We start from the raw sequence: 56,532 nt of genomic DNA on the forward strand, positions 1-56,532 counted from the left end.
GCCGGCCCCCCGCCCCCCCAGGGGATCTCCCCCGGGGCGGCACGGGCGCAGTGCGTGGCGGGTCCGGAGGAACGGGCCGGTCAGGCGGCGAGGGCGGCGCGGCCCGCGACGACGATGCGGGCCTGTTCGGCGATCCGGCGTCCCAGGTGCTCGGCGGTGGCGATATCGGCCTTGTGGACGCCCTCGGCGCCCTGGTCGTTGGGGGACTGGGCGGCGGCACCGAGGAAGAAGCCCAGGCGGTTCAGGTCGTTCTCGGACGCGGTGGAGGAGTTCCAGCCGGGGAGCAGGTTGAGGCTGACCCAGTTCATGCCGTGCTGGGCGGCGAGCACCGTGAAGAACTGCAGGGTGTGCAGCTTGTCCCCGCTCTTGGAGGCGGAGTTGGTGAAGCCCGCGGCGAGCTTGTCCTGCCAGGCGCGGGTCGCCCAGCGCTTGGCGCTCGCCTCGGCGAAGGTGTGGAAGGCGCCGGAGGCCGTGCCCATGTAGGTCGGCGAGCCGAAGACGATGGCGTCGGAGGCGTCCAGCTGCTCCCACTGGGCGTCGGTGATCTCGTCGACCTTGATCAGGTGAACGGTGGCGCCGGCCTCGACGGCGGCGGCGCGGACGGCCTCGGCCAGGACTGCGGTGTGGCCGAAGCCGGAGTGGTAGGCGAGCGAGACGACGGGGGTGGGCAGGGCGGGCGTGGTCACGGCGGTTTCTCCTCGGGTCATGACGTCCCGGGGCGGTCGGCCCCCGGGAACGGCGGGATGCGATGGAGAGAAGAGAAGCACTAACTTTTAGAAAGCGCAACCCATTGGTTAGCGCTGCGCCGGGGTAGGGTGTGCGCATGGCGACCGAAACCACCGGCGAGACGGCCGAGGAGCCCACCCCCGGCTGTACGGACGACCTGGCCTACGACGTCTTCGCGCGCGACTGCCCGTCCCGGGACGCTCTCCGGCACATCACCGACCGGTGGGGCAGCCTGACGCTCGGCGCCCTGCTCGACGGCACCTTCCGCTTCAACGAACTGCGGCGCAGGGTGGCGGGCGTGAGCGAGAAGATGCTGGCCCAGACCCTGCACGCACTGGAGCGGGACGGGCTCGTGCACCGCGAGGCACAGCAGACCAACCCGCCCCGGGTGGACTACGCGCTGACGCCGCTGGGCGACCAGGTGGCCCGTCGGCTGCGGACGCTGATCGACCTGGTGGAGGACCGGATGCCGCAGGTCATGCGGGCGCGCGAGGAGTACGACGCCCAGCACCCCGCCGGCTGACCCGACGGCCGGGCCGCGGCCCGGTGTTCAGGCGCGCGGCGGCCGCTGGCAGCGGGGGCAGAAGTAGCTGGAGCGGTTCATCCAGGGGCGGCGCCGGATCGGGGTACCGCAGCGGCGGCAGGGCTCGTCCTCGCGCCCGTAGGCGTCCAGGGAGCGCTCGAAGTAGCCGGACTCCCCGTTGACGTTGACATAGAGGCTGTCGAAGCTGGTGCCGCCGACGGCGAGCGCGGCGTTCATCACGTCGCGTACGTGGCCGAGCAGCTCGGCGGTGCGCGGCCGGGTGAGGGTGGCGGTCGGCCGCTCGTAGTGGAGCTTGCTGCGCCACAGCGCCTCGTCCGCGTAGATGTTGCCGACGCCGCTGATCAGCGTCTGGTCGAGCAGCGCGCGCTTGACGGTGGTCCGGCGGCGGCGCAGCGCGGCGTGGAAGGCGGCGTCGTCGAAGGCGGGATCGAGCGGGTCCCGGGCGATGTGGGCGATGACGTCGGGCAGTTGGCCGGCGTCGCCGGGCACGGTGTCGTGCAGCGAGAGTCCGCCGAAGGTGCGCTGGTCGACGAAGCGGAGTTCGGTGGCCAGGTCATCGGCGAAGCGGAGACGAATCCGCAGGTGCTTCTCGTCGGGGGCGTCCTGCGGCTGGACCAGCAGCTGTCCGCTCATCCCCAGGTGGGCGAGGATCGCCAGCCCGTGGGTGACGGACGGCGTGACCATCGGGGTGATGCCCTCCGCGGCGGTCTGGGAGGCCGGACCGCCGCCGGTCACCGGGAGCCAGAGGTACTTGCCGCGCCGCCGCGCCGTGCCGAGGCGCAGCCCCTTGAGCCGGGCCGCGAAGTCCGCCGCCCCGGCCGTGTGCCGCCGGATCGCCCGTGGATGCCGCACCTCGACGGCGTCGATCGTGCGGCCGCTGACCCAGCGCTCCAGTCCGCGGCGTACGACCTCGACCTCGGGCAGCTCGGGCACGGAGGGCTCCTTGGGAAGGGCGGTGGGCGAAAGAAGGGGGAAAGGACGCTGACCCCGTTCCGGGGCGACACGGGGCCGCCCCGGAACGGGGTCAGAATCGGTGCTTCAGTGTGCCGACGACGAACCGTCGCCGGCGGCCGGAGCCGAGTCCTCGGCCTCCGGCGACACCTCGTCGCCGGAAGCTGCCGCCTTGGCCGCCTCGTCCGCCGCGGCGCGAATCGCACGCCACGCGGACTCGGCCGCCTGCTGCTCGGCTTCCTTCTTGCTGCGGCCGGTGCCGGTGCCGTACGAGACACCACCGACGCGGGCGGCAGCAGTAAAGGTCTTCTCGTGGTCGGGGCCGGTCTCGGTGACCAGGTACTCCGGGACACCGAGACCTTCGGTCGCGGTGAGTTCCTGGAGGCTGGTCTTCCAGTCCAGGCCGGCGCCCAGGCTGGAGGACTTCTCGATGAGCGGGTCGAAGAGCCGGTGCACCAGCTCGCCCGCCGCGTCGAGACCCTGATCGAGATAGACCGCGCCGATCACCGCTTCAAGGGTGTCGGCGAGGATGGAGGCCTTGTCCCGGCCGCCCGTACCCTCTTCGCCTCGTCCGAGGCGGATGAAGGCACCGAGGTCGAGGCCGCGGCCCACCTCGGCAAGTGCACGCGAGTTGACCACCGCGGCCCGCAGCTTGGCCAGCTGGCCTTCCGGGAGATCGGGGTGGATGCGGTACAGCGTGTCCGTGACCACCAGGCCGAGCACCGAGTCCCCGAGGAACTCGAGCCGCTCGTTGGTGGGCAGACCGCCGTTCTCGTATGCGTACGAGCGGTGTGTCAGCGCACGCACCAGAAGGGCGGACTCGAGCTGGTACCCGAGCCGCCCTTCCAGAAGCGTGTGGGACGAGGCCGTGTCCGCCGGAGTCGGTTCATCCCCGCGTTTGCGGGAAGTCGATTTGGCGTCTGACATGAAGCCTGTCACCAGCCGCTCAGACCTCGAGGACCTGGCGCTTGTTGTAGGTGCCGCAGCTCGGGCACGCGATGTGCTGCAGCTTCGGCTCGTGGCAGCTAGCGCATGCCACCAGGGTGGGGACCGCAGCCTTCCACTGCGACCGGCGGTGGCGCGTGTTGCTGCGCGACATCTTCCGCTTCGGAACAGCCACGGCTACTTCTCCTGCTTCTCGTCGACGCCCGCTTCGGCGCCGCCCATGTTGTCCTTCTCGCCGTCCTTGACGGTCCCGGCGAGTCCCTGCAGTGCCGCCCAACGGATGCCGACGGCGTCGTGGTGGTGGTCCGGGTCGTCCGCCAGCCGCACTCCGCAATCGGAGCACAGACCCGGGCAGTCGTCCTGGCACACCGGCTGCATCGGCAGTGCAAGCACCACCGCGTCCCGCAGCACGGGCTCGAGGTCGAACAGGTCGTCCTCGAGGAAGAGGGTGTCCTCCTCGTCCTCGGCGTCGTCGCCGGCGTCCTCATGGACCCGGGCATCGGCGTCGGGGTAGGCGAACATCTCCTGGAAGTCCGCGTCGAGCTCTCGCTCCAGCGGCTCCAGACACCTTACGCACTCCCCCTTGACGGTTGCACGGCCGGTGCCTGTGACAAGCACCCCGTCCATGACCGACTCGAGGCGGAGGTCGAGCTCGATCGGTGCGCCCTCGGGCACACCGATGACCTCGTTGCCGAGGTCCCGGGGGGCCTCGACGGAGCGGGAGACCCTCTTGAGCGCACCGGGACGCCGGCCCAGCTCCCGTGTGTCGAACACGAGAGGGGAACGGTGGTCGAGGCGGGCGTTGATGGCTTCCTGCTTTCTACGGGGTTTACGTGCCGCCCGTACTTCCGTGGTGGAGGATTCGGGCAGCAGAGATCGCGGACATACGCGCGACCGAAGAGCCAGGATACTGGACGGGCCCCGATAGGCCCAATCCGCTGTCGTTCCTCCCCGGCCCCGCGGGCGGAGACGCCTACTGGCGCCGCTCCTCGTACTGCCGGAGCTGGTCCAGGTCGATCATGCTGGTGTCGAAGAGGCTGGTCTCGTCCAGCGCGCCGGACTGCGCGGCCTGGCCGTGCGGGGCCTGCTGGGGCTGCTGCGGCACCTGCTGCTGGAGATACCCGTGCGGGTCGTAGCCCTGCTGCTGGGCCTGCTGCCAGTCGTAGCCGTACATGTTCTGCTGCTGGGCGTCCTGGGCGTACATCGCGTCCTGCGGCTGCTGATAGCCGTAGACGTCCTGCTGCGGGTAGGCCGCGGGGTCGGCGTAGTAGCCCTGCTGCTGGAGCTGGGGCTGGAGGGGCTGCTGATGCTCCTGGGGCTGCGCCTGGGGCATCGGGGGCTGCGCCTGCGGCATCGGGGGCACCTGGGGCGGCTGCGGTGCCTGGTCGGCACCGATGCCCGCCAGGCCGGCGAGGTAGTCGGCGTCCGCCTGCGGATGCCCGGACTGCGGGTCGCCCTGCGCCGCGAGGTGCACGCCCAGCTCATCGATGACCCGCGCGCCCTGGAGCTTGTCGCGGCCCCGGCCGACCGCCTCCAGCGTCTTGGTCAGCACGGCCTGGAACGCCCCGAACTTGGCGTCCACATAGGCGTCGGCGCGCTGCCGGAGGGTCTCCGGGTCGCCGCTGCGCTCCGGGGCCTCGGCGTCCTCGTATCCCTGCTCGTCGAGACCCGGGCCCCGGCCGAGGAGCTTCTCGCGGCCCCGGTCGACCGACCCGATGGTCTTGGTCAGCACCACCTCGAAGTTGGCGAGCTTGCTGTCCACGTAGTCGTCGGCCTCGGCGCGGATCTCCTCCGCCTCCCGGCGGGCCTCCGCCAGGATGCGGTCCGCCTCCTCCTGGGACTGCCGGGCGACCTCGGTGTCGGAGATCAGCGAACCGCGCTGGGCGTGCGCGGTCTCGATGATCCGCTCCGCCTCCGCCCGTGCGTCCTCGACCACCTGCTCGCGTCCGCCGAGCAGCTCCTGCGCCTGTGCGAGGGAGCCCGGCAGCGCCGCGCGCACCTCTTCCAGCATGGCGAGCAGCTCGGCGCGGTTGACCACGCACGAGGCCGACATGGGCATGGACCGGGCACCGCCGACGGTCGCGACGATGTCGTCGAGCTTCTTCTGCACGTCCACCTTGGACTCGCCACTCTCTGAAGGGTTGTGAACGACGGGACGGGACGACTGTACGTCCACCGGCCGACCGCCCGACACCACCTGACGCCCCGCCAGTCCGGCATCGCGCGCGGTACGCCGGGTGCGGTGTTCAGTCCTTCTTCCGCAGGCGCTCGGTGAGGGCCTCGAGGACGAACGGCGGGACCAGGTGGGAGACATCGCCGCCCCAGGCGGCGACCTCCTTCACGAGGCTGGAGGAGAGGAAGCTGTAGGTTGGGTTGGTGGGGACGAAGAGCGTCTCCACACCGGACAGGCCGTTGTTCATCTGGGCCATCTGCAGCTCGTAGTCGAAGTCGCTGACCGCCCGCAGTCCCTTGACGATGGCGGGGATGTCGCGCTGCTTGCAGAAGTCGACGAGCAGGCCGTGGAAGGACTCAACCTCCACGTTGCCGTACTCGGCGGTGGCCCGGCGGATCAGGTCGATCCGCTCCTCGACCGTGAACAGCCCCTTCTTGGACTGGTTGATCATCACGGCGACATGGACGACGTCGTACAGCTTGGAGGCACGGGCGATGATGTCCAGGTGCCCGTTGGTGACGGGGTCGAACGACCCCGGACAGACGGCGCGGCGCAACTCGGTTTCCTCGCTCTCCGATCCGGTCATGACACGCTTGCTGACGTCGGTGCGACGGACGTCGAAGCGGCGCGACCGTACCAAAGCGTCCCCTCGCCGTAGCGACGGGCCTTGATCGCTTCGAATCCGTCCGGCCATGGGAACGTGCCGCCTCTGGTGCTGCGCTCCACGGTGACGAGTGCCTGCTCCGCAAGCCACCCCTGACCACGGAGTGTGAGCAGGATCTCGCAGAGTTCCGCGTCGGTGACCGCGTAGGGCGGGTCCAGGAAGACGAGGTCGTACGGCTCGCCCGGGGGCGGCGCGGCGGCGGTCTGCTCGGCCTTGCCGGCCCTGACCTCGACGCCGGGGAGGCCGACCACGCGGACGTTGTCGCGGATGGTGCGCACCGCGCGGGCGTCGGCCTCGACCAGCAGGACGTGCGCGGCGCCGCGCGAGAGCGCCTCCAGCCCGACCGCGCCGGAACCGCCGTACAGATCGAGCACCCGGGCACCGCCGAGCGGCCCGTCGAGCGACTCCCAGGTGGAGAACATGCCCTCGCGCGCACGGTCGGAGGTGGGGCGGGTGCCGTTTCCCGGTGGTACGGCCAAGCGGCGGCCGCCGGCCGTACCGGCGATCACGCGGGTCATGGGCCCGTCCTTACGTTGCGCGTGGTCGGTGTGCTGAGGGGAGCCGGGCAGGCTCCGCACCTCCACGATATTCCGTCAGCCGACGGGCGAGGTCCGGCCGGAGCCTCCGGGGAGCGCCGGAGCGCGGTGATCGATCTCACGTGCCGCCGGGGCCGGGCCCGTCCGCCGGCCGCGCCCCGCGTCGCGGCGGCGGCGCTCATCCCTTGTCCAGATACTGCTCCCGTGCGTCGTCCAGCAGGGCGGACAGGGCGATCCGCAGCTCCGGGTATCCGGACAGCTCGGGGTCGGCGGTGACCAGTTCGGTGGCCTCGTCGCGGGCCGCCGCGATCACCTCCTCGTCGTCGATGACCGCGAGCATCCGCAGCGAGGAGCGGACGCCGGACTGGGCCTGGCCCAGGACATCGCCCTCGCGCCGCTGTTCCAGGTCGATACGGGAGAGTTCGAAGCCGTCGAGGGTGCCGGCCACGGCGGCGAGCCGGGCGCGGGCCGGGCTGGCCTCCGGCATCTCGCTGACCAGCAGGCACAGGCCGGGCGCCGTGCCACGGCCGACGCGGCCGCGCAGCTGGTGCAGCTGGGAGACGCCGAAGCGGTCGGCGTCCATGATCACCATGGCGGTGGCGTTCGGGACGTTCACGCCGACCTCGATGACGGTCGTCGCGACCAGCACGTCCAGCTCGCCGGCGGCGAACCGGCGCATCACGTCGTCCTTGTCGTCCGGCGCCATCCGGCCGTGCAGCACCGCCACCCGCAGGCCGTCCAGCGGGCCGGTGGTGAGCTGCCCGGCGATGTCGAGCACCGCGAGCGGCGGGCGCTTCTCCGCCGCGTCCTCCGGTGAACTCTCCCTGGCGGCCCCGCCCTTGGAGCCGGCCGCGCCCTTCTTCGTCCCCTTGGGGGCGTCCTCCTCGTCGCCGATCCGCGGGCACACCACATAGCCCTGGTGGCCGGCCGCCACCTCCTCGCGGACCCGCTCCCAGGCGCGGGCCAGGAAATGCGGCTTGTCCTTGGCGGGCACCACATGGCTGGCGATCGGCGAGCGTCCGGCGGGGAGCTGGTCCAGGACGGAGGTCTCCAGGTCGCCGAAGACGGTCATGGCGACCGTGCGCGGGATGGGGGTCGCCGTCATCACCAGCAGGTGCGGCGGCTGTTTGCCCTTGCCGCGCAGGGCGTCCCGCTGCTCGACGCCGAAGCGGTGCTGTTCGTCGACGACGACCAGCCCCAGGTCGTGGAACTGCACCTTGTCCTCGATCAGGGCATGGGTGCCGACGACGATGCCGGCCTCGCCGGTGACCAGGTCGAGCAGCGCCTGGCGGCGGGCCGCGGCGCCCATGGAGCCGGTCAGCAGCACCACTTTGGTGCCGCGCTCCGCGCCGCCGAGCATCCCGCCCTCGGCCAGCTCCCCCATCATCTCGGTGATCGAACGGTGATGCTGCTGGGCCAGGACCTCGGTGGGCGCCAGCATCGCGGCCTGGCCGCCGCTGTCGACCACACCGAGCATGGCGCGCAGCGCGACCATGGTGTTGTGGGTGACGGTGAAGTGGTCGGTCACATAGGCGTGGGAGGGGTGCCGGACGCTGATGCACTGGACGGGTGCGCGGCCCACGTACTCGATGGCGTGGATGCCGCGCCGGAAGGAGGGGCGGTCCTCGGGGCCGGCCGGCCGGTGCGCCGCCGCACCTTCGGGGGCCGCCGGGCCACGGAACGGCGGATGCGCGTCCGGCAAGGCCACACAGACGTCGTACGCCTCTCCGGGCACGGGGTCGAGCCGGGCGACGCCGCCCAGGGAGCGCACCAGCCAGGCGAGGTCGGCGGCGAGCGGACCGGGCGCCGCGCGGTAGACCGCGGCGGCTCCCGCGGGCAGCCCGCCGGTGTCCATCAGGCCCTGCACCACGGCCAGCCGGTCCTTGAGGGGGGCGTCGCGGTACGCGTCCGGCACCCGGGCCGCCGGGCGGTCGCCGCCTCCCTCGCCCAGTGTCCGCCCCACCTCATAGGGGTCGAGCGGCCGGGCCTCGCCGCCGTCCAGGTCCACCGGTGTCGCGGGCGCGATGGACCACTTGGGGCGGCCGTCGGCCGTCAGCAGGTCGCCGCGCAGTTCCCGCGTCGTCCGTACCTGCTCGGCGGACCCGTCGGCCCCGTCGGCCCCGACGATCCACAGGTGCTCGTCGTCGCACTCGACGGCGCTCCCGTCGGACAGCACCAGGCGCCACACCTCCCGCTCGCCCTGCGGGAAGACACCGTCCACGACGGCGAGTTCACCGCTCGGCACCACCACTTCGGTGCCGACGGTCATCTCCCCCATGGGACGGAAGCCGCGCGGCGTCAGCACCAGGGCGTCCAGCGGCTGCGCCTTGCCGGAGCCCACCTCGCCCTGGAGGAGGCGGTGCATGGGGTGCTCGGTCGCCAGGTCGTCGAAGATCTCCTGGCTGACCTTCTGCTGCCCTTCGGTGAGGGTGAAGGGCAGCTTGGCGTCGAAGGCGTCGAGGATGCCGCCCTGGACCAGGGTCCGCGCCACGGCGGGGAGTTGGGTCTCGGCGAGGCGGCGGCGGGCGAGCGCGACCTGCAGGACGAAGGCCTCGTCCCACTTCAGCCGGGACCGCGCATCGGCGATGTCGGCCTTGGTCGCCGGCCGGTGGATCTTCAGCAGCGCCTCGGTGAGCGGGACCAGCGCCCGGCCCTCCCGCAGCGATTCCGGCAGCGGGTCGACGGCGTCCTGCGCGCTGGGCAGCACCGCGTCCACCGCCTTGGCGATCTTCCAGGACGCCATCTGCTGGCAGGCCGGGTAGATCGGCATGAGCTGGTTGGCGAAGGCGCTGACCGCGTCCTCCCCCTCGTCGGCCGTGCGGTCGAGCAGCTCGTATTCGGGGTGGGCGAGCTGGAGTTTGCGGTTGAAGACCGAGACCTTGCCGGCGAACATCGCGCGGCGCCCGGGGAGCAGCTCCTTGTGCGGCTTGTGCAGGCCCTTGCCGAAGAAGACCAGCCGGAGCCGGCCGCTGCCGTCGGTGAGCGTCACTTCGAGGCGCTGCCCCCGGCCGCCGTTGAACTTCAGCACCCGGGCGTCCGCGACCTGCGCGACGACCGTGACGTGTTCGTCCAGCGGGAGGTCCGCGAGACGGGTCAGCTCACCGCGCTCGGCATAGCGGCGCGGGTAGTGGTGCAACAGGTCGCCGACCGTATGCAGGTCGAGATGCTCGGCCAGCACCTTCGCGGTGGTGCCACCGAGGATTTTCTTCAGGGGTTCGTCGAGCGCTGCCACGCCTCCATTGCACACCACGCCTGTGACAATCGCGGCTCACCCGGCGGCCCGGCGGGCTCACTCCACGCCGATGAGCAGCGGCGCCGCGTGCTGGCCGCCCTCGTACACGACCGTGTCGACGGCGAGATGGCGCTCGCGGACATGGCGCTCCAGCCGCTCGGCGAGCGCCTCCGGCACGTCCGCGCCGAGGACCAGGGTGACCATCTCCCCGCCCGCGGACAGCATCCGGTCGAGCACGGTCGTCGCGGTGTGCAGGAGGTCGGAGCCGATCACCGCGACATCGCCGTCGATCAGGCCGAGGACGTCCCCGGCCTGGCAGATCCCGGCCATCGTCCACGACTGCCGCTCGGCGACCGCCAGCTCGGCGTAGCGGGTGGCGCCCGCGGCCGCGGTCATGGCGACCACGTCCTCGTCGAAGCTGCGGCCCGGTTCGTGCACCGCCAGCGCCGCGAGGCCCTGGACGGCGGAGCGGGTGGGGATGAGCGCGACCCGTACGCCTTCGGTGCGGGCCTGTTCGGCGGCGGCCGCCGCGGTGTGCCGCAGCTCGGCGTCGTTCGGCAGCAGCATCACCTCCCGGGCGTGCGCCTGGCGGATCGCCTGCACCAGTTCGCCGCTGGCGGGCGGCTCTCCGGGGCGCACGGCGACCGGCGTCGCGCCGGCCTCCGCGCACAGTCCGGCGAGCCCGGCGCCCGGCACCACCGCGACCACGGCCCGCGCCGTCATGGCCGGTTCCTCGGGGCGGGTGACGGCACCGAAGTGCGTGATGCGGACCCGGTAGGGGCGGCCCGCCTCGATACCGGCCTCGACCGCGGCGCCCGCGTCGTCGACATGGACATGGACGTTCCACAGCCCGTCCCCGCCGACCACCACCAGGGAGTCGCCGAGCGTGTCGAGCCGGGCCCGCAGCCGTGCCACCGCCGCGTCCCCGGCCTCCAGCAGGTAGATCACCTCGAAGGCGGGCCCGTCCGGGTCCCCGCAGCCCTCCGCCGCCACCCCGCCGACGGCCTCGCAGCCGGCCGCCTCGGGGAGCGGGGCGTCGGCCCGTACGGCGACCGGCGTCGCCGAGACCTCCCCGGACAGGGCGTCGGCGAGCGCCCCCAGCAGGGCGACCAGGCCGCAGCCGCCGGCGTCCACCACACCGGCCCGGCCGAGGACCGCGAGCTGGCCCGGGGTGGCCTGGAGCGCGGTACGGGCGCCCTCGTGGGCGGCACGGGCGACCTCGGCAGCACCGGCGGCCCCTGCGGCGGCCCGCTCCGCGGCGTCCGCGGCGGCGGTCGCGACGGTCAGGACGGTGCCCTCGACGGGGTGGGCGACGGCCTCGTACGTGGAGGCGGCGGCCCGGCGCAGCGCCTGCCGCAGCGCCCCGGCCGAGCCGTCCCCGGCCGCCAGCACCTCCGTCATCCCGCGCAGCAGCTGCGCCACGATCGTGCCGGAGTTGCCGCGCGCCCCGATGAGGGCCCCATGGGCCATGGCGCCGATCGCGTCGGCGAGGCAGGGCGCGGTGCCGGCCGAGCTGTGCCCGTCGAAGGCGGCCTCGACCGCGCGGGCGGCCGATTCGAGCGTCAGATAGAGGTTGGTGCCGGTGTCGCCGTCGGCCACCGGATAGACGTTGATGGCGTCGATCCGCTCGCGTTCCCGTCCGAGCGCCTCCAGAGCCAGCCCGCACCAGGAGCGGACCGCGGCGGCGTCGAGCGGGTTGGGCACGTCGTCCTCCTGGGTCGCGGGATGCATCGCACAGTAGCCGCGTTCCGACGGGGCGGCCGGGGCGGGGGCCGGGCGCTGCGTGGTAGTTTCGTTCTACGGGAGCGGTCGTTGTATGCTGCTCCGGTTGCCCGATGAGAATCGGGCCATTCCTCTCCTGACGGCGCCGGTCGGGCAATGCACTCGGCCCGTCGGGATTTCACCGTAAGTGCATCTGAAGTCTTTGGAGTGACCCGTGGCTGCCAACTGCGACGTCTGCGGCAAGGGGCCGGGCTTCGGCAAGAGTGTCTCGCACTCGCATCGCCGCACCAACCGTCGTTGGAACCCCAACATCCAGACGGTGCGTGCAGTGATCGGGCGCACGCCGAAGAAGCTGAACGCCTGCACCTCGTGCATCAAGGCCGGCAAGGTCTCGCGCTGACGTCTTAGCCGTAGCGCAGCCAGCCGGTTGCTTATGGAGCCGGTCCACCGTCAAGGTGGGCCGGCTTCCGCCTTTTCCGGGGCGGTTACCGGGGCCGTTCCCGGGGCCGCGCGCTGATCCGGCGGCGCCCGGCCGAACCGGGTCGCCGCCGTGCGCCGGGTCAGTCCGTGCCGCGGGTGCGCCAGCCGTGATCCACGGGGCCGATGCCCGCGCCCAGCCGGAAGCCGGCCGCGAGGGCGCCGGTGACGTACTCCTTCGCCGCCGCGGCGGCCTGCGGGACAGTGTCCCCCTTGGCGAGCTGCGCGGCCAGCGCGCTGGCGAGGGTGCAGCCGGTGCCGTGGGTGTGCCGGTTGTCGTGGCGGGGCGCGCGCAGCCAGTGCTCCTCGGTGCCGTCGGTGAGCAGGTCGACGGCGCTGTCGCCGGGCGCGGCACCGGCCGTCAGATGGCCGCCCTTGATGAGCGCCCAGCGCGGACCGAAGTCCAGGATGGCGGCGGCCGCCCGCCGCATGCCGGCCTCGTCCTCGACGCGTACGCCGGTCAGCTGGGCGACCTCGTCCAGGTTGGGGGTGGCGACGGTGGCCGTCGGCAGCAGGGCGCCGCGGACCGCGTCCAGCGCGTCGGCGGCGAGCAGCGGATCGCCGTGCTTGGAGACCCCTACGGGATCGACGACGACCGGGACCCGCAGGCCGGCGAGCAGTCCGGCGACGGTTTCGACGAGTGCGGCCGAGGAGAGCATCCCGGTCTTCACGGCCTGGACGCCGATGTCGTCGACGACGCTGCGGAACTGGGCCCGTACGGCCTCGACGGGCAGCTCCCACGCGCCCTGTACGCCCAGGGAGTTCTGGGCGGTGACGGCGGTGATCACGCTCATGCCGTGGGTGCCGAGCGCCAGCATCGTCTTCAGGTCGGCCTGGATGCCCGCGCCGCCGCCGGAGTCGGACCCGGCGACGGTCAGGACGCGTGGAGGTGTGTGCATACCGCCGAATCTACTCGGCGGCACCCCTCGGTCCTGCGGGTGCCCGTAGGGGGCGGCCCGGTATCCCGTACGGGACTACTCGGTGTCCCCGTTGTCGCCGAAGTGGTCCCAGCCGGCCTTCACCCAGGGGGCGCCGTCCACCGTCACCTGGGGCAGCGCGGAGGGGTGGAGCACCTCGCCGATGACCTTCCACCGGGCGGGCAGCTTCACATCGGGCGGGAAGGTGGCCACGATCGCGTGGTCCTCACCGCCGTTGAGCACCCACTGCATCGGGTCCACGCCGACGGCGGTGCCGATGTCGGACATCTGCGTGGGGATGTCGATGCCGGCGGACCGCAGGTCGATCCGGACCTTGCTGGCCTCGGCGATGTGCCCGAGGTCGGCGACCAGCCCGTCGCTGACGTCCGTCATGGCGGTGGCGCCGAGTCCGGCCGCCGCCGGGCCCGCGTGGTACGGCGGCTCGGGCCGGCGGTGGGCCTCCACGAAGGCGCGCGGCGAGCGGAAACCGCGGGAGAGGACGGCGTGCCCGGCGGCGGACCAGCCGAGCCAGCCGGTCACCGCGACCACGTCGCCGGGCTGGGCACCGGCCCGGGTGACCGGCTCCTGGTTGCGCAGATCGCCGAGCGCGGTGATGGCCACGGTGATGGTGTCGCCGCGGACGACGTCCCCGCCGACCACCGCGGCACCCGCCACCTGGCACTCGTCGCGCAGCCCGTCCATCAGCTCGGTCGGCCAGGTCGCGGGGAGTTCCGCGGGGACGACCAGGCCCAGCAGGATCGCGGTGGGCACCGCGCCCATCGCCGCGATGTCGGCGAGGTTCTGCGCGGCGGCCTTGCGGCCGACGTCGTAGGCGGTGGACCAGTCGCGCCGGAAGTGCCGGCCCTCCAGGAGGATGTCGGTACTGGCGACCACCCTCCGGTCCGGCGCGGTGACCACCGCGGCGTCGTCACCCGGCCCGATCCGTACGGCCGGAGTGGTGGTGAGCCGGGAGGTGAGCTCCCTGATCAGCCCGAACTCCCCCAGCTCGCCCACGGTGCCCTTCATGCTGTTGCCCTTCCCATGTGTACGGACGGTCCGTACGTGGCTGACGACTGTGCCGCACTCGCCGAGTTCACCGCGCGGGTCTCCCCGCTCCGCACGGTGACGCGGTACCGTGGCGTCCCTTCTTCCCACATGATCCTCGTAGCCGCCCTGGAGGTTCCGTGGTACAGGCCTACATCCTGATCCAGACCGAGGTCGGCAAGGCCTCGGCGGTCGCTGAGGTGATCTCCAAGATCCACGGCGTGCTCCAGGCCGAGGACGTGACCGGGCCCTATGACGTCATCGTGCGCGCACAGGCCGACACCGTCGATGAGCTGGGCCGCATGGTGGTCGCGCGGGTCCAGCAAGTGGAAGGCATCACCCGCACCCTCACCTGCCCGGTCGTCCATCTCTAGCTCCCCGTATCCTCGGCCGGGTGATCACTCCGCGCCGCCGGCACCTGGCCCTGCCCGCGCTCACCGTGCTGTTCGCCGCGGTGAGCTGCTCCCCTTCCGAGGACGTGGCCGTCCCCTCTCCCGAGGGGGCGGCGGCGCGGTACTGCAAGGCGCTCCACGAGGAGTTGCCGCACACCGTGGACGGAGTGAAGCGGGCCGCCACCGAGCCGGTCTCCGACTTCACCGCCCGCTGGGGCGATCCTGCCGTGAAACTGCGCTGCGGGGTACCGAAGCCCGACGTCCTGACGCACGGGAGTGAACATTACAACCCCTACGCGGACGCGGCGGAAGTCAACGGGGTGCGCTGGCTCTTCGAGAAGCAGGACGACGGCTACCGCTTCACCACCGTGCTGCGCAAGGCCTATGTCGAGGTGACCGTGCCCGGGAAGTACGCCCCCGAGGTCGATGCGCTCACCGACCTCGCGGGCGCCGTGAAGAAGACCGTTCCCGTCGGGGTCTGACGCCGGCCCGGCGGGGCCGGGCCGGCCCCGGGGACCGGCGGGGTCAGCGCAGCCCCGTGGAGCGGTGCAGTGCGGCCTGCAGAAGCCGGTCGATCAGCTCCGGGTAGCTCACTCCGCTCTCCTGCCACATCCGCGGGTACATCGAGATGGGCGTGAAGCCGGGCAGCGTGTTGATCTCGTTGATCACGAACTCGCCGTTGTCCTGCAGGAAGAAGTCCGCGCGCACCAAGCCCTCGCAGGACGCCGCCTCGAAGGCCGCGACGGCCAGCTTTTGGACCTCGGCGGTCTGCTCGCCGGTCAGCGGCGCGGGCACGATCCCGTCGGCCGAGTCGATGTACTTGGCCTCGAAGTCGTAGAAGTCGTGCGCGGTGACCGGCGGGATCTCGGCCGGCACGCTCGCCCGCGGGCCGTCCTCGAACTCCAGCACCCCGCACTCGATCTCGCGGCCGCGCAGCAGCGACTCCACAAGGATCTTGGGGTCGTGCCGACGGGCCTCCTCGATCGCCTCGTCCAGGCCGCCGAGGTCGTCGACCTTGGTGATGCCCATCGACGAGCCGGCCCGCGCGGGCTTCACGAAGAGCGGCCAGCCGTGCTCGGCGGCGAAGTCGACGATCTTCCGGCGGGCGGCCGCCGGATCGTTCTCCCACTCCCGCGGACGGATGACCTCGTACGGGCCGACCGGCAGCCCGAAGGAGGTGAACACCCGCTTCATGTAGTCCTTGTCCTGGCCCACGGCGGAGGCGAGCACGCCCGAGCCGACATAGGGCACCCCGGAGAGTTCCAGCAGACCCTGCAGGGTGCCGTCCTCCCCGTAGGGGCCGTGCAGGACGGGGAAGACGACGTCGACCTCGCCGAGCGCCTTGGGCACCGAGCCCGGCTCGCTGTAGACGACCTCGCGGTTGGTCGGGTCGACGGGGAGCACCACGGCGCCCTCGGTGGACTCGGCGAGCGCGGCCACGGTGGGCAGCTGCCGGTCCGCGATGGCCATCCGCTCCGGGTCGTCGGCGGTCAGCGCCCAGCGGCCGTCCGTGGTGATGCCGATGGGCAGCACGTCGTACTTCTCGCGGTCGATGGCACGCAGCACGGCGCCGGCCGTGAGCACGGAGATCGCGTGCTCGGAGCTGCGGCCGCCGAACACGACGGCGACGCGGGGCTTGTGGGAGGAGGTCTCGCTGCTCATATCGGGTTGAGGGTACCTGCTGGTAGCCGTGGAGTCAGCGCTGCGGCGGCCGATAGTGGCGTGGCGCCTCAGTGCCGCTCGGACTTGGCGCTGCGCGACATCAGGTCCTTGAGGGCGACCATCGGCGGCTTGCCCTCGTGGACGATCTCCACGACCGTCTCGGTGAGCGGCATGTCGACACCGTGCCTGCGGGCCAGATCCAGCACGGATTCGCAGGACTTGACGCCCTCGGCGGTCTGCTTGGTGACCGCGATGGTCTCCTGGAGCGACATCCCCCGGCCGAGGTTGGTGCCGAAGGTGTTGTTGCGCGACAGCGGCGAGGAGCAGGTGGCGACGAGGTCGCCCATGCCGGCCAGGCCGGCGAAGGTGTGCGCGTCGGCGCCCATGGCGAGGCCGAGCCGGGTGGTCTCGGCGAGACCGCGGGTGATCAGGGACGCCTTGGCGTTGTCGCCCAGGCCCATGCCGGTGGCGATGCCGACGGCGAGCGCGATGACGTTCTTGACCGCGCCGCCCAGTTCACAGCCCACCACGTCGGTGTTGGTGTACGGGCGGAAGTACGAGGTGTGGCAGGCGGCCTGGAAGCGCCGGGCGACCGCCTCGTCGGCGCAGGCCACGACGGCGGTGGCGGGCTGCCGGGCGGCGACCTCCTTGGCGAGGTTGGGGCCGGTCAGCACCGCGACGCGTTCCGCGGGCACCTTGGCGACCTCCTCGATGACCTCGCTCATGCGCTTGGCCGTGCCCAGTTCGACGCCCTTCATCAGGGAGACCAGGACGGTGTCGGCGGGCAGCAGGGGCGCCCATGCGGCGAGGTTGGCGCGCAGCGTCTGGGCGGGGACGGCCAGCACCGCGAACTCCGCGCCGCGCGCCGCTTCCGCCGGGTCGGTGGTGGCCCGCACGGACGCGGGGAGCTCGACCCCCGGCAGGTAGTCGGGGTTCGTACGGCCGTTGTTGACGGCGTCGACCAGGGACTCGCGGCGCCCCCACAGGGTCACCTCGCATCCCGCGTCGGCGAGCACCATCGCGAAGGCGGTGCCCCAGGACCCCGTGCCGTAGACGGCGCAGCGCGTCACTTGCTTTCATCCTCCTGTGCCTGCTGGGTGCTTCGTGCCTGCTGCGGGCCGACGGCCGGGTCGGCGGGGGCCGTGGCCGCCGCGGCGGTCCGGCCGGCCCTGGCGGCTTCCCGGGCGACGCGGCGCTCCCGGGCGACCGCCTTGCGCCAGTCGTACGGTTCGGCCGGCGCGGGCTCGCCGCGGACGGCGGCCAGCTGCTCGGTGATCGCGGACATGATGACCTCGGTGGCGGCCCGCAGCACCTCGGCGGTCGGCTCCCGGTCGTAGAACGCGCTCAGGTCGACCGGCGGTCCCGCCTTCACCCGCAGCGTCTTGCGCGGGAAGAGGCGGAGCTTCTTCTCCTTGGCGTACGGCGGCATCGCGTCGTTGGCGCCCCACTGCGCGACGGGGATGACCGGCGCCTTCGTCAGCAACGCGACCCGCGCGGCACCCGTCTTGCCCTGCATGGGCCACAGCTCGGGGTCGCGGGTGAGGGTGCCCTCGGGGTAGAAGGCGACGCATTCGCCCTTGTCGATGGCGGTGACGGCGGCGCGGAACGCGTTGGCGGCGTCGGTGGTTTCCCGGTAGACGGGGATCTGTCCGGTGCCGCGCATCATCAGGCCGACAAAGCCGCTCCGGAAGAGTCCGGCCTTGGCGAGGAATCGGGGGACCCGCCGGGTGTTGTACTGATAGTGCGCATACGAGAGCGGATCAAGATACGAGTTGTGGTTGACCGCGGTGATAAATCCGCCGTCGGCCGGAATGTGCTCCATTCCCTGCCAGTCCCGCTTGAACAGAACCAGGAGCGGCGGTTTGCAGATGACCGCGGCCAAGCGGTACCAGAAGCCGATTCTGCGGCGGGACACTGGGACACCCTCCTTGTGGGACCTGCGAAGCTGCTGCGGGCCGGCAGCCGCACAAGTGTCGCCCCAGGTACCCGCTATGTCGAGAACACCGTAACCCCGACGCTCCCGGAGAGCGGCGGCGGCAGGTGAGAATGGCGCCGATGCGACGAGACGGAGCGGATGTGGGCTGGAGCCTGGTGGTGCCGCTGAAACCGCTGGTGCGGGCCAAGAGCAGGCTCTCCCGGGCCGCAGGGGAGGAGTTCCGGCCCCGGCTGGCCCTCGCGTTCGCCCTGGACACCGTGACAGCGGCGCTGGCCTGCGAAGACGTCCATGATGTGGCGGTTGTCACGGATGACCGGCAGGCCGGGGAACGGCTGGCGGAGCTGGGCGCGCTGATCGTGCCCGACGCTCCGGCCCGTGGTCTCAACGCGGCGCTGGCCCATGGAGCGGGCGTGATCCGGGCGCGTCGTCCGGGCGCGGCGGTCGCCGCGCTGAACGCCGATCTCCCCGCGCTGCGCCCCGCCGAGCTGGAACTGGTGCTCCATTCCGCTTCGCTATTTCCCCGCGCATTTCTCGCGGATGCGGCGGATATCGGGACGACACTTCTGACCGCGACTTCCGGCGTGGAATTGGAACCGGCATTCGGAGGTGCGTCGCGGGCCCGTCACCTGGCGTCCGGGGCCCGGGAGATCACCGGCCCGGCGGTGCCCTCGGTGCGCCGGGACGTGGACACCGGCGAGGACCTGCTGGCCGCGCTGGCGCTGGGCGTGGGGCCGCACACGGCGCTCCAGGCGCCGCGTCTCGCCCCGGGGGCGGCCGCGCCCGAGGGACCGGGCCGGCTGCCGCCTCCGCAGGTCAGAGCGTCTGGAGCGTGACCAGGACGATCTTTTGGGCGTCGCCTTCGCCGGTGACGTCGATACGGACCCGCTGACCGGGCCGCAGCAGCAGCAGACCGCCGGCGTCGAAGGCCGCGGCGTCGAAGGGCAGCGGGGTGCCGTCGTCCAGCAGCACGCTGCCGGAGCGGGTCTCGGAGTCGTACGTATACGCGGTGGCCTGCATGGGAGAGAGCCTAGACGAGGAGGTCCCGGGTCCCTTCGGCCACCCGTGCGCGGCCGGACGCGGCCCGGGGCCGGTGCCGAACGGCCGCCGGACGCACCGCGGGCCGGGCTCCCCGGAGGGAGACCGGCCCCACGCGTGGCGTCGCCGCCGCAGAATTACCGCTTGCGGGCGGTGGTCTTCTTGGCGGTGGTCTTGCGTGCCGTGGCCTTCTTCGCGGGGGCCTTCTTCGCGGTCGTCTTCTTCGCGGGCGCGGTCTTCTTCGCCGTCGCCTTCTTCGCGGTGGCCTTCTTGGCCGTGGTCGCCTTCTTGGCGGTGGTCTTCTTGGCGGGGGCCTTCTTCGCCGTCGTCTTCTTGGCGGTGGCCTTCTTCGCCGCGGTGGTCTTCTTCGCCGCGGTCTTCTTCGCCGTCGTCTTCTTGGCGGCGGCCTTCTTGGCGGTGGCCTTCTTCGCCGCGGCCTTCTTGATGGCGGCGCCGCCGGTCAGGCTGCCCTTCGGGGCCTTCTTGACGGAGACCTCGCCACCCTTGGGGAGCTTCTTCGACCCGCTCACCAGGTCCTTGAAGCCCTGACCGGCGCGGAAGCGCGGCACCGAGGTCTTCTTGACCCGCACCCGCTCCCCCGTCTGCGGGTTACGGGCGTAGCGGGCGGGACGGTCGACCTTCTCGAACGAGCCGAATCCGGTGACCGAAACGCGGTCGCCGGTGACCACGGCACGCACAATCGCGTCCAGGACGGCGTCGACCGCGTCCGCGGCGTTCTGGCGGCCGCCGAGCTTGTCGGCAATGGCTTCTACGAGCTGCGCCTTGTTCACGTCTTCCCCTTCGGAGACATTGCTGGAAGGAAAGTTCCAAGCTTTTTCGCACGTTAGGCAGATATATACCGCAAATCAAACACGAAACGGGCTAATCACCCTTGTGCCGCAACGAACTCGACCTTCACGGACTTCCGTCGGCGTGCACATCTTCGGGATAACGACCTTCGTCGAGGTCTTCCATGAACCACTCCAGACGCCTTGCCGCGTCCGCAAGATCGTGTTTAGCCGCGGCCGTGATGACGAGCAGCTTCCGGGTCAGCGCCATCCGTACGCCCTCCGGGACTTGCAGTGTCCGCACTCTTGTATGTGCGTCCTTGAGCCGGTCGGCGACGAGACCGTAGAGCTCGAGTTGGTCGTCGCGTTCCATGCGCTAATTGTGCCATCTGCGGCGAGTTGTCGCTTCACGGGGCCTCAACAGCCGCCTCAACACGGCGATGCGCCCCCTGCCAACTGCACAGGGGGCGCATCGTACGCAATACAGCTTTGAGCCATAAAACCCGAGGTCAGACCTCGATGGTACGCGGCTTGAACGACGGCCGGTTCGCCTCGTACTCCACGATGGCCGACTCCTCCCGAAGGGTGAGGCTGATGTCGTCCAGCCCCTCCAGCAGGCGCCAACGGGCGTTCTCGTCCAGCTCGAAGTCGGCGGTGACGCCCTCGGCGCGCACCTGCCGGCCGACCAGGTCGACCGTCACCTCGGCGGCCGGGTCGGCCTCCAGCAGCGACTGCAGCCGGTCGACGGTCTCCTGCGGCAGGACCACCGTCAGCAGACCGTTCTTGAGGGAGTTGCCACGGAAGATGTCCGCGAACCGCGAGGAGATGACGGCCTTGAACCCGTAGTTCTGCAGCGCCCAGACGGCGTGCTCACGCGAGGAACCGGTGCCGAAGTCGGGGCCTGCGACCAGCACCGTGGCGCCCTTGTACCGCTCCTGGTTGAGGACGAACTGCGGGTCCTTGCGCCAGGCCTCGAACAGCCCGTCCTCGAAGCCGTCGCGGGTGACCTTCTTCAGCCAGTGGGCCGGGATGATCTGGTCGGTGTCGACGTTGCTGCGGCGCAGCGGGACGGCCCGGCCGGTGTGGGTGGTGAAAGCTTCCATGGTTCAGACTCCCGCGGGCGTGGCGACGTCGGCAGCGGACAGATCGGCCGGTGAGGCCAGATGGCCGAGAACCGCTGTTGCGGCGGCGACCTGCGGTGAGACCAGGTGCGTACGGCCGCCCTTGCCCTGCCGGCCCTCGAAGTTGCGGTTGGAGGTGGACGCGGAGCGCTCACCGGGCGCCAGCTGGTCGGGGTTCATGCCCAGGCACATCGAGCAGCCCGCGTGCCGCCATTCGGCGCCCGCCGCGGTGAAGACCTTGTCCAGCCCCTCGGCGACGGCCTCCAGGGAGACCCGGACCGAACCGGGCACGATCAGCATGCGGACGTCGTCGGCGACCTTGCGGCCGTCCAGGATCTGCGCCGCGGAGCGCAGGTCCTCGATACGGCCGTTGGTGCACGAACCTACGAAGACGGTGTCCACCTTGATGTCCCGCAGCGGCTGACCTGCGGTCAACCCCATGTACTCCAGGGCCTTTTCGGCGGCGTAGCGCTCCGAGGCGTCCTCGTACGAAGCCGGGTCGGGGACGCTCGCCGAAAGCGGGGCACCCTGGCCCGGGTTGGTGCCCCAGGTGACGAACGGGGCCAGTTCGGAGGCGTCGATGTGCACCTCGGCGTCGAAGACCGCGTCGTCGTCGGTGCGCAGGGTCTTCCAGTACGCGACCGCGGCGTCCCAGTCCTCGCCCTGGGGAGCGTGGTCGCGGCCCTGCAGGTAGTCGAAGGTGGTCGCGTCGGGGGCGATCATGCCGGCCCGCGCGCCCGCCTCGATCGACATGTTGCAGATGGTCATCCGGGCTTCCATCGACAGTTTCTCGATGGCCGGGCCGCGGTACTCCAGGACGTAGCCCTGGCCGCCGCCGGTGCCGATCCTGGCGATGATCGCCAGGATCAGGTCCTTGGCGGTGACGCCGTCGGGCAGCTCACCGTCGACGGTGATCGCCATGGTCCTGAAGGGGGCCAGCGGCAGCGTCTGGGTGGCCAGGACGTGCTCGACCTGGCTGGTGCCGATGCCGAACGCCAGCGCGCCGAAGGCTCCGTGGGTGGAGGTGTGACTGTCACCGCAGACCACCGTGGTGCCGGGCTGGGTCAGTCCCAACTGCGGTCCCACCACGTGGACAACACCCTGCTCTACATCGCCCAGCGGGTGCAGCCGGACCCCGAACTCGGCACAGTTCTTGCGCAGCGTCTCCAGCTGGGTGCGCGAGACCGGGTCGGCGATGGGCTTGTCGATGTCGAGGGTGGGGGTGTTGTGATCCTCGGTGGCGATGGTCAGGTCCGTACGGCGCACCGGGCGGCCGGCCTTGCGGAGGCCGTCGAACGCCTGCGGGCTGGTGACCTCGTGCAGCAGGTGGAGATCGATGAAGAGGAGGTCGGGCTCGCCTTCCGCGCGCCGGACGACATGGTCGTCCCAGACCTTCTCCGCGAGTGTCCGTCCCATCGCTTTCCCTCCGACCGGCCGCATTGCCGGCCTTTCTCGTCCGTGCGCGATGCCCGCAGAAAAATCCCCTTGCCGGGCCTTACGCCGGGCCCTGGTCGAGGGCCACACCTACAGATTGACGACTTCCCTGGAAAATTGAACTTGCGTTTCACAGTGTGAGACGCGAGTATCGTTGCATGGACAACTCTAGCGGCGTCGGCGTTCTCGACAAGGCAGCTCTGGTTTTGAGTGCCCTGGAGTCCGGTCCGGCCACCCTCGCCGGGCTGGTCGCGGCGACCGGGCTCGCACGGCCCACGGCCCACCGGCTGGCCGTGGCACTGGAACACCACCGGATGGTGGCGAGGGACATGCAGGGCCGGTTCATCCTGGGACCGCGCCTGTCCGAGCTGGCCGCGGCGGCCGGCGAGGACCGTCTGCTGGCCACGGCGGGACCGGTGCTCACCCACCTGCGCGATGTGACCGGCGAGAGCGCCCAGCTCTATCGCCGGCAGGGCGACATGCGGATCTGCGTGGCGGCGGCGGAACGGCTGTCCGGACTGCGGGACACCGTCCCGGTCGGCTCCACGCTCCCCATGAAGGCGGGCTCGGCCGCCCAGATCCTGATGGCCTGGGAGGAGCCCGAGCGGCTGCACCGCGGCCTCCAGGGCGCGCGCTTCACGGCCACCGCGCTGTCCGGCGTACGGCGCCGGGGCTGGGCGCAGTCGATCGGCGAGCGGGAGCCGGGCGTGGCCTCGGTCTCCGCCCCCGTGCGCGGCCCCTCCAACCGCGTGGTGGCCTCCGTCTCGGTCTCCGGACCGATCGAGCGGCTGACCCGGCACCCGGGCCGGATGCACGCCCAGGCGGTCATCGACGCGGCCGCCCGCCTCTCCGAGGGCCTGCGGCGCACCGGCTGAGCACCCCGGGCGGGGCGAGCCGGGGCGGTGGCCCCGGCCTGCCCCGGTCACGACGCCGAAGAAGGGCGGCCCCGTGCGGACAGTCCGCACGGGGCCGCCCTTCGGCTCTCAGGCCGCCAGGCGGTCCGCGGCCCGCTCCCCGCGGCGGCCGACCGGCACCGTCCCCTGGGCCTCCCCCAGCCCGAACGGCGGCATGTTGACGTAGACGCTCTCGTACGAGCCCGCCGGGACGACATAGGTCTCGTGCCAGAAGCCGACCTTGTTGCGCCCCTCGCGCACCCGCCGGTTGAACTCCGCCCAGGCCGGCCGGTGCGCACCGTCCCGGTCCGTGGCGTAGGCGAAGAGCTTCTCCTTCGAGTCCCAGTACTGGAGGACGGCGAAGTTCCGCGGCAGTCCGGGAAGCAGCCGGTAGCCGATCATCCCGCTGTCCGGGTCCTGGGCCAGCTCCTTGATCATGCGCGGCATCGCACGGAACACCGGAAGCCAACTGCGCACCGCACGCCAGTTGTTGAAGCGCATCCCGATGAGGAAGACCACCACCTCCCGGCCGCCGTCCGCCGTCATCCGGCCCTGCACCGGCCTGTCCCTCATGACTGCCCCCTTCCGTCACTGGATAGCATCGCTATCCATGCTTAGATAGTGGCACTCTCCAATGGAAGGTGCAAGCGGTATGCGACTGGCGGAACTGAGCGAGCGCAGCGGGGTCTCCACCGCCACGATCAAGTACTACCTGCGCGAACGCCTGCTGCCGCCGGGCCGCCGGGTCACCGCCACCCGGTCCGAGTACGACGAGGAGCATCTGCGGCGGCTGCGGCTGGTCCGCGCCCTGATCCAGGTCGGCCGCATCCCCGTGAGCACCGCCCGGGACGTCCTGGCCGCCGTCGAGGACGACTCCCGGGACCACCTCACCCGCCTCGGGATCGCCGTGGAGGCACTCCCCTACGGCCCGGAGCCCGACGAGAGCGCCCCCTCGACGGCCGTCGCCCGGCGCACCGCCACCGAACTCCTCAAGCAGCTCGACTGGCACTTCAACCTGGAGATCGCCGACGGCTCCCGCGCCTTCGGCATGCTCGTCGCCGCCATCGCGGCACTGCACCGCCTCGGCTACGCCTGCGACATCCCGCATCTGCTGCCCTACGCCCGCCAGGCGGCACAGCTCTCCGTCGCCGACCTGGACCTGGTCGAGGAGTTCGCGACCCCGGCGGAGCAGGTGGAGGCGGCGGTCGCGCTGACCGTGCTCTACGAGCCGGTACTGCTCAGCCTGCGCCGGCTGGCGGAGGCCGAGGAGGCCAACAGGCGCTTCGGGAGCGGCGGTTGACGCGAAGAGGCCCCCCGCATGATGCGGGGGGCCTCTTCGTCTTGTACCCCCGACCGGATTCGAACCGGCGCTACCGCCTTGAGAGGGCGGCGTGCTAGGCCGCTACACAACGGGGGCAAGTTTTCCTGCAGTTGGATGTGTCGCGAGGACACACCGCGCTGGGCTACCAGGACTCGAACCTAGACTAAATGAACCAGAATCACTCGTGCTGCCAATTACACCATAGCCCATGGTGGTTTAGACCAGTACCCCCGACCGGATTCGAACCGGCGCTACCGCCTTGAGAGGGCGGCGTGCTAGGCCGCTACACAACGGGGGCCCTAGCGATCCCCACCCGGCGGAAGCCGGGTGTTTGTCTCCGTGAGTGACAGTGGGTGCGACCCGGACTGTCTCCCTGGGAAGGATCTGTACCCCCGACCGGATTCGAACCGGCGCTACTGCCTTGAGAGGGCAGCGTGCTAGGCCGCTACACAACGGGGGCTTTGCAGATAAGCTCTGCGAGCTGGCCTACCAGGACTCGAACCTAGACTAACTGAACCAGAATCAGTCGTGCTGCCAATTACACCATAGGCCATCAAAGCGCAACCCCCTGCGGGGGCTTTGTTTGACTTACGCCTCCCGGCCGGGCCTTTCGGCCCCTCTCGGGCGGCGCAGGAAGAACATTACCTGATCGTGGACGGCGCACCAAAACCGATAACTCCGTCCAACAGCGCGGGGAGCTCCGCCAGGCCCGCGATCCGGCGCACCCCGGCGGGCGGCTCCCCTCCGGTGCCCGCGCGGTCCAGCCATACGGCGGTCAGCCCGGCGTCCCGGGCGCCCAGTGCGTCGATGTCGAGCTTGTCGCCGATGTGGACCACCTCGTTCGGCGGCAGGCCCAGTTCCTGGCAGGCTCCCTGGAACGCCTCCGCGGCCGGTTTGGCGTGTCCCAGTCCGTCGGCGCAGAACACCGCCTCGAAGCGGGTGCGGATGCCCAGGGCGGCGAGCTTGCGCTCCTGGTTGGCGGTGGTGGCGTTGGACAGCACCGCCTGCCGTGCCAGCGGGGCCAGGGCACCCAGGGCGGGCGCGGCGTCCGGGAAGAGCGCCCAGCAGGCCTCGTAGTGCGCGAGGTAGCGGCCGAACCAGGCGTCCGCCTCGGTGTCGGAGAGCGGGGTCCCCAGGAACGTCCGGGCCCGGCCTCTGCGGTGGTCGAGGAAGCCCACCTCGCCGACGAGGAAGCGGGCGAACTCGGTCTCCATGGCCGTCTGCCAGCGTTCCAGAGCCACCTGCTCGCCGCCGTACGTGTCGAGCAGGCCCTCGGTCCGCAGGTGGCGCAGCACGCCCGCACGGTCCGATCCGGTGTAGTCGAAGAGGGTGTCGTCGAGGTCCCACAGGACGGCGCGGAGGGGCATACCGGCAATCTAGCCAACGGCACCGGATACGCCAGGGGGCCCGGACACCGTGCGGTGTCCGGGCCCCCTGGGCGCAGTGGTGCGGTCAGCCGGCCAGCTTGGCCAGGGCCGCGTCGATGCGCTGGAGGGTGCGCTCCCTGCCCAGGATCTCCAGGGACTCGAAGAGCGGCAGGCCGACCGTGCGGCCGGTGACGGCCACCCGGACGGGGGCCTGTGCCTTGCCGAGCTTGAGGCCGTGCTCCTCGCCGGCGGCCAGGACGGCCTCCTTGAGGGGCTCGGGGCCGGACGCCCAGTCGGCGGCGTCCAGCTTGGCGCGGGCGGTGGTCAGCAGCGCCACCGGGTCGCCCTTGCCCATGGCCTTGGTCCAGGACGCCTCGTCCTCGACCGGCTCCGTGCGGAAGAGGAAGTCGACGTTGGCCGTGATGTCCGAGAGGACGGTGAGGCGGGTCTGGGCGTGCGGAGCGATGGCGCGCCAGGCGGCCTCGTCGAAGTCCTCGGGGGCCCAGTTGGCGTGCGGGGCCGTCAGCCAGGGCTCACAGGCGGTGATGAAGTCCGCCACGTCCAGCTGCCGGATGTGGTCGGCGTTGATCGCCTCGGCCTTCTTCAGGTCGAAGCGGGCCGGGTTGGCGTTGACGTCCGCGATGTCGAACTTCTCGATCAGCTCCTGCACCGAGAAGAGGTCCTGGTCGGCGGAGAAGGACCAGCCGAGCAGCGCAAGGTAGTTGAGCAGGCCCTCGGGGAGGAAGCCGCGCTCGCGGTACAGGTTGAGGTTGGCCTGCGGGTCGCGCTTGGAGAGCTTCTTGTTGCCCTCGCCCATGACGTAGGGGAGGTGGCCGAAGGCCGGGATCTCCTTGGCCACGCCCAGCTCGATCAGGGCCTTGTAGAGGGCGATCTGGCGGGGGGTGGAGGAGAGCAGGTCCTCGCCGCGCAGGACGTGGGTGATCTCCATCAGGGCGTCGTCGACGGGGTTGACCAGGGTGTACAGCGGGGCGCCGTTGGCGCGCACGATGCCGTAGTCCGGAACGTTGTCCGGGGTGAAGGTCAGCTCGCCGCGCACCAGGTCGGTGAAGGTGATCGGCTCGTCGGGCATCCGGAAGCGGACGATGGCGGAGCGGCCCTCGGCGTCGTACGCGGCCTTCTGCTCGGCGGTCAGCTCACGGCAGGTGCCGTCGTAGCCGGAGGGCCGGCCGGCCTTGCGGGCGGCGTCGCGGCGCTCGTCCAGCTCCTCGGTGGTGCAGTAGCAGTGGTAGGCGTGGCCGGCCGCGAGGAGCCTGTCGGCGACGTCCTTGTAGAGGTCCATGCGCTGGGACTGGCGGTACGGCGCGTGCGGGCCGCCGACCTCGGGGCCCTCGTCCCAGTCGAAGCCCAGCCAGTGGAACGAGTCCAGCAGCTGGTTGTAGGACTCCTCGGAGTCGCGGGCCGCGTCGGTGTCCTCGATCCGGAAGACCAGGCTGCCCTTGTTGTGCCGTGCGTAGGCCCAGTTGAACAGGGCGGTACGGATCAGGCCGACATGGGGGTTACCGGTCGGGGAGGGACAGAAACGTACGCGGACGGGGGTGCCGGGGGTCGCGTTAGCCACGCTTGATCACCTTGTTGGTGAGAGTGCCGATGCCTTCGATGGTGACGGCGACCTCGTCGCCGACGTTGAGGGGGCCGACCCCGGCCGGGGTGCCCGTGAGGATGACGTCGCCGGGGAGCAGGGTCATCGCCTCGGTGATGTGGACGATGAGGTCCTCGACCGGGCGGACCAGGTCGCTGGTGCGGCCGAGCTGGCGCTGTTCACCGTTGACCGTGCACTGGACCGCGAGACCCGCGGCGATGTCGGCGGGGTCCAGCCCGGTCTCGACCCAGGGGCCGAGCGGGCAGGAGCCGTCGAAGCCCTTGGACCGTCCCCACTGCTTCTCGCGCCGCTGCACATCGCGGGCGGTGACGTCGTTGGCGCAGGTGTAGCCGAGGATCACGTCCTTGGCGCGCTCGCGGGGCACCTCACGGCACATCCGGCCGATGACGACGGCGAGCTCCGCCTCGTGGTGCACCTCCTCGGAGAAGGAGGGGTACGCGATGGGGTCGCCGGGGCCGATCACCGTGGTCGACGGCTTGAAGAAGACGACCGGCTCGTCCGGTACGGCGTTGCCCAGCTCGGCGGCGTGCTCGGCGTAGTTGCGGCCGATCGCGACGACCTTGTTGGGGAGGACCGGCGGCAGCAGCCGGACCTTGTCGAGGGGGACCTTCTGGCCCGAGCGCTCGAATTCCGCGAAGGGGTGCCCCTTGATGACGTCGAGTTCGTCGCCTTCGAGGACGCCGAAGCCGACGTTGCCGTCGATGGAGAATCTGGCGATGCGCACGGGTTGCCGTTGCCCCTCATTGATCAGTGGCCGGAGTTGACACTCCAGGCTATCGCGGGGCCGCTGCCGGTCGGTCGTCGCTTCAGGCGGGGATGCCCTGTTCGGGGGCCGTCATCAGGATCGTGCGGCGGGGGTTGGCCGTCTGGGCCGGCAGGTCGACGGTGTGCTCCGGGGCCTCGGTGCCGAGCTCGACGGCGTCGGTGAGGTGGGCCAGGGTGGTGCGCCGCGGGTTGGCTATGTTGCGGAACATCGTCGTCGTCTTCACTGCTGCGTGCCTCGCGTCATCGAGTCGGGAAAGGGCTTGCGGAAAGCTGCCTTGTCATTCTCGGCAACTGTGTAAAGCGTCAGGCTAAGCGCGCTATTCCCTGCGGCGTGCGGGGAGACTCAATGATCCACCTGTGAGTTTGCTCACGAAGTGTGTGACAAATGCCGCATTTCCCATGATCAACAACCCTGGGCGAATCGGACAATGACGGATTGAAGTGCACGTTCCGCTCCCGATCACCGCACCTGGGACAGCCCTGAGGGGCGGTCGACTCGCGGATAAAAGTCCGTTATCGGCGGCAGCATCTTCTACAAGTCGTGACGCGCTCCGTACATTGCGTCACCCAAGTCACAGTGCGGGGCTCCGCTCTTGTTGGAGATCCTGCACTGTGCTGGAATTCCACGGACCGCCGCACGTTTCAGCCGGCGCGCAGGGCGCAACGAAGCGCCGCGCGGTGGTGCCGTTCTCTTCCGACCGGAGAGGGCAGCCCGCCGGTCACTCACGACCGCCATCGGGGGACTCAGCGGTCCTCCATTCGACTCGACACCGTCCCGCCGCGGCGGGACGCCTGGTCCAGAGGTTGCGACGCTAGTGCAGGGACGTTTCAAGAGGGATGGCAGCGCTGCGGCGGACCCGGAGCTGCGCGGCGGAACCGACCGCGCCTCCTCGCCCCAGCGCGCCCAGGGCAACGGTTCCGCCGGAGGCAGCACGCTGCCCGTCGACGGAGGCGGCCAGGCGCCGGGCAATGACGCCGCGGACAGCGGTAAGCCCAAGGCGTCGAAGGGGGCCAGTGGCCCCGGTTCGCGAATAGCGCTGCGCAACTGGCGCATCAGCACCCGTCTGGTCTCCCTGCTCGCGCTGCCCGTGGTCGCCGCGACCACGCTGGGCGGTATGCGCATCGGCACGTCGCTGGAGAACATCGACCAGCTCGACAAGATGCAGCTGCTCACCGAGATGACCCGGCAGGCGACCGAGCTCGCCGACGCGTTGCAGGTGGAGCGGGACAAGTCGGCCGGGCCGCTGGCCGGCAGCGGGAACGCCAAGGACGACGCCAACGTCGTCGCGCCCCGCGAGGCGACCGACCGCGCCCGGCTGTCGTTCAACCAGGCCACCGATGACATCCGGGGCCAGGACGCCACGATGACCGGTGTCCGGGCGACCGTCCTGGAGATCACCCGCCAGCTCAACACCCTCAACGAGATCCGCAACAGCGCGTACAAGGACGAGGACAACTCGGCCCGGACCGTCACCAGCTACAACCAGCTGATCAACTCGCTGCTGTCGCTCTCCCAGGACATGGCGCAGGCGACCAGCAACCCGGAGATGATCCGCAGCACCCGTGCGCTGGCGGCGTTCTCGTCGGCCAAGGAGTACGCGTCGATCCAGCGGGCCCTGGTCAGTGCCGGCCTCGCCCACGAGGGCGGCCCGGAGCTGTCCTCCAACGACCGGCTGGCCGGCCGTAACGCCGAGGACAACGAGAAGGCGGCCCGTGACCGCTTCTCGCAGATCTACACCAGCAACGGCGAGAACAGCGCCGGCGCGCTCACCCGCGGTCTGGACGGCAACAACGACGAGATCAAGGCCGCGGTCGCCTTCGCGCACCGCGCCTTCGCCAGCGGCTCCGGCATCCGCAGCCAGGACTACCGCTACCTCGACTGGTACGACTCCGACACCGTCAAGATCGACGAGATGTCGCGCATCGAGACCACGCTGCTCTCCGAGATGGAGCAGAAGTCCCGCGAGCTGCGCAACGAGGCCACCCAGTCCGCGATCATCAGCGGTGCGCTGATCCTGCTCGTCCTCGGTGTCTCGCTGGTCGGCGCCTTCGTTGTGGCGCGGTCCATGGTCCGCTCGCTGCGCCGGCTGCAGGACACCGCGCAGAAGGTCGCCCAGGACCGGCTGCCCGAGCTGGTCAAGCAGCTGTCCGAGTCCGACCCGCAGGACGTCGACACCTCCGTCGAGTCGGTCGGTGTGCACAGCCGGGACGAGATCGGCCGGGTGGCCGCGGCCTTCGACGACGTGCACCGCGAGGCGGTCCGCCTCGCCTCCGAGCAGGCGCTGCTGCGGGGCAACGTCAACGCGATGTTCACCAACCTCTCGCGCCGTTCGCAGGGTCTGATCCAGCGCCAGCTCTCGCTGATCTCCGAACTGGAGTCCCGCGAGGCCGACCCGGACCAGCTGTCCTCGCTCTTCAAGCTCGACCACCTCGCCACCCGCATGCGCCGTAACGGTGAGAACCTCCTGGTCCTCGCCGGTGAGGAGCCGGGCCGCCGGTGGACGCGGCCGGTGCCGCTGGTCGACGTGCTCCGTGCCGCCGCCTCCGAGGTGGAGCAGTACGAGCGCATCGAGCTCAACGCCGTTCCGCAGACCGAGGTCGCCGGCCGGGTCGTCAACGACCTCGTGCACCTCCTCGCCGAGCTGCTGGAGAACGCCACCTCGTTCTCCTCGCCGCAGACCAAGGTCAAGGTCACCGGTCACGCGCTGCCCGACGGGCGGGTGCTGGTCGAGATCCACGACACCGGTATCGGCCTGTCGCCCGAGGACCTGTCCGCGATCAACGAGCGGCTCGCCAGCCCGCCGACCGTGGACGTCTCGGTCTCGCGGCGGATGGGTCTGTTCGTGGTCGGCCGGCTGTCCCTGCGGCACGGCATCCGTATCCAGCTGCGGCCCTCCGACTCCGGCGGCACCACCGCGCTGGTCATGCTGCCGGTCGATGTCGCCCAGGGCGGCAAGAAGCCGGCGCCGAGCAACGCCAAGGGCGGCGACCACGGCGGCGGGCAGTCCAGCCGGCTCGCGGGGCTCCAGCCGCGCGGTCAGGTCGGTTCGGGCCCGGCGCCCGGCCATCGTCCCGCGCTGCCCGGCCGCGGCGGCCCCGGCGGCGGTGCGCCGAACGCCTTCGGCGCCGCGGCGCCGTCCGGCCGTACGGCCCCTCCCGGCACGGGTGCCCCCGGCGCCCCGGGACAGGGCGGCGACGCCCGCCCGGCGGCCGGCCGTCCCTCCGGCTCGCGTCCCTCGCTGCCCACCCGGGGCGGGGACAGCGGCCCGGCGCCCACCGTGGCACCGCCGACCGGCGCCCCGCGCCGCGACGAGCGTCCGCAGCTGCCCGCGCGCGGCCCCGCCGCCGAACTGCCGGGCGGCCGGCCCGCCGGCGGTCAGGGTGGCCAGGGCGGCCAGGGCGCTCAGCAGGGCGGCACGAGCTGGGGCGCGCGCCGTGAGCGCGGCGGCTCCGACGACTGGCCGCTGGCGCCGCGCGAGACGCAGGACCGGCCGCGTGGCCACGAGGAGCCGGAGACCACCGGCAGCTTCGAGCGTCCCGCGCCGAGCGGCGGCCCCGGCGACACCGCGGCGTTCGCCCGTCCCGACTTCAACGGTCCGCCGCCCGCCGCGGACGGCTCCCAGGGCGGCAACCGCCCGCGGGGCGCGCGTCCGGCCGGCCAGGGTGCGGCCAACGGCCCCGGTGACACCGGTCAGTTCGCCCTGCCGGGCGGCGGCACGGGTCAGTACGACACGGGCCAGTACCGGCGCCCGGACAGCGACACGGGGCAGTACCAGCGTCCCGACAGCGAGACGGGGACGTACCAGCGCCCGGACAGCGACACCGGCCGGTACCAGCGCCCGGAGAGCGACACCACGGGTCAGTACCAGCGCCCCGACGGCGACACCGGCCAGTACCAGCGGCCGGACGCCGGCCGTGGCGCGTACGCCGACGAGTCGCAGGGCACCGGGCAGTTCCCGGTGCAGGCGTCGCAGGACAGCGGTGCGCCGTCCGCCGATGTGCTCGGCAACGCGGACGCCGGTCCCGGTGACGGCCGTACGCCGATCTTCGACACCATCGAGTCCGACTGGTTCAACCACCCGGCGGCCGCCGCTGCCGGGGTGCCGCCCCAGGGCGCCGCCGAGCCCGAGGCACCGCGACTGCCGCGCCGCGAGGCCGCGCAGGACGGTCCGGCGCGCGGCGAGGCCCGCAACGACGCCCCGGTCAACGGTGCGCGCGGCGCGGCCCCGGCCGAGGCCTCCACCCAGTGGCGCAGCTCGCCGAACGACGAGACGTGGCGGCAGGCGGAGCAGATCCGCCAGCCCGCCGCGGGCGGTATCACCACCTCCGGCCTGCCCCGCCGGGTCCCGCGCGCCAACCTCGTCGCGGGCACCGCCCAACAGCAGCAGTCCACCCAGAGCGGCCCCCAGGTCTCGCGCGCGCCCAGCGATGTGCGCGGGCGGCTGACCAATCTCCGCCGGGGAATTCAGCAAGGCCGCGAGGCCGGGACGTCGTCCACCGGCACGCACGGCATTGTCGATCCCACTCACCAGCAGGAGCGTTAGTTGAGTCCGATGAGCCAGGCGGCGCAGAACCTGAACTGGTTGATCACGAACTTCGTGGACAACACCCCCGGGGTGTCGCACACGGTGGTGGTCTCCGCTGACGGTCTGCTGCTCGCCATGTCCGAGGGCTTCCCCCGCGACCGCGCCGACCAGTTGGCGGCGGTGGCCTCCGGCCTGACCTCGCTGACCTCCGGCGCGTCCCGCATCTTCGAGGGCGGGACCGTCAACCAGACCGTCGTGGAGATGGAGCGTGGCTTCCTCTTCATCATGTCCGTCTCCGACGGATCGTCGCTGGCCGTACTGGCGCACCCCGAGTGCGACATCGGTCTGGTCGGCTACGAAATGGCTCTGCTGGTCGACCGCGCGGGCACGGTGCTGACGCCCGATCTGCGCGCCGAACTGCAGGGCAGCCTGCTGCACTGAGCGGCGTCCGCAGCGCCGCTCCGTACCGCACCAACCATCCATGTGCCGCACCCCCCACCGGCCCAACCCGACAACCGTCAGTTGTCCCGCCCGGAGGCTCCATGACCCCGCCACCTGCCACTTCCGGCCCGTACGGCGCTTACAGCCAAGCGCCGTACGGGGGCGAAGGTGACCAGCCGCTGGTGCGCCCGTACGCCATGACCGGAGGCCGGACCCGGCCGCGCTACCAGCTCGCCATCGAGGCACTGGTCAGCACGACCGCCGACCCGGCGCAGCTTCCCGGCCTGCTGCCCGAGCACCAGCGGATCTGCCACCTGTGCCGTGAGGTGAAGTCGGTCGCCGAGGTCTCCGCGCTGCTGCACATCCCGCTGGGTGTGGCGCGGATTCTGGTCGCGGACCTGGCGGAGGCCGGGATGGTGGCCATCCACCAGCCCGGCGGCAGCGGCGAGGCCGGCGGCACGCCGGACGTGACCTTGCTCGAGAGGGTGCTCAGTGGACTTCGCAAGCTCTGACAGCGGTTCGGACGGGACGCCGGCCCGCGCCACCACCTCCGCCAAGATCGTGGTGGCGGGTGGCTTCGGCGTGGGCAAGACCACGTTCGTCGGGGCCGTATCGGAGATCAACCCGCTGCGCACCGAGGCCGTGATGACCTCCGCCTCGGCGGGTGTCGACGACCTCAGCCACGTGCAGGACAAGACCACGACGACCGTGGCGATGGACTTCGGCCGGATCACCCTGGACCAGGACCTGATCCTGTACCTCTTCGGTACGCCGGGCCAGGACCGCTTCTGGTTCATGTGGGACGACCTGGTGCGCGGCGCGATCGGCGCGGTGGTGCTGGTCGACACCCGCCGTCTCGCCGACTGCTTCCCGGCCGTCGACTACTTCGAGAACAGCGGACTGCCGTTCGTCATCGCCCTCAACGGCTTCGAGGGGTATCAGCCCCACACGCCGGACGAGGTACGTGAGGCGCTGCAGATCGGCCCGGGGACCCCGATCATCACCACGGACGCCCGGCACCGCGCCGAGGCCAAGAGCGCGCTCATCACGCTCGTGGAGCACGCCCTGATGGCGCGGCTGCAGTAGTCCCTCACCGGCCCGCTCCGCAGCCCTGAGCGGGCCGCACAGCCGTTGTCAGGGGCGGGGGCGCGCCCCCCTGCCCCGGACCGGTTTCCGGCATCCCTGAGTGGATCTGTGTCCTTCGACACGCCTGCAATTTTGCTTCATAACGTTTCGACAGTGAATCAGCGGGCTTTCGACACCCCGCGCGCATGCCCGGCTTCGCTGCGCTCACAATTCTCCTGCATTTTGGCGCGGCTCGCCCTTAACGCCCCTTTTATCTGAGGCCCTTTCGGGCCTGCTCCGGCTTTGCCCAGTGTTTGGAACGCACCGCCCTGACGTGCTGAAATTCGCTGAACTCCGGAGTAGGAACGCCCAGAAGAAACGGCACAGCAAGTCAGTGCCGGCGCCGAGAGGTTGTTGGTCGAGTGAGGCGAAGCAAGGCGAGCCCCGAGCCGCAGGAACCGCGGCGGGGCAACTTCACACCGCCGCCCAGAGGTGGCCTACCGGCTTCCGACGCGCCCGAAAATTCGGCCGCGAAGCCTCCGGTCAGTGGCGGTAAGTACTCCCCGCGCAACTGGCGCGTGGCGACCCGCCTGAACGCCATTCTGCTGATCCCCGTGCTGCTCGCCCTGGTTTTCGGCGGTCTGCGTGTGGACAGCTCGTTCGCGACCTGGCAGGAAGCACAGGACGCGGAGAACACCGCAAAGCTGGTGCGCGCCGCGCTTTCCTACAGCAATGCCCTGATTGACGAGCGGGACCGCACCGCGGCACCGCTGCTGAAGGGCAAGAAGGACGACCCGGCGGTGCTGGGCGCGCGGGACGCCACCGACGCCGCCGCCGAGAAGTTCCACCAGGCCGCCAAGGCCATGCCGGACAAGCCGGGCCTCAAGCGCCGTCTCGCCTCGTTCGAGAAGGCCGAGCCCAAGCTCCAGCAGCTGCGCCAGGCCGCCTACACCTCCAAGCTGCGCGGTGTGCAGACCGAAGAGGGCTACGTCGAGGTCCAGCACCCGCTGATGGAGTTCGCCAACGAACTCGGCCTGGGCACCGGCAACATCACCTCCTACGGCCGCACGGTCTACGCCGTCGCGCTGGCCAAGGCGGCGGAGTCGCTGGAGCGCTCGATCGGCACCCACCTCCTGGTCGACCCGGCGTCCCCGCAGGGCGGCAAGGAGCACAAGCTGCAGCTGACCGCCTTCGCGTCGTACCGCTACCTGGAGGGCATCGCCATCGGCGAGTACACCTCCGGTGGTACGCCCGAGGACGTCGAGCGCCTCAAGACGGACGCCGCGGCGCTGAAGCAGGCCGCGCAGCAGAAGGTCGTGCGGGCCAAGGAGCAGGCACAGGCCGCCGGCCGGCCGTTCCGCGCCCCGCCGTCGATCGACCAGATGTCCGCCCTGATCGCCACCGGTGCCGCACCGGAGTCGCTCGGTGGCCGCGGCATCACCTCCGATACCTACTTCGCGGCCGCGACCGGCAAGTTCGACATGTACCGGTCCATCGAGAAGGACCTGGCGGACAAGGCCGTGAACGAGGCGGCGGCCATCTCCGACGACGCCCGGCAGTCGACCTTCATCGACTCCGGTATCGCGGTGGCCGCACTGATCATCGCGTTCGTCGTGGCCGGCATGATGGCCCGCCGGATGAGCCGCAACATGCGCCAGCTGCGCAACGCCGCCTTCGGCATCGCCGAGCAGCGGCTGCCGATGCTGGTCGACCAGCTCTCGCGGACGGACCCGGGCCGGGTCGACACCCGTGTCCAGCCCATCCCGATCTCCACCACCGACGAGATCGGCGAGGTCGCCCGCGCCTTCGACCAGGTGCACCGCGAGGCCGTCCGGCTCGCCGCCGAGCAGGCGCTGCTGCGGGGCAACGTCAACGCGATCTTCACCAACCTCTCCAGCCGTAACCAGGGCCTGATCGAGCGCCAGTTGGAGCTGATCACCGACCTGGAGAACAACGAGGCGGACCCGGACCAGCTGGAGAGCCTCTTCCGGCTCGACCACCTCGCCACGCGTATGCGGCGCAACGGGGAGAACCTCCTCATCCTCGCGGGCGAGGAGCCCGGCCGCCGCTGGAACCAGCCGGTGCCGCTGGTCGACGTCCTCCGGGCGGCGATCAGTGAGGTCGAGTCCTACGAGCGAATAGACCTCACCGGCGTCCCCGAGAGCGAGATCCACGGCACCGCCGTGACCGACCTCGTGCACCTGCTCTCCGAGCTGCTGGAGAACGCCACCACGTTCTCCTCCCCGCAGACCAAGGTGCGGGTGGCCGCCACCCGGCTCCCCGACGGCCGGGTCATGATCGAGATCCACGACAAGGGCATCGGGCTCACCCCCGAGGACTTCGCGGACATCAACCACAAGCTGGCGAACCCGCCGAGCGTGGACGCCGCGATCTCCCAGCGCATGGGCCTGTTCGTGGTCGGCCGGCTGGCCGACCGGCACGGAATCCGGGTGCAGCTGCGCCCCTCCGGCGAGCAGGCGGGCACCACGTCGCTGGTCATGCTTCCCGAGGCGATCACCCACGGTGGTGGTGGCGGCGACGAGCAGTTCGACGACGACTTCACGGTGTCGCGGATCGTCCCGGAGCACCAGCACGCCGCCGCGGAGGGCCACCAGCGCACCGCCGCCGAGCTGGGCTTCGACGACAGCCGCTACGGCCGTCCGGACTCCGGTGACCTGGACATGGTGGGCCGCTCGCTGGTCCGCGAGGAGCGCCGCGCCGCCCTGGAAGCCCAGGCGACCGGTGAGCAGGACCCCGGCTACCAGCACGACGAGCGTCCGCTCTTCCGTGACGAGGCACCCTCCGGCGGCGCCTACCAGGACTACCCTGGCCAGGCATATGCGGAAGCCGATCAACCGCTCTACGACGACCGGTCGCACGGCAACCGGGTGTTCGGCGAGACGGGCTTCGCGGAGACCACCGGCCAGCAGCCGTACGTCTCCCCCGAGACGGCACAACCGGACGCATGGGCCGAACGCCCGGCATTCGAGGGCTACTTCGGGACCGAAGCGGAATCTGACCGGAATACAACTGCCGCTCCCGCCGGCGCCCCCGAGCGCGTACCATTCGAGCGTCCGGGCCCCACACCGAGCGACGCCCAAGCGCTGACGGACGCCGGCCTTCCGCGCCGCGGAGGCCGCGACCAGCAAGCACCGCAGGTGCAGGAGCAGCGGAGCGCGCCGGAGACCGGCCAGGACGGCTCCGACTGGCGCAGCTCCAACGACCAGCGGTGGGAGCGGGCGGAGCAGCTGCGCGAGCCGAAGGCGGGCGGAGTCACCTCTTCCGGCCTCCCCCGGCGGGTGCCCAAGGCCAACCTGGTCGAAGGTGCCGCGGAGCAGACGCCGCAGGGCGGCCCCCAGGTCTCCCGCGCCCCGGAGGATGTCCGCGGCAGGCTGAGCAACCTGCGCCGCGGCGTCCAGCAGGGACGCAACGTCGGCACGGACCCCAACGGGGTCCCCCAGAATGACCAACAGGGCTTCGGCCCCGGCAGCACCTACGATCAGGAGCGTTAGTGTGAGCCCGATGAGCCAGGCGGCGCAGAATCTGAACTGGTTGATCACCAACTTCGTGGACAACACCCCTGGGGTGTCCCACACGGTCGTGGTCTCCGCGGACGGTCTCCTCCTCGCCATGTCCGAGGGTTTCCCTCGTGACAGAGCCGATCAGTTGGCGGCGGTGGCCTCCGGCCTGACGTCGCTGACCTCCGGCGCGTCCCGCATCTTCGAGGGCGGGAGCGTCAACCAGACCGTGGTGGAGATGGAGCGTGGTTTCCTCTTCATCATGTCCGTCTCCGACGGATCGTCACTGGCCGTACTGGCGCACCCCGAGTGCGACATCGGCCTGGTCGGCTACGAGATGGCCCTGCTGGTCGACCGCGCGGGCACGGTTCTGACACCGGATCTGCGCGCCGAACTGCAGGGAAGTCTTCTCAACTAAAAGACAGGCAGTGCGTTTCCCGCCACCGCGCCATAGGGTTCGGTGGCGCGACCGGCGTCAGACAGGCAAGTTGGAGGAGGAGACGTGGCAACGCCCCCGAGCGGATACCCGTATGGTTCCGGACAGGAGTCCGGGCCTGTGGGCGAGACCCATAACAACCGCTTCAACTTCCCGTCTGCGCCGAGCCGCCGGCCGCAGCGCCCCCCGCAGCAGTCCCGGCCGTACGACTCACAGCCGTACGAGCCGTCGGTGTACGACCAGCCCCAGGCACCGCGCATCCAGCCGGTGCAGCCGCAGCGGCGCGCGCCCGAGCCCGCCTCCACCGGCGCGAACAACCCGCTGGTGCGCCCGTACGCCATGACCGGAGGCCGGACCCGGCCGCGCTACCAGCTCGCCATCGAGGCACTGGTCAGCACGACCGCCGACCCCTCCAAGCTGCAGGGCCAGCTGCCGGAGCACCAGCGCATCTGCCACCTCTGCCGTGAGATCAAGTCAGTAGCCGAGATCTCCGCGCTTCTCTCCATCCCCCTCGGCGTCGCCCGAATCCTCGTCGCCGACCTGGCAGAGGCCGGACTCGTCGCCATCCATCAGCCCGGCGGGGACGAGACCGCCGGCGGACAGCCAGATGTGACACTGCTCGAAAGGGTGCTCAGTGGACTTCGCAAGCTCTAGCGGTGCAGCCCGCTCCACCACCTCCGCGAAGATCGTGGTGGCGGGCGGCTTCGGCGTGGGCAAGACCACGTTCGTCGGGGCCGTCTCAGAGATCAACCCGCTGCGCACCGAAGCCGTGATGACCTCCGCCTCGGCGGGCATCGACGACCTCACCCACGCGCCGGACAAGACGACCACGACCGTGGCGATGGACTTCGGCCGGATCACCCTGGACCAGGACCTGATCCTGTACCTCTTCGGTACGCCGGGCCAGGACCGCTTCTGGTTCATGTGGGACGACCTGGTGCGCGGCGCGATCGGCGCGGTGGTGCTGGTCGACACCCGCCGTCTCGCCGACTGCTTCCCCGCGGTCGACTACTTCGAGAACAGCGGACTGCCGTTCGTCATCGCCCTCAACGGCTTCGACGGACACCAGCCCTACACGCCCGACGAGGTGCGTGAGGCGCTGCAGATCGGCCCGGACGCGCCGATCATCACCACCGATGCGCGGCATCGCAGCGAGGCCAAGAGCGCGCTCATCACGCTCGTGGAGCACGCCCTGATGGCGCGGCTGCGCTAGCGGTACGCGCCGGGCTCCCCGTGCCCGCACGCGCGCGACGACGAAAGGCCCCCACACCGGTCCGGTGCGGGGGCCTTCGTCGTGCCGTGGGCCCGTACGCGGCGGCGTACGGGCCCCGTGCGGTGTCCCGGCGTCAGCGGCGCTCGGGGCACTGCTTCCAGGCGAAGTGGTACAGGGTGTTGATGTTGCCGTCGGTGGAGTCCATGGCCATGTAGCTGGTGGACTTGGGGTCCGCCCCCTTGGCGTCCACCCTCATCTCGGTGTTGATGTTGAAGTACCGCTCCTCGCCGCAGGGTGCGTACACCAGCGCGTCGAGGTCGGTCTCGTCCGCGGTCTGCCAGTTGGCGTCGTACGGGCCGGTGAAGCTGTGGCTCTTACGGGCCGTCGGCTGCTGGCCCTGGAAGTAGTAGCCGGCCGTCTCCAGCCCCTTGGCGCCCCGGGCCAGGGAGGCGTAGCCCCGGTAGTCGGCGCGGGCGATCGCGTAGGTGAAGCCCTGCGGGACGTGGACGTTCAGCGCGATCTGGCAGTTCTTGCGGGAGTCGGTGGGCTTGCTGCCGTTGCCCGCCTGGGCGAGGTACTCGCTGTAGGTGACGGTGAAGGCGGTGTTGTCGGGGGCGATGGCGATGGCGGCGCTGCCGGGTCTGCATCCCGAACCGTTGACCGTGGCGACGGTAATGGTGATCTTGCCGCTCGGCGGGTCGTCGCCGAACCGGGCGGTGGGGGTGGGGGATGCCGATCCGGCGAGGAGCAACGATGCCACGGCGGCACCAGCACTGAGCGTGCTGAGCATGGGCTTTCCTTCCGGTCGTCCTAGGCCCGCGGCGCGGGAACACCAGGAGAAGAAATGACGAGCGCATGCCAGCATGGGGATGCCGCCTTGAACAGCTCTGCTCCCCAGGATTGGGGCGAACCTACGCCTTGATCCGGACGCGACCTACCAAACCGGAACACCGCGTCCGGAAACGGGTTGCCGTGGGCTGGGCGTCGTGCGCCTGCGGGGCGTGGGTGGTGGGTCGGAGGGGACGCCCGGTAAGCCGTCCTCGGCGCGGGCGATGCTGGTCCCAGAGGTTCTTCGCCCCGTTGTTCGCTCCGGGTCCTGCGGGCGGCTCACCGGGCATCCCCTCCGACCGCCGTTCGTACGCGGCTGACCCGCCGTACCGATCCCGGTTACGGCACACCCGTACGGCATCCCCTTGGCAGGCAGCTGGTTCGGCCCACCCCAGGATTGGGCGCGGGCAGGTGTGGGGGCTGTGACTCGCGGTGTCACCGTCCGGCGGTCGGCAACGGGGGACGGTCGGAGGGGATGTACCGGGACCCGCCCGCAGGACCGGAGCGAACGCCGGGGTACTCAATCGCTCGTAGCCGCGTCGCCCGCGCCGAGGACGGGTGCCGGTGCGTCCCCTCCGACCCCCGCGGCAACCACAAGCCCCGTACGGCACCAGCCCCGCAGGGCCCGCACCAACACCCCACCCGGCGACCAGATCGCGCCCCAAAGGGGCGCGGGGAACTGCGCGCCCAGCCCCAACCGCACCCGCAGACAAACGAAACGACGAGGGACCCCCGCAACCGCGGGAGCCCCTCGTCGAATACGCCACGCGTCAACGCGTCAACGCTGCCAGCTGGTAGCCCCATGGAACCCACCCTGCCGCTCCAGCCGCCGCCAGCGCGCGGCCGTGGCGCGCGGGTGGGCGGGGGCCGCCGCCGGCCGGTGGGCGGCGCGGGCGAGCAGGACGGCGGTCAGGGCGGCCAGCTCTTCCTCGCTGGCCTGGCCCTTCTCCACGCGGATGGAGTCGGTGCGGTGGGCAGAGTTCACGGTGTCTTCTCCGTCGTCGCGATGGGCGTCGTGCCGGGTGCGGGTGCGGGTGTGGTTACTGGGGCGGGTTGCCGTGCTTACGGGCCGGCAGGTCCGCATGCTTGGTGCGCAGCATCTCCAGGGCGCGGATGAGCACCTGGCGGGTCTCGGCGGGGTCGATGACGTCGTCGACCAGGCCGCGCTCGGCCGCGTAGTAGGGGTGCATCAGCTCGGACTTGTACTCCTTGACCATGCGCACCCGCATGGCCTCGGAGTCGTCCGCCTCGGCGATCTGCTTGCGGAAGATGACGTTGGCGGCGCCCTCGGCGCCCATGACCGCGATCTCGTTCGTCGGCCAGGCGTAGGTCAGGTCGGCGCCGATGGACTGCGAGTCCATGACGATGTAGGCACCGCCGTACGCCTTGCGCAGGACCAGGGAGATCCGCGGGACGGTGGCGTTGCAGTAGGCGTACAGCAGCTTGGCGCCGTGCCGGATGATGCCGCCGTGCTCCTGGTCGACGCCGGGCAGGAAGCCGGGGACGTCGAGCAGGGTGACGATCGGGATGTTGAAGGCGTCGCACATCTGGACGAAGCGGGCCGACTTCTCGGACGCCTCGATGTCCAGGACCCCGGCCAGCGACTGCGGCTGGTTGGCGATGATGCCCACCACGCGGCCGTCGAGCCGGGACAGCGCGCAGATGATGTTGGTCGCCCAGCGCTCGTGGACCTCCAGGAACTCGCCGTCGTCGACGAGCTCCTCGATGACCTTGCGCATGTCGTACGGGCGGTTGCCGTCGGCGGGGACCAGGTCCAGCAGCGCGTCGCCGGAGCGGTCGGCGGGGTCCTCGCAGGGGACCGTCGGCGGGTTCTCCCGGTTGTTGGCCGGCAGCAGGGAGAGGAGGTAGCGGACCTCCTCCAGGCAGGTGGCCTCGTCGTCGTAGGCGAAGTGGCACACACCGGAGGTCTCGGCGTGCACGTCGGCGCCGCCCAGGCCGTTCTGGGTGATCTCCTCGCCGGTGACCGCGCGCACCACGTCGGGGCCGGTGATGAACATCTGCGAGGTCTCGCGGACCATGAAGACGAAGTCGGTCAGTGCCGGGGAGTAGGCGGCGCCGCCCGCGCAGGGGCCGAGCATGACCGAGATCTGCGGGATGACACCCGAGGCCTTGGTGTTGCGCTGGAAGATGCCGCCGTAGCCGGCGAGCGCGGAGACGCCCTCCTGGATACGGGCGCCGGCGCCGTCGTTGAGCGACACCAGCGGCGCACCGGCCTGGATGGCCATGTCCATGATCTTGTGGATCTTGGTGGCGTGGGCCTCGCCCAGCGCACCGCCGAAGATCCGGAAGTCGTGCGCGTAGGTGAACACGGTCCGGCCGTGCACGGTGCCCCAGCCGGTGATCACGCCGTCGGTGTAGGGCTTCTTGGCCTCCAGGCCGAAGCCCGTCGCCCGGTGCCGCCGGAGCGGCTCGACCTCGTTGAACGAACCCTCGTCGAGCAGCAGCTCGATCCGCTCGCGGGCGGTCAGCTTGCCCTTGGCGCGCTGCGCTTCGGTGGCACGCTCGCTGGGGCCCCGCCGGACCTGCTCGCGGATGGCGTGCAACTCGGCGACGCGCCCGCGGGCGTCGTTGGCGCCGGCGGGCAGATCTTCGACAGTGGTCATGCCTCGACGGTACGTGGGCGGGGCGCCGCGCACCGATGTCGGTTTCGTACAACGTCGCATGCGATTTGGTGGGCAGGCAGTACAGAACCGTGCTGTACGTGCCCCGCGTCCCGGCGTCCGTTCGGGTGGCGGGGCCTTCCGGCGTCTGTATGGGCTCGACAAAGAGCGGCCGAGCGTTGTTGTGGTGACCGGTTGGTCGGGCGGGTCGGGTTCCGGATCAGCGCAGCCGCACCGTGCAGGTGTGGGTGGCGCAGCCGGTACCGGGGGTCAGGCGCAGTCTCAGGGCCCGCCCGGTGGCCAGCACCTCGATCGCCGGGTCGTGGGCGAGCACCGCGCCCACCGGCCGCGACCAGGTGATCTCCAGCGTCTCACCGGTGCGCTCGGGGGCGGCGAGGCACAGCTTCGCGGTGTGCCCGCGGCCCGCCGTCCGCCCCCGGCGCCGCTCCCGGACCAGCACGCTCGCCGGGCCGTCGGCGGTGAGCGGCCCGGCGGCGCCCGCCCGCCAGAAGTTGGCGGCCGTTACGCCGAGCGGGTCGACGGCGATCGCCTGCGCGCCCGCGTCGTTGGCGAGCACGGTCAGCCAGTGCCGGTCGGCGGCGCGGGCGGCGAGGGTGCGCGGGGTGGCGCCCGGCATGAGGAGGTAGGCGTAGCCGGCGTCGGTGGGGTCGGTGCCGTGGTCGTGCCAGAGGGTGAGGTAGCGGCGGGTGAACGGCTGCGGGGAGGAGCCGCTGTTGATGTCGTGCCAGGAGCCGGTGCGGGCCTCGCGCAGCGCGGTGAGGGGGGCGCCGCCGGGGAAGACGTAGCCGCCGTGTCCGGCGAGGTGGGCCCAGTGGGCGCGGCGGAAGGCGGTGGTCGCGCCGAGGGTGCCGGGCTGCGGTACGCCGTCGACGGTGAGCAGGGCGGTGCCGGACTCGCCCAGGCAGCGGTTGTCGACGACGGTCTCGGCGGGCACCCCGTCGCGGGCGGTGATGCCGGCGCCCAGGCAGACCACGCAGTCCGCGAGCGCGAACCAGGACTTCCGGGCGGTGAGGGTCGAGCCCAGACCGCGCAGGTGCTGGCCGATGGCGGCGAAGGTGCCGTCGGTGGTGCCGCCGACCCAGCGGACGGCGGGCTTGGGCTCGCCCCAGCCGCCGCCCTCGTTGTCGGCCAGCCGCTTGGTGGAGACGGTCGTGCCGGGCAGCCGGTAGGGGTCGACGGTGGGCCAGAAGGCGTCGGTGTACTGGTCGCCGCCGAAGTCCGCGCCCCACCAGGAGAGCATGCCGGCGCCGGTGTGCCAGCCGCGCGGGTTCTCGCCGTTGCCGTTCTCGTAGTACGCGATGCGGTCGGAGGCCATGGCCAGGCCGGCGGCCCAGCCGGGGCGGCGGTGCACGGCGCGGTCCATGGCGGGGAACAGCCGGTGGCCGACGGGTTCGGGGGCGGTGGGCGCCGCGCTCTCGGCGATCGCGGCGAGCCGGGCGAGGTCGGCGACCGCGTACTGCCGGTCGGTGAGGACGGGCAGCGTACGGTCGCGGGCGATCCAGCCCTTGATCATGGCGTGCCAGCGGTCCCGCTCGGCCCCGCTCGCGCTCCGGGCGAGCAGCGCGACCGCGGCGATCAGGGCGTGGCCGTGGTAGTGGTCGCTGCGCAGGACGTGCCGCTCGTCGCTGCGGAGGTAGCCGCGGCTGACGGCGCGGCCGTTGACGCTGTCCATCATCAGGCCGTTGTGGAGCAGCGGGGCGTAGGCCCGCTCGACGCTGTCGTGGATGATCTGCCGGGCCGGGTCGGTGATCTGCCAGGACGAGCCGGCGAGCAGGGAGAACAGCCGGCCGAGGCCGTCCAGCAGGACATAGCCGTAGGTGCCGGAGTAGGCGACCCAGGTGTGCTGGATGAAGGAACCGTCGGCGTAGAGCCCGTCGCCCTCGGTGACGTACGGGAAGACCGGGGAGAGGGCGTCGCGGGCCAGTGCGATCTTGTCGGGGGCGCGGCCGAGGACGCCGCGCAGGGCGACCACCCGGCACAGGTCGACGCGGTTGGCGCCGGTGCTGGTCCCGGCGTAGTCGCCGAGCATGCTGTCGGGCACGAAGTGGTCGACGGCGGCCAGACAGCGCTCGCGCAGCGCGTCGCCGAGGCCCCCGGGCAGCCGTTCGTCGAGGAGCGCGACGGTGTCGAGGAGGAGGCGGGGGCTGCCGATCTGCCACTCCCACCAGTTTCCGTAGCGGGTGGTGGCGGGGTGGTAGACGGTGGCGTCGAGGTGGCCGAGGCCGGTGACCAGGGCCTCGGCGAGGGCGGGGTCGCCGGTGCGGCCGGTGCCGGGCTGGGCGTAGGCCTGGGCCATGGTCTGCAGCCGGCCGTAGCTGCGGGTGATGCCGGACGGCGGGTCGTAGCGGCAGTCGGGCCAGAGCGAGCCGGCGGCCGGGCGCATGCCCGCCTGGAAGGTGGTCGCGAGGGCGCCGGTCTCCTGGAGGGCGGTGGCGTAGGGCGGGGCGGTGGGGTCGAAGCCGGTCCCCAGGGTGAGCTCGCACCAGCGGCGGCGGAGGGCGGTGAACTCGTCGGCCGCCGCGGCCGGTCCGGGGGTGGCGTACGCGGGGCCCACGGTGAGGGCGAGCGCGCCCGCGGTGGAGGCGGCGAGAAATCCTCTGCGTGACCAGGCGGGCGGGCCGGGAACTGGTGGCACGGTCGGTCCTCTCCAGGCGTCAACTGGGGGGTGGCGCTGTGCACTTGGGATTTCCCGATGGTCTAGCACGGGCCGTCACCACGCGGCAATGACCGGGCCGGAGGCGCCCGCACCACCCGTCCGGCGGAGGCCCGGCGGGCCCGGCCGGACGCAAGAGGTTGAATGTTGAACCAGATCCGGGTTACGGTGCATGTCGTTGAAGCTTAAACAACCTTTGCGCACGCCCTGTGCGCCGTCCCCGAGGAGGAGCCATGGCTCTGTTCCACCGCAAGCGCACCGCCGACACCGCCACCCCCGCCGCCGCAGCAGCCGCCCTCCCCGCGGACCCCGCGCTCGCGGCGCTGACCGGCGACTACACCATCGACCCGGCGCACAGCAGCATCGGCTTCACCGTCCGGCACGCCATGGTCACCAACGTCCGCGGCGCCTTCGCCGGCCACGAGGGCACCCTGCACCTCGACGGCGCCGAGCCGTCCCGCTCGACCGCCTCCCTGGACGTCACGATCGCGAGCATCGACACCGGGATCGCGGACCGCGACGCGCATCTGCGCGGCGCCGACTTCTTCGACGCCGAGTCCTTCCCGCTGATGACCTTCCGCAGCACCGCCGCCGAGCGCGTGCGCGGCGACCGCTACCGCATCACCGGCGACCTCACCCTCCGGGACGTCACCCGGCCGCTCACCATCGACCTGGAGTTCCACGGCGCGGCCACCGACGTCTACGGCGCCGAGCGGGTCGGCTTCGAGGGCAGCGCCGAGATCCTGCGCTCCGACTGGGGCCTGACCTGGAACGCCGCGCTGGAGACCGGCGGCGTCATGGTCAGCGACAAGGTCAAGCTCACCTTCGACATCTCGGCCGTCAAGGCCGCCCCGCAGGCCTGATCCCCTCCCCCCCCACACACCACGGCCCCGCGCCGGCCTCTCCCCCGAGGGCCGTGCGGGGCTGCGGCCGTCACCCGGCCAGGCCGCTCACTCCTGCGGCTCGACCCCGGCGCGCAGCAGCCCGTAGGCGTAGGCGTCGTACAGCGCCTGCCAGGACGCGGCGATGACGTTCTCCGCGACGCCGACCGTGGACCACTCGCCGCGGCCGTCGCTGGTGGAGACCAGGACCCGGGTGATCGAGCCGGTGCCCAGGGTGCCCTCCAGGATGCGGACCTTGTAGTCCACCAGCTCCATACGGGCCAGCTGCGGATAGATCCGTTCCAGGCCCACCTTCAGCGCCCGGTCCAGCGCATTGACCGGGCCGTTGCCCTCGGCGGTGGCAACGATCCGCTCGCCCTTGGCCCACAGCTTCACGGTCGCCTCGTTGGCATGCGTACCGTCCGGGCGGTCCTCGACGATCGCGCGCCAGGACTCGACGGTGAAGTAGCGCACCGGCCGGCCCTGGACCTCCTCGTGCAGCAGCAGTTCGAAGGAGGCGTCGGCGGCCTCGTAGGTGTAGCCCGCCAGCTCCCGCTCCTTGACCCGCTCGACGACCCGGCCGACCAGTTCGCGGTCGCCGCTCAGGTCGAAGCCCAGCTCCTTGCCCTTGAGCTCGATGGACGCCCGGCCGGCCATGTCGGAGACCAGCATCCGCATGGTGTTGCCGACCAGCGCCGGATCGATGTGCTGGTAGAGGTCCGGGTCGACCTTGATGGCGGAGGCGTGCAGTCCGGCCTTGTGCGCGAAGGCGGAGACCCCGACGTAGGGCTGGTGGGTGGAGGGGGTGAGGTTGACGACCTCGGCGATGGCGTGCGAGATCCGGGTGGTCTCGGCGAGCTTGCCCTCGGGCAGCACCCGGCGTCCGTACTTCAGCTCCAGCGCGGCGACGACCGGGAAGAGGTTGGAGTTGCCGACCCGCTCGCCGTAGCCGTTGGCGGTGCACTGGACGTGGGTGGCGCCCGCGTCCACCGCGGCCAGGGTGTTGGCGACGGCGCAGCCGGTGTCGTCCTGGGCGTGGATGCCCAGCCGGGCGCCGGTGTCCGCGAGGACGGTCCGTACGACGGCGGTGATCTGGGCCGGGAGCATCCCGCCGTTGGTGTCGCAGAGCACCACGACATCGGCGCCGGCCTCGCTCGCGGTCCGGACGACCTGCTTGGCGTAGACCGCGTCCAGGGCGTAGCCGTCGAAGAAGTGCTCACAGTCGAGGAAGACCCGGCGGCCCTGCTCACGCAGGTAGGCGACGGTGTCCCGCACCATCGCGAGGTTCTCCTCGGGTGTGGTGCGCAGCGCCAGTTCCACATGTCCGGCATGGGACTTGGCGACCAGCGTGACGACCGGGGCCCCGGACTCCAGCAGCGCGGCGACCTGCGGATCGTCCTCGACGCGGACACCGGCCTTGCGGGTGGCGCCGAACGCGACCAGCTGGGCGTGCCGGAAGTCGATCTCCTCGCGGGCCCGCTGGAAGAACTCGGTGTCCCGCGGGTTGGCGCCGGGCCAGCCGCCCTCGATGAAGCCCACCCCGAAGTCCTCGAGGTGCCGGGCGATCGTCAGCTTGTCGGCGACCGTGAGGTTGATGCCCTCGCGCTGGGCGCCGTCGCGGAGCGTGGTGTCGAAGACGTGGAAGTCGTCGGGCACCGCGTCGGCGGGCCGGTGGGACGGGTGGGAGGGTGCGTCCGTCATGCGGGTCTGGCTCCTGTCGGGATCTCGGTCTACCGGAATGACCGGTTCCACCGTCCCTCCATGGTCCCTCGCGCTCCGCCTCCGGTGAGTGTGGGCCGGAAACGAAAAAACCCCTCGCGGGTGCGAGAGGTCTGCGCGCGGGTCGGGGACGAGGGTGGCCGCGCCGTACTCGGTTCGTACGGGGCGGTCACTGCGGACCGGCGCGCCTGCTGCCAATAATCATGGCGAACGAGAGCACGGTCCGCAGTCTGCCACACGCCCGGGGCCGGACACGCGGCAGTCTCACTATGCGGCCGGACCGTCCACCGCCGCCCAGCGCCGGAGCGCGGCGGTGGCCCGTGCACGGTCCCGGGGCGCCAGCCTCCCGATGCTCACGACGTGGCTGGTGTGCGGGGCCAGGTAGACGTGCGCGTCCCGGCTGCCCCTGCCCGTACGGAAGGGCTCGGCCCGGGTGGGGTCCATCTCGCCGTACACGAACAGCAGCTCGCTGCCGTGGTGGCGTACCCAGCGGTCGATGTCGGGCATGGCGTCCGGCTGGAAACGCAGCGGAATGCCGCGCGGCACATAGGTGCGCATCTCCTGGATGCCGGGGTGGCGCAGCATCCCGGCGAGCTGCGGGGCGGCGAGCGACACATAGCCGAGCTGTGTGCCCAACTGGTAGAAGGACGCGGTGGCGGGGGACAGGTGGCGATCGCTGAAGGCCGGGAGCATGGTCTTGTCTGCGAACCAGGTGAACAGCGCCTCGCCGGGGGCGGAGGGCCCGGGGATCGCGCCGCAGTCGTCCGCCTTGTCCTTCTGCTTCCAGAAGGACATCGGCAGCTGCAGCGCGGTGAGCTCCAGGGCGCGGTCGGTGCTGCCGATGGTGTGGAACGTCTCGCCCTGCCCCGCGGCCCAGCGCGCCAGGCGGCCCGCCATCTCCGCTCGCCGGGTCCCGAGCACCGCGCGCTGCACCGCTGTGAGCGCGTTCCGGCAGGCGGGCGAGCCGACCCGCTGGAGGAAGCGGTCCTCGGCGGTGTCGTCCCGGTCGTCGGTGTTGTTGGGTGCCGAGTACGCGACGGAGCCGGCCACATCGTGCGGGTAGAAGCGCCGGTGGTAGACGGTGGCCATCCCGCCCTTGCTGGTGCCGGTGGAGATCCAGGCGGCGCGGTAGAGCGTCTTGAGGGCCCGGATCAGCCGGTGGTGATCGCTCGCCGCCTGCCAGATGTCGAGTTTCGACCAGTCGGTGGGGTGCGGGCGGGAGGTGCCGAAGTACCGCTGCTCGACGCTGAGCTGGTTGCCGTCCAGGATGTCGGTCGGCTCGGCACGGAACGCGGGTTCCTGGTAGTTGAGGTCGTAGCCGCCCGTGTAGAGCACCATCGGCCGGGCGGTGGACCGGTGGAGCAGCGACAGCCGCTGCTCGAAGCTTCCCCCGCCGGGGTGCCGGTGGTCGACGGGCTGGCGGTAGACCAGCGCGAAGGAGCGGTAGCCGGCCGGGGCGGGGTGGTTCTCCTTGACCACCCGCATCCCGGGTACGGCCGCGATCCTGGCCCGGATGTCGTCGGCGGCCGGGCGGGACGTGGCCGGCGGCGCCGTGGCCGGGTGCGCCCCGCCGGTCCGGGCCGTCGCCGTGGACGGGGCCGCGACGGCCGAGGCCAGCAGGCCGGTCAGCAGCAGCGGCAGGCATAAGTGTCTCTTGATCTTCATGCCGTTCAGCCAACCAGCCGGCCCCCCGCGCGCCTACCCCGGAACCGGCCCTGCCGCGGGCGGGGAAGGCCGGTTCCGGCCGGGACGGACGCCCCGCGGCCGGCGACGGACTCCCCCGCCCGCGCCCGGCCGGCTCCCGGACCGTCTCAGGATGCGAGCACGCGTGCCTCGCTGCCCTCGCCGGTGTCCTGCTTGCCGACCCGGTGCAGGTCGATGGAGCGGGTCTCGCGCATCGTGAGGTAGACGATCAGCGAGACCGCGGCGCAGCCGGCGACGTACCAGTAGTAGCCGGACTCGATACCGCCGTCCTTGAACCACAGGGCGACGTACTCCGCGGTGCCGCCGAACAGCGCGTTGGCGATGGCGTACGGCAGGGCCACGCCCAGCGCGCGGATGCCGGTCGGGAACAGCTCGGCCTTCACACAGGCGTTGATCGAGGTGTAGCCGGTGACGACGACCAGGGCGAGCAGCGAGAGGCCGAGGGCCGGCCAGAAGCTGCCGGCGTGCCTGAGCATCGTCATGATCGGCACGGTCAGGAGCGTGGAGCCGACCGCGAAGGTGATCAGCAGCGGGCGGCGGCCGATCCGGTCGGAGAGCTTTCCGGCGAGCGGCTGGATGCACATGAAGATGAACAGCGCGCAGAAGCTGACCAGGGAGGCGGTCGGCTTGGGCAGTCCGGCGCTGCCCGAGAGGTACTTGGTGAGGTAGGTCGTGTAGGTGTAGTACGCGACCGTGCCGCCCATGGTGAGCGCGATGACCAGGAACGCCTCGCGCTTGTGGGCCAGCAGCGCCTTGAGGGTGCCGCGCGCCGGGTCGGCGTTGGCGCTGTCGTCCGCGGCGTACACCTCGGTCTCCAGCATGTTGCGGCGCAGATAGAAGACGATCGCGGCGCCCAGCGCACCGATGATGAACGGAATCCGCCAGGCCCAGTTGTGCAGGGCGTCCTCGGACAGGGTGCGCTGCAGCACGATCTGGAGGCCCAGGCCGAGCAGCTGCCCGGCGGTCATGGACACGTACTGGAAGCTGGAGGCGAAACCGCGTTGGCCGGGCGCGGAGGCCTCGGTGAGGTAGGTGGCGCTGGCCGCGTACTCCCCGCCGACCGACAGGCCCTGGAGCATCCGCGCGACGAGCAGGACGGCGACTCCGCCGTAGCCCGCGACCCCGTAGGTGGGGGCGACGGCGATCAGGACCGCCGAGGCGGACATCAGCGTGACGGTCAGCGTGAGCGCCGCCTTCCGGCCCTTGCGGTCCCCGACCCGGCCGAGCAGCCAGCCGCCCACCGGGCGCATGAAGAAGCCCACGGCGAAGATCCCCATGGTGTTCATGAGGTTCGCGGTGTCATTTCCCTTCGGGAAGAAGGAATCCGCGAAGTACACCGCGAAGCTTGCGTAGACGAACCAGTCGAACCACTCGACCATATTGCCCGCCGAGCCGACCCAGATCTTTTTCCATTGCTCTCGTCCCATAGCCGGTTACGGTCGTCGACCCGGGAGCCGTCGGCAAGAGCGCGGTCGGCAACGATCGCAGCTACTTACGTACGTTGCGGTCACGACGGGGCCGGGAGCCCGGCCGGTCTGCCGGGTGAACCACCGAGCCGGAGGGAAACGAAAACACATGTCCGAGACGCCACCGCAGCCGCCACACGGCGGGCCGCGGCCCGTTCCCGCATCCGCCGAGGAGGCGCTGGAGATCGGGCGCGGTCATTTCCCGGACGTCTGGCCGGGCGGAGAGGAACCCACGCTGCGGGTTCATGAATTCGACCTCGGCTACCTGGTGTACCCCGTATTCCCGCCGCGGCCTCCCGGGGCCTATCCGCGCGATCCGGGAGGCTCACATATCGTCGTCGCCAAGGCGGACGGCGGGATCAGCGCGCTGCCCAACTGCCCGCCGGAGCAGGCGGCCGGGCTGTACCGCCGCCATTTCCACCGGGAGGCATGAGCACGGGACTCCCGCTCCGGCGAGGTCAGTTCGGCCGGACGGACAGCGTCTCGTCCAGGAACTCCCGTACGTGGCCGCGCACTTCCTCCCGGTCCGTGCCGGGGAGGCCGACGACGAGCTGGGAACCGAAGCCGTCGAGGAGGGCGCGGGTGCGGGTGGCGAGGCGTTCGGCGTCGACGGGGCGGAACTCGCCCTTCGAGACGCCCTCGACGAGCAGCGCCACCAGGTCGCGGTGCCAGGCCAGTTCGAGTTCCAGCTGGCGTTCGCGGGTCTCGTCGTCGGCGTTCTGGGAGCGGTTCCACACCTCCAGCCACAGGGTCCAGCGCGGGTCGCGGTGGCCTTCGGGGAGATAGAGGTCGACCAGTGCGTCGAGCCGTTCGCGGGCCGGGACGCGGCGGGAGAGGGCGGCCCGGCGCTCGGCGCCGAGCTGCTCCTCGCTCCACTGGAGGGTCTGCAGCAGCAGCTCGTCCTTCGTACCGAAGTAGTAGAGGATGTGGCCGCTGCTCATGCCGACCTCGCGGCCCAGTCCGGCCATGGTCAGCCGGTCCAGGCCCTCCGCGGCGATGGTGGCCATCGCCGCGGCCAGGACCTGCTCGCGGGGCTGGGTGAGCCGGCGCCGGGGACGGCGCGCGGGACCGGGCACGGGGACCTCCGGGTCGGCTGGGGCGGGTCTGCGGATCAGACCGCCGGCTGCTGCTGGGTGATGCAGTGGATACCGCCACCCGCTGCGAAGATCGTACGGGCGTCGACGAGGGTCACCGTCCGGTCGGGGAAGAGCCGGCGGAAGAGCGCGGCCGCCTCCTCGTCGCGCGGGTCGTCGAAGGCGCACAGCACCACGCCCTCGTTGCAGAGGTAGTGGTTGATGTAGGAGTGGTCGACCAGCTCGCCGTCCTCCTCGATGACGGTCGGGGCGGGCACCTCGATGACCTCCAGCTGCCGGCCCCTGGCGTCGGTGGCCGCGCCCAGCAGCTTGACGATCTCCTGGCAGATCGCGTGGTCGGGGTGCTCGGGGTCGGGCTGGGTGTGGACGAGCACGGTGCCGGGGCGGGCGAAGGCGGCGACGATGTCGACATGGCCGCGGGTGCCGAACTGTCCGTAGTCGGCGGTCAGGCCGCGCGGCAGCCAGATCGCCTTGGTGGTGCCGAGGTGGGCGTGGATCTCGGCCTCGGCCTCCTCCCGGGTGCGGCCGGGGTTGCGGCCCGGGTCGAGCTGGACGGTCTCGGTGAGCAGGACGGTGCCCTCGCCGTCGATGTGGAGGCCGCCGCCCTCGTTGACCAGGGGGCTCGCGTAGCGGCGGGCGCCGGCCAGCGCGCAGACCTGCTCGGCGATCTTCTCGTCGAGGTCCCAGCGGGCCCACTCCTGGGCGCCCCAGCCGTTGAACACCCAGTCGGTGGCGGCGAGCCGGCCGGCGCCGTCGGTGAGGAAGGTGGGGCCGATGTCGCGCATCCAGGCGTCGTTCAGCGGGCGCTCGACGACCTCGATGCCGGGGCCGAGCAGCGCACGGGCGCCCGCCGACTGGCCGGTGCCGGCGACGACGGTGACCGGCTCGAAGCGGCGGACCGCACGGGCGACGGCCGCCCAGGCGCGGCGGGCCTCGGCCAGCGTCTCGCCGCCCTCCTCGCCGAAGGTGAAGCTCGGTCCGGGCCAGGCCATCCAGGTGCGCTCGTGCCGGGCCCACTCCGGGGGCATACGGAAGCCGTCGGCGACAGGGGTGTTCATGCGGGGTCCTCAGGGTCTGTAGCGGTGTTACAGGCGGGGGTTCGCGCCGGCGGCCGGCCCACCAGGCCCGGCCGGCGGCGCGGGGAGGGGAAACGTCCGCAGGACGCGGTCACAGGAAGTAGAGCCGGGACAGGGACACGGTGTCGGCCGGTTCCGAGCGCATCGGTGCGCCGTCGAGGGTGACCAGTCCGCTGCTCCCGTCGACCTGCACCTGCCCGAGACGGGAGTTGCGGACGAGGTCGCCGGGGCCGATGCCCCGGGTGCCGCGGACGGCGACCCGGCGCCGGCGGGTGGGCATCCCGTCACCGCCCTGTTCGGCGGCGGCACGGGCGACGAAGGCGACGGAGATCTCGGCGGGCGTCGCGCCGTACGCCCCGAACTGCGGCCCCAGCACCAGGGGTTCGCAGGTGTCGGTGGCGGCGTTCGGGTCGCCGGTGACGCCGTAGGCGGGGAAGCCGGACTTCAGCACCAGCTGCGGCTTGGCGCCGAAGTACTGCGGCTTCCACAGCACGATGTCGGCCATCTTGCCGACCTCGATGGACCCGATCTCGTGCGAGAGCCCGTGGGCGATGGCGGGGTTGAGGGTGAGCTTGGCGACGTAGCGCAGCACGCGCGCGTTGTCGTCGTGGGCGCCGTCCCCTTCCATGGGGCCGAGTTCGGCCTTCATCTTGCCCGCCATCGCGAAGGTACGGCGTACGGTCTCGCCCGCGCGGCCCATGCCCTGGGCGTCGGAGGAGGTGATGCCGATCGCCCCGAGGTCGTGCAGCACGTCCTCGGCGCCCATCGTGCCGGCCCGGATGCGGTCGCGGGCCATGGCGGCGTCACCGGGCAGATCGGTCTTCAGGTCGTGGACCGAGACGATCATTCCGTAGTGCTCGGCGACCGCGTCCCGCCCGAAGGGGAGGGTGGGGTTGGTGGAGGAGCCGATGACGTTGGGGACCCCGGCCATCTTGAGGACGTTGGGGACATGGCCGCCGCCGCAGCCCTCGATGTGGAAGGCGTGGATGGTCCGGCCGTCCAGGACGCGCAGGGTGTCCTCGACGGTGAGGCACTCGTTGAGGCCGTCGCTGTGCAGGGCGACCTGGACGTCGTGGTCCTCGGCGACCCGCAGCGCGGTGTCCAGGGCGCGGGCGTGGGCGCCCATGTCCTCGTGCACCTTGAAGCCGCAGGCGCCGCCCTCGGCGAGCGCCTCGACCAGCGGGGCGTCGCCGGAGGAGGAACCGCGGCCGAGGAAGCCGATGTTGACCGGCCAGGCGTCGAAGGCGCCGAAGGCGTGCCCCAGCGCCCAGGGCGAGTTGACGCCGACGCCCCAGACCGGGCCGAACTCCTGGCCGATGATGGTGGTCACGCCGGAGGCCAGCGAGGCCTCCATGACGCGCGGTGTGAGCAGGTGGACATGGGTGTCGACGGCGCCCGCTGTGGCGATCATGCCCTCGCCGGAGACGATCGAGGTCCCGGTGCCGACGACGACGTCGACCCCGTCGAGGGTGTCGGGGTTGCCGGCCCGCCCGATGGCGTGGATGCGGCCCTCGCGGATGCCGATGGACACCTTGCGGATGCCCTGGACCGCGTCGATGACCAGGACGTTGCTGATCACCACGTCACAGGTCTCCCGGACCGCGGCGGCCTTGAGGTGCAGCCCGTCACGGGCGGTCTTGCCGAAGCCGGCCAGGAACTCGTCGCCGGGTTTCTGGGCGTCGGACTCGACCCGGACGACCAGGCCCGAGTCACCGAGGACGACCCGGTCGCCGGCCCGCGGGCCGTGCACCGACGCGTACTCGTGGGGGTCGATGCTGCCCGTCATGCCTTCTCCTCCGCTCCCAGGTAGCCGCAGGCGGCGGCCCGCCGCAGCGCTTCCGTCTTCGCGCCCGGCGCGTCCAGCGGGCCGTCGACGAGACCGGCGAAGCCGATCGCGATCCGGTCGCCGCCGACCGGGACCAGGCCCACCTCCTCGGCGCCGCCGGGGTCGAACCGCACCGACGAACCGGCCGGCACGCACAGCCGCATGCCGTAGGCGGCGGCGCGGTCGAAGTCCAGCCGGGGGTTGGCCTCGAAGAAGTGGAAGTGCGAGGTGACGCTGATGGGCACCGTCGCGGTGTTGCGCACGGTCAGCACCACCGCGGGTACCGGCTCCGCACCGGCCGGGCCGGGCAGTACCGCGCCGGGCGCGGGGGGCCGTTCGTCCCCGTCCGCCGGCGGGCCGGCGCCGATCGGGTCGGTGACCACCGCGAGCCGGGAGCCGTCGTCGAAGACGGCCTCCACATGCACCTCGGTGACGACCTCGGCCACGCCCGGCAGCACGTCGTCCGGGCCGAGCACGGCACGTGCCGCCTCGATGGCCTGAGCGAGGCGGCGCCCGTCCCGCGCCGCCTCGCAGACTGTGTCCGCGATCAACGCGGTCGCCTCGGGCACGTTCAGCCGCAGTCCGCGGGCCCGGCGCGTCCGCGCCAGCTCGGCCGCGCCGAACAGCAGCAGCCGGTCGCGTTCCGTCGGGGTCAGCCGCATCCCGTCACACCTCCAGCTCGATTAGAGCATCACTCTAACCACGAAAATCCTCAATGCGAAAGCATTGACCGGAGTCACAGGCGTGCGTCACATTGAGCGCTGCTCTAGAAAATGCGGTGAATCGACTGCCGCTCTAAACATCTCGTGAGGCGGCCCCGGCCGCGCCCGGCGCGCACCGCCCCCGGCGGGCAGCCCCGTACGGAGCGCCGCCGCGCCTCACCCGCCCGCCGCCCGGCCTCTCAGGGGAGCCCTCATGCCGATCGAACAACGCGGAGTCGACACCGTCCCGGACGAGGAACGCACCAGCGGCCCTCGCGACCTGGTCTCGATCCTGCTCGGATCGAACCTCGCACTCGGTGTGGTGATCTTCGGCTGGCTCCCGGTCTCCTTCGGGCTCGGCTTCTGGCCCTCGGTGACCTCCCTGGCGGCGGGCACCGCCGTCGGCACCCTGCTGACCGCCCCGCTCGCCCTGGTCTCGCTGCGCAGCGCCACCAACCTCTCCACCAGCAGCGGTGCC

The 56,532-nt window shown here is 71.5% G+C and carries 54 protein-coding genes and 5 tRNA genes (1 of these 59 only partly in view); 18 read left to right on the top strand and 41 right to left on the bottom strand.

From position 1 onward, the window contains the following. Positions 1–80: 80 nt before the first annotated feature. Positions 81–671, bottom strand: a complete 591-nt coding sequence (locus ACWC9R_RS22395) for a flavodoxin family protein (RefSeq protein WP_450734033.1) — start codon at positions 669–671, stop codon at positions 81–83. A gap of 152 nt (positions 672–823) precedes the next feature. On the opposite strand from ACWC9R_RS22395, the gene ACWC9R_RS22400 reads away from it, so the two are divergent. Next, positions 824–1,249, top strand: a complete 426-nt coding sequence (locus ACWC9R_RS22400) for a winged helix-turn-helix transcriptional regulator (protein WP_450733943.1) — start codon at positions 824–826, stop codon at positions 1,247–1,249. Between the two features lie 27 nt (positions 1,250–1,276). Here the strand turns inward: ACWC9R_RS22400 and mutM are convergent, their stop codons facing one another. From mutM to ACWC9R_RS22445, 9 genes are all read right to left on the bottom strand, one after another. Next, positions 1,277–2,203 (bottom strand): bifunctional DNA-formamidopyrimidine glycosylase/DNA-(apurinic or apyrimidinic site) lyase, encoded by a 927-nt coding sequence (gene mutM / locus ACWC9R_RS22405; RefSeq protein ID WP_450733944.1) that lies wholly within the window; start codon positions 2,201–2,203, stop codon positions 1,277–1,279. Positions 2,204–2,308: 105 nt separating this feature from the next. Beyond that, a complete protein-coding gene (rnc, locus tag ACWC9R_RS22410) occupies positions 2,309–3,148 on the bottom strand; it encodes a ribonuclease III (protein WP_450733946.1) in 840 nt (279 codons plus the stop codon). 19 nt (positions 3,149–3,167) lie between these two features. Then, a complete protein-coding gene (gene rpmF / locus ACWC9R_RS22415; protein WP_030087884.1) occupies positions 3,168–3,341 on the bottom strand; it encodes a 50S ribosomal protein L32 in 174 nt (57 codons plus the stop codon). Positions 3,342–3,343: 2 nt separating this feature from the next. Then, a complete protein-coding gene (locus ACWC9R_RS22420) occupies positions 3,344–3,973 on the bottom strand; it encodes a YceD family protein (protein WP_450734034.1) in 630 nt (209 codons plus the stop codon). A gap of 166 nt (positions 3,974–4,139) precedes the next feature. Further along, positions 4,140–5,282, bottom strand: a complete 1,143-nt coding sequence (locus tag ACWC9R_RS22425; protein ID WP_450733948.1) for a cell division initiation protein — start codon at positions 5,280–5,282, stop codon at positions 4,140–4,142. A gap of 130 nt (positions 5,283–5,412) precedes the next feature. Continuing rightward, positions 5,413–5,895 carry a pantetheine-phosphate adenylyltransferase gene (gene coaD, locus ACWC9R_RS22430; RefSeq protein ID WP_362604323.1) on the bottom strand — a complete coding sequence of 161 codons (483 nt, stop codon included), beginning with the start codon at positions 5,893–5,895 and terminating at the stop codon, positions 5,413–5,415. Positions 5,896–5,921: 26 nt separating this feature from the next. Then, positions 5,922–6,521, bottom strand: coding sequence for a 16S rRNA (guanine(966)-N(2))-methyltransferase RsmD (rsmD, locus tag ACWC9R_RS22435; RefSeq protein WP_450733950.1), 600 nt, complete (start codon positions 6,519–6,521; stop codon positions 5,922–5,924). Positions 6,522–6,717: 196 nt separating this feature from the next. Further along, a complete protein-coding gene (locus ACWC9R_RS22440) occupies positions 6,718–9,771 on the bottom strand; it encodes a helicase-related protein (RefSeq protein WP_450733951.1) in 3,054 nt (1,017 codons plus the stop codon). 57 nt (positions 9,772–9,828) lie between these two features. Continuing rightward, positions 9,829–11,502 (bottom strand): DAK2 domain-containing protein, encoded by a 1,674-nt coding sequence (locus ACWC9R_RS22445; protein WP_450733953.1) that lies wholly within the window; start codon positions 11,500–11,502, stop codon positions 9,829–9,831. A gap of 205 nt (positions 11,503–11,707) precedes the next feature. Here ACWC9R_RS22445 and rpmB point away from each other — a divergent pair, with 205 nt between their 5' ends. After that, positions 11,708–11,893 carry a 50S ribosomal protein L28 gene (gene rpmB / locus ACWC9R_RS22450; RefSeq protein ID WP_006602870.1) on the top strand — a complete coding sequence of 62 codons (186 nt, stop codon included), beginning with the start codon at positions 11,708–11,710 and terminating at the stop codon, positions 11,891–11,893. 160 nt (positions 11,894–12,053) lie between these two features. Here the strand turns inward: rpmB and thiD are convergent, their stop codons facing one another. Both thiD and ACWC9R_RS22460 read right to left on the bottom strand, forming a co-directional pair. Next, positions 12,054–12,869 carry a bifunctional hydroxymethylpyrimidine kinase/phosphomethylpyrimidine kinase gene (gene thiD, locus ACWC9R_RS22455; RefSeq protein WP_450733955.1) on the bottom strand — a complete coding sequence of 272 codons (816 nt, stop codon included), beginning with the start codon at positions 12,867–12,869 and terminating at the stop codon, positions 12,054–12,056. Between the two features lie 75 nt (positions 12,870–12,944). Continuing rightward, entirely contained in the window at positions 12,945–13,913 is a 969-nt protein-coding gene (locus ACWC9R_RS22460; RefSeq protein WP_362604273.1) for a thiamine-phosphate kinase, read from the bottom strand. Positions 13,914–14,071: 158 nt separating this feature from the next. Here ACWC9R_RS22460 and ACWC9R_RS22465 point away from each other — a divergent pair, with 158 nt between their 5' ends. Further along, on the top strand, positions 14,072–14,305 hold the full coding sequence (locus ACWC9R_RS22465) for an Lrp/AsnC ligand binding domain-containing protein (RefSeq protein WP_450733957.1): 234 nt from the start codon (positions 14,072–14,074) through the stop codon (positions 14,303–14,305). 20 nt (positions 14,306–14,325) lie between these two features. After that, positions 14,326–14,805, top strand: coding sequence for a DUF3515 domain-containing protein (locus ACWC9R_RS22470; protein WP_450733958.1), 480 nt, complete (start codon positions 14,326–14,328; stop codon positions 14,803–14,805). 43 nt (positions 14,806–14,848) lie between these two features. Here the strand turns inward: ACWC9R_RS22470 and ACWC9R_RS22475 are convergent, their stop codons facing one another. The 3 genes from ACWC9R_RS22475 to ACWC9R_RS22485 all read right to left on the bottom strand — a co-directional run bounded on the left by ACWC9R_RS22475 (position 14,849) and on the right by ACWC9R_RS22485 (position 17,900). Next, the gene (locus ACWC9R_RS22475) at positions 14,849–15,985 is read right to left on the bottom strand and encodes a D-alanine--D-alanine ligase family protein (RefSeq protein ID WP_450733959.1); all 1,137 of its coding nucleotides are present in this window, start codon (positions 15,983–15,985) and stop codon (positions 14,849–14,851) included. A gap of 68 nt (positions 15,986–16,053) precedes the next feature. Then, entirely contained in the window at positions 16,054–17,055 is a 1,002-nt protein-coding gene (locus ACWC9R_RS22480) for an NAD(P)H-dependent glycerol-3-phosphate dehydrogenase (RefSeq protein ID WP_450733960.1), read from the bottom strand. Continuing rightward, on the bottom strand, positions 17,052–17,900 hold the full coding sequence (locus tag ACWC9R_RS22485; protein WP_450733962.1) for a lysophospholipid acyltransferase family protein: 849 nt from the start codon (positions 17,898–17,900) through the stop codon (positions 17,052–17,054). Before ACWC9R_RS22485 ends, ACWC9R_RS22480 begins: the two co-directional genes overlap by 4 nt. 140 nt (positions 17,901–18,040) lie before the next feature. On the opposite strand from ACWC9R_RS22485, the gene cofC reads away from it, so the two are divergent. Continuing rightward, positions 18,041–18,754 carry a 2-phospho-L-lactate guanylyltransferase gene (gene cofC, locus ACWC9R_RS22490; RefSeq protein ID WP_450733963.1) on the top strand — a complete coding sequence of 238 codons (714 nt, stop codon included), beginning with the start codon at positions 18,041–18,043 and terminating at the stop codon, positions 18,752–18,754. Here cofC and ACWC9R_RS22495 read toward each other — a convergent pair. The 5 genes from ACWC9R_RS22495 to leuC form a co-directional block, all read right to left on the bottom strand. Next, on the bottom strand, positions 18,735–18,938 hold the full coding sequence (locus ACWC9R_RS22495; protein WP_450733965.1) for a hypothetical protein: 204 nt from the start codon (positions 18,936–18,938) through the stop codon (positions 18,735–18,737). The two genes, cofC and ACWC9R_RS22495, sit on opposite strands and share 20 nt — an antisense overlap. Positions 18,939–19,093: 155 nt before the next feature. Further along, the gene (locus ACWC9R_RS22500) at positions 19,094–19,747 is read right to left on the bottom strand and encodes an HU family DNA-binding protein (protein WP_450733967.1); all 654 of its coding nucleotides are present in this window, start codon (positions 19,745–19,747) and stop codon (positions 19,094–19,096) included. A gap of 124 nt (positions 19,748–19,871) precedes the next feature. Beyond that, entirely contained in the window at positions 19,872–20,117 is a 246-nt protein-coding gene (locus ACWC9R_RS22505) for an SCO5555 family protein (protein WP_362604290.1), read from the bottom strand. 136 nt (positions 20,118–20,253) lie between these two features. Further along, positions 20,254–20,847, bottom strand: a complete 594-nt coding sequence (leuD, locus tag ACWC9R_RS22510; RefSeq protein WP_450733968.1) for a 3-isopropylmalate dehydratase small subunit — start codon at positions 20,845–20,847, stop codon at positions 20,254–20,256. Between the two features lie 3 nt (positions 20,848–20,850). After that, complete coding sequence (gene leuC / locus ACWC9R_RS22515; RefSeq protein WP_450733970.1) at positions 20,851–22,281, bottom strand: 3-isopropylmalate dehydratase large subunit; 1,431 nt, start codon at positions 22,279–22,281, stop codon at positions 20,851–20,853. A gap of 176 nt (positions 22,282–22,457) precedes the next feature. On the opposite strand from leuC, the gene ndgR reads away from it, so the two are divergent. After that, positions 22,458–23,174 (top strand): IclR family transcriptional regulator NdgR, encoded by a 717-nt coding sequence (gene ndgR / locus ACWC9R_RS22520; RefSeq protein WP_030982239.1) that lies wholly within the window; start codon positions 22,458–22,460, stop codon positions 23,172–23,174. 108 nt (positions 23,175–23,282) lie between these two features. Here ndgR and ACWC9R_RS22525 read toward each other — a convergent pair whose 3' ends face one another. Beyond that, positions 23,283–23,765, bottom strand: coding sequence for a DUF4188 domain-containing protein (locus ACWC9R_RS22525; RefSeq protein WP_450733971.1), 483 nt, complete (start codon positions 23,763–23,765; stop codon positions 23,283–23,285). Between the two features lie 79 nt (positions 23,766–23,844). Between ACWC9R_RS22525 and ACWC9R_RS22530 the strand changes: the two genes are divergently transcribed. Next, entirely contained in the window at positions 23,845–24,492 is a 648-nt protein-coding gene (locus tag ACWC9R_RS22530) for a MerR family transcriptional regulator (RefSeq protein ID WP_450733973.1), read from the top strand. Positions 24,493–24,536: 44 nt separating this feature from the next. Here ACWC9R_RS22530 and ACWC9R_RS22535 read toward each other — a convergent pair. From ACWC9R_RS22535 to ACWC9R_RS22575, 9 genes are all read right to left on the bottom strand, one after another. Beyond that, positions 24,537–24,609, bottom strand: a tRNA-Glu gene (locus ACWC9R_RS22535). Positions 24,610–24,650: 41 nt separating this feature from the next. Further along, positions 24,651–24,722, bottom strand: a tRNA-Gln gene (locus ACWC9R_RS22540). Between the two features lie 16 nt (positions 24,723–24,738). Further along, positions 24,739–24,811, bottom strand: a tRNA-Glu gene (locus tag ACWC9R_RS22545). 89 nt (positions 24,812–24,900) lie between these two features. Continuing rightward, positions 24,901–24,973 (bottom strand) — tRNA-Glu (locus tag ACWC9R_RS22550). 21 nt (positions 24,974–24,994) lie between these two features. Then, a tRNA-Gln gene (locus ACWC9R_RS22555) sits at positions 24,995–25,066 on the bottom strand. Positions 25,067–25,154: 88 nt separating this feature from the next. Next, the gene (locus ACWC9R_RS22560) at positions 25,155–25,880 is read right to left on the bottom strand and encodes an HAD family hydrolase (RefSeq protein WP_450733975.1); all 726 of its coding nucleotides are present in this window, start codon (positions 25,878–25,880) and stop codon (positions 25,155–25,157) included. 85 nt (positions 25,881–25,965) lie between these two features. Beyond that, the gene (gene gltX / locus ACWC9R_RS22565; protein ID WP_450733977.1) at positions 25,966–27,459 is read right to left on the bottom strand and encodes a glutamate--tRNA ligase; all 1,494 of its coding nucleotides are present in this window, start codon (positions 27,457–27,459) and stop codon (positions 25,966–25,968) included. Then, positions 27,452–28,225, bottom strand: coding sequence for a fumarylacetoacetate hydrolase family protein (locus tag ACWC9R_RS22570; RefSeq protein ID WP_450733978.1), 774 nt, complete (start codon positions 28,223–28,225; stop codon positions 27,452–27,454). The genes gltX and ACWC9R_RS22570 overlap by 8 nt, the downstream gene beginning before the upstream one ends. Before the next feature lie 82 nt (positions 28,226–28,307). Next, complete coding sequence (locus ACWC9R_RS22575) at positions 28,308–28,490, bottom strand: hypothetical protein (RefSeq protein ID WP_450733979.1); 183 nt, start codon at positions 28,488–28,490, stop codon at positions 28,308–28,310. Between the two features lie 591 nt (positions 28,491–29,081). On the opposite strand from ACWC9R_RS22575, the gene ACWC9R_RS22580 reads away from it, so the two are divergent. The 8 genes from ACWC9R_RS22580 to ACWC9R_RS22615 all read left to right on the top strand — a co-directional run bounded on the left by ACWC9R_RS22580 (position 29,082) and on the right by ACWC9R_RS22615 (position 39,465). Continuing rightward, entirely contained in the window at positions 29,082–32,810 is a 3,729-nt protein-coding gene (locus ACWC9R_RS22580; protein WP_450733981.1) for a nitrate- and nitrite sensing domain-containing protein, read from the top strand. A 9-nt stretch (positions 32,811–32,819) separates the two neighbouring features. Further along, entirely contained in the window at positions 32,820–33,233 is a 414-nt protein-coding gene (locus tag ACWC9R_RS22585; protein WP_018087200.1) for a roadblock/LC7 domain-containing protein, read from the top strand. 101 nt (positions 33,234–33,334) lie between these two features. Next, positions 33,335–33,745 carry a DUF742 domain-containing protein gene (locus tag ACWC9R_RS22590; RefSeq protein ID WP_159743219.1) on the top strand — a complete coding sequence of 137 codons (411 nt, stop codon included), beginning with the start codon at positions 33,335–33,337 and terminating at the stop codon, positions 33,743–33,745. Continuing rightward, positions 33,726–34,319, top strand: coding sequence for a GTP-binding protein (locus ACWC9R_RS22595; protein WP_450733983.1), 594 nt, complete (start codon positions 33,726–33,728; stop codon positions 34,317–34,319). The genes ACWC9R_RS22590 and ACWC9R_RS22595 overlap by 20 nt, the downstream gene beginning before the upstream one ends. Positions 34,320–34,720: 401 nt before the next feature. Continuing rightward, the gene (locus tag ACWC9R_RS22600; protein WP_450733984.1) at positions 34,721–37,810 is read left to right on the top strand and encodes a nitrate- and nitrite sensing domain-containing protein; all 3,090 of its coding nucleotides are present in this window, start codon (positions 34,721–34,723) and stop codon (positions 37,808–37,810) included. A 10-nt stretch (positions 37,811–37,820) separates the two neighbouring features. Then, the gene (locus ACWC9R_RS22605) at positions 37,821–38,234 is read left to right on the top strand and encodes a roadblock/LC7 domain-containing protein (RefSeq protein WP_018087204.1); all 414 of its coding nucleotides are present in this window, start codon (positions 37,821–37,823) and stop codon (positions 38,232–38,234) included. Positions 38,235–38,318: 84 nt separating this feature from the next. Continuing rightward, positions 38,319–38,906 carry a DUF742 domain-containing protein gene (locus ACWC9R_RS22610; protein WP_450733986.1) on the top strand — a complete coding sequence of 196 codons (588 nt, stop codon included), beginning with the start codon at positions 38,319–38,321 and terminating at the stop codon, positions 38,904–38,906. After that, positions 38,887–39,465 carry a GTP-binding protein gene (locus ACWC9R_RS22615; protein ID WP_073447656.1) on the top strand — a complete coding sequence of 193 codons (579 nt, stop codon included), beginning with the start codon at positions 38,887–38,889 and terminating at the stop codon, positions 39,463–39,465. The genes ACWC9R_RS22610 and ACWC9R_RS22615 overlap by 20 nt, the downstream gene beginning before the upstream one ends. A gap of 133 nt (positions 39,466–39,598) precedes the next feature. Here the strand turns inward: ACWC9R_RS22615 and ACWC9R_RS22620 are convergent, their stop codons facing one another. The 4 genes from ACWC9R_RS22620 to ACWC9R_RS22635 form a co-directional block, all read right to left on the bottom strand. Continuing rightward, positions 39,599–40,255 carry a DUF4360 domain-containing protein gene (locus tag ACWC9R_RS22620; RefSeq protein WP_450733988.1) on the bottom strand — a complete coding sequence of 219 codons (657 nt, stop codon included), beginning with the start codon at positions 40,253–40,255 and terminating at the stop codon, positions 39,599–39,601. Between the two features lie 816 nt (positions 40,256–41,071). After that, positions 41,072–41,278 carry an acyl-CoA carboxylase epsilon subunit gene (locus tag ACWC9R_RS22625; protein WP_393363318.1) on the bottom strand — a complete coding sequence of 69 codons (207 nt, stop codon included), beginning with the start codon at positions 41,276–41,278 and terminating at the stop codon, positions 41,072–41,074. A gap of 55 nt (positions 41,279–41,333) precedes the next feature. After that, on the bottom strand, positions 41,334–42,917 hold the full coding sequence (locus ACWC9R_RS22630) for an acyl-CoA carboxylase subunit beta (protein WP_362610703.1): 1,584 nt from the start codon (positions 42,915–42,917) through the stop codon (positions 41,334–41,336). A gap of 217 nt (positions 42,918–43,134) precedes the next feature. Further along, positions 43,135–45,570, bottom strand: a complete 2,436-nt coding sequence (locus ACWC9R_RS22635) for a polysaccharide lyase 8 family protein (RefSeq protein ID WP_450733989.1) — start codon at positions 45,568–45,570, stop codon at positions 43,135–43,137. Positions 45,571–45,821: 251 nt separating this feature from the next. Between ACWC9R_RS22635 and ACWC9R_RS22640 the strand changes: the two genes are divergently transcribed. Continuing rightward, a complete protein-coding gene (locus ACWC9R_RS22640; RefSeq protein WP_450733991.1) occupies positions 45,822–46,451 on the top strand; it encodes a YceI family protein in 630 nt (209 codons plus the stop codon). Between the two features lie 87 nt (positions 46,452–46,538). Here the strand turns inward: ACWC9R_RS22640 and cimA are convergent, their stop codons facing one another. The 3 genes from cimA to ACWC9R_RS22655 form a co-directional block, all read right to left on the bottom strand. Continuing rightward, positions 46,539–48,170: a citramalate synthase gene (gene cimA / locus ACWC9R_RS22645; RefSeq protein WP_450733993.1), complete on the bottom strand. Its 1,632-nt coding sequence runs from the start codon at positions 48,168–48,170 to the stop codon at positions 46,539–46,541. 285 nt (positions 48,171–48,455) lie between these two features. After that, positions 48,456–49,853, bottom strand: a complete 1,398-nt coding sequence (locus tag ACWC9R_RS22650) for a S28 family serine protease (RefSeq protein ID WP_450733995.1) — start codon at positions 49,851–49,853, stop codon at positions 48,456–48,458. A gap of 146 nt (positions 49,854–49,999) precedes the next feature. Beyond that, positions 50,000–51,319: an MFS transporter gene (locus ACWC9R_RS22655; RefSeq protein ID WP_450733996.1), complete on the bottom strand. Its 1,320-nt coding sequence runs from the start codon at positions 51,317–51,319 to the stop codon at positions 50,000–50,002. 148 nt (positions 51,320–51,467) lie between these two features. Between ACWC9R_RS22655 and ACWC9R_RS22660 the strand changes: the two genes are divergently transcribed. Continuing rightward, positions 51,468–51,791 (top strand): hypothetical protein, encoded by a 324-nt coding sequence (locus tag ACWC9R_RS22660; RefSeq protein WP_450733998.1) that lies wholly within the window; start codon positions 51,468–51,470, stop codon positions 51,789–51,791. Between the two features lie 25 nt (positions 51,792–51,816). Here ACWC9R_RS22660 and ACWC9R_RS22665 read toward each other — a convergent pair whose 3' ends face one another. From ACWC9R_RS22665 to ureA, 4 genes are all read right to left on the bottom strand, one after another. Then, positions 51,817–52,434: a TetR/AcrR family transcriptional regulator gene (locus ACWC9R_RS22665; RefSeq protein ID WP_393363336.1), complete on the bottom strand. Its 618-nt coding sequence runs from the start codon at positions 52,432–52,434 to the stop codon at positions 51,817–51,819. Between the two features lie 35 nt (positions 52,435–52,469). Next, positions 52,470–53,510 (bottom strand): agmatine deiminase family protein, encoded by a 1,041-nt coding sequence (locus ACWC9R_RS22670; RefSeq protein ID WP_450733999.1) that lies wholly within the window; start codon positions 53,508–53,510, stop codon positions 52,470–52,472. A gap of 109 nt (positions 53,511–53,619) precedes the next feature. After that, positions 53,620–55,314: an urease subunit alpha gene (locus ACWC9R_RS22675; protein ID WP_450734001.1), complete on the bottom strand. Its 1,695-nt coding sequence runs from the start codon at positions 55,312–55,314 to the stop codon at positions 53,620–53,622. Next, on the bottom strand, positions 55,311–56,015 hold the full coding sequence (gene ureA / locus ACWC9R_RS22680; protein WP_450734003.1) for an urease subunit gamma: 705 nt from the start codon (positions 56,013–56,015) through the stop codon (positions 55,311–55,313). Before ureA ends, ACWC9R_RS22675 begins: the two co-directional genes overlap by 4 nt. 253 nt (positions 56,016–56,268) lie before the next feature. Here ureA and ACWC9R_RS22685 point away from each other — a divergent pair, with 253 nt between their 5' ends. After that, positions 56,269–56,532, top strand: partial view of a cytosine permease gene (locus tag ACWC9R_RS22685; RefSeq protein WP_450734005.1) — the 5' portion only. It continues 1,203 nt past the right edge of the window; the window shows 264 of its 1,467 coding nt (coding positions 1–264); it begins with the start codon at positions 56,269–56,271; its stop codon lies off the right edge, out of view.

It is taken from the genome of Streptomyces sp. NPDC001219 (genome assembly GCF_053597915.1).

Coding starts and splice junctions, on each gene's coding strand:
- ureA (WP_450734003.1), bottom strand. CDS start 56,015: ATGCGGCTGACCCCGACGGAACGCGACCGGCTGCTGCTGTTCGGCGCG.
- ACWC9R_RS22655 (WP_450733996.1), bottom strand. CDS start 51,319: ATGGGACGAGAGCAATGGAAAAAGATCTGGGTCGGCTCGGCGGGCAAT.
- ACWC9R_RS22585 (WP_018087200.1), top strand. CDS start 32,820: ATGAGCCAGGCGGCGCAGAACCTGAACTGGTTGATCACGAACTTCGTG.
- ndgR (WP_030982239.1), top strand. CDS start 22,458: ATGGACAACTCTAGCGGCGTCGGCGTTCTCGACAAGGCAGCTCTGGTT.
- ACWC9R_RS22505 (WP_362604290.1), bottom strand. CDS start 20,117: ATGGAACGCGACGACCAACTCGAGCTCTACGGTCTCGTCGCCGACCGG.
- ACWC9R_RS22590 (WP_159743219.1), top strand. CDS start 33,335: ATGACCCCGCCACCTGCCACTTCCGGCCCGTACGGCGCTTACAGCCAA.
- ACWC9R_RS22675 (WP_450734001.1), bottom strand. CDS start 55,314: ATGACGGGCAGCATCGACCCCCACGAGTACGCGTCGGTGCACGGCCCG.
- ACWC9R_RS22605 (WP_018087204.1), top strand. CDS start 37,821: ATGAGCCAGGCGGCGCAGAATCTGAACTGGTTGATCACCAACTTCGTG.
- ACWC9R_RS22630 (WP_362610703.1), bottom strand. CDS start 42,917: ATGACCACTGTCGAAGATCTGCCCGCCGGCGCCAACGACGCCCGCGGG.
- thiD (WP_450733955.1), bottom strand. CDS start 12,869: ATGCACACACCTCCACGCGTCCTGACCGTCGCCGGGTCCGACTCCGGC.
- leuD (WP_450733968.1), bottom strand. CDS start 20,847: ATGGAAGCTTTCACCACCCACACCGGCCGGGCCGTCCCGCTGCGCCGC.
- ACWC9R_RS22475 (WP_450733959.1), bottom strand. CDS start 15,985: ATGAGCAGCGAGACCTCCTCCCACAAGCCCCGCGTCGCCGTCGTGTTC.
- ACWC9R_RS22400 (WP_450733943.1), top strand. CDS start 824: ATGGCGACCGAAACCACCGGCGAGACGGCCGAGGAGCCCACCCCCGGC.
- ACWC9R_RS22525 (WP_450733971.1), bottom strand. CDS start 23,765: ATGAGGGACAGGCCGGTGCAGGGCCGGATGACGGCGGACGGCGGCCGG.
- ACWC9R_RS22560 (WP_450733975.1), bottom strand. CDS start 25,880: ATGCCCCTCCGCGCCGTCCTGTGGGACCTCGACGACACCCTCTTCGAC.
- ACWC9R_RS22620 (WP_450733988.1), bottom strand. CDS start 40,255: ATGCTCAGCACGCTCAGTGCTGGTGCCGCCGTGGCATCGTTGCTCCTC.
- ACWC9R_RS22650 (WP_450733995.1), bottom strand. CDS start 49,853: ATGAAGATCAAGAGACACTTATGCCTGCCGCTGCTGCTGACCGGCCTG.
- rsmD (WP_450733950.1), bottom strand. CDS start 6,521: ATGACCCGCGTGATCGCCGGTACGGCCGGCGGCCGCCGCTTGGCCGTA.
- ACWC9R_RS22660 (WP_450733998.1), top strand. CDS start 51,468: ATGTCCGAGACGCCACCGCAGCCGCCACACGGCGGGCCGCGGCCCGTT.
- ACWC9R_RS22530 (WP_450733973.1), top strand. CDS start 23,845: ATGCGACTGGCGGAACTGAGCGAGCGCAGCGGGGTCTCCACCGCCACG.
- ACWC9R_RS22670 (WP_450733999.1), bottom strand. CDS start 53,510: ATGAACACCCCTGTCGCCGACGGCTTCCGTATGCCCCCGGAGTGGGCC.
- ACWC9R_RS22460 (WP_362604273.1), bottom strand. CDS start 13,913: ATGAAGGGCACCGTGGGCGAGCTGGGGGAGTTCGGGCTGATCAGGGAG.
- leuC (WP_450733970.1), bottom strand. CDS start 22,281: ATGGGACGGACACTCGCGGAGAAGGTCTGGGACGACCATGTCGTCCGG.
- ACWC9R_RS22640 (WP_450733991.1), top strand. CDS start 45,822: ATGGCTCTGTTCCACCGCAAGCGCACCGCCGACACCGCCACCCCCGCC.
- ACWC9R_RS22445 (WP_450733953.1), bottom strand. CDS start 11,502: ATGCATCCCGCGACCCAGGAGGACGACGTGCCCAACCCGCTCGACGCC.
- ACWC9R_RS22495 (WP_450733965.1), bottom strand. CDS start 18,938: ATGCAGGCCACCGCGTATACGTACGACTCCGAGACCCGCTCCGGCAGC.
- rnc (WP_450733946.1), bottom strand. CDS start 3,148: ATGTCAGACGCCAAATCGACTTCCCGCAAACGCGGGGATGAACCGACT.
- cimA (WP_450733993.1), bottom strand. CDS start 48,170: ATGACGGACGCACCCTCCCACCCGTCCCACCGGCCCGCCGACGCGGTG.
- cofC (WP_450733963.1), top strand. CDS start 18,041: ATGCGACGAGACGGAGCGGATGTGGGCTGGAGCCTGGTGGTGCCGCTG.